General features: G+C 45.3%; 39 protein-coding genes and 1 pseudogene (2 of these 40 cut by a window edge). 21 read left to right on the top strand and 19 right to left on the bottom strand.

Features of this window, described 5'->3' with window-relative positions:
• The 3 genes from folP to rlmE form a co-directional block, all read right to left on the bottom strand.
• On the bottom strand, window positions 1-317 hold the start of the coding sequence (gene folP / locus ATG66_RS08520; RefSeq protein ID WP_098414891.1) for a dihydropteroate synthase. Its footprint begins 514 nt before the window's first position; the window shows 317 of its 831 coding nt (coding positions 1-317); it begins with the start codon at window positions 315-317; the stop codon falls past the left edge of the window.
• Between the two features lie 68 nt (window positions 318-385).
• The gene (ftsH, locus tag ATG66_RS08515; RefSeq protein WP_179885625.1) at window positions 386-2,359 is read right to left on the bottom strand and encodes an ATP-dependent zinc metalloprotease FtsH; all 1,974 of its coding nucleotides are present in this window, start codon (window positions 2,357-2,359) and stop codon (window positions 386-388) included.
• A gap of 108 nt (window positions 2,360-2,467) precedes the next feature.
• A complete protein-coding gene (rlmE, locus tag ATG66_RS08510; protein ID WP_098414890.1) occupies window positions 2,468-3,097 on the bottom strand; it encodes a 23S rRNA (uridine(2552)-2'-O)-methyltransferase RlmE in 630 nt (209 codons plus the stop codon).
• Between the two features lie 138 nt (window positions 3,098-3,235).
• Here rlmE and yhbY point away from each other — a divergent pair, with 138 nt between their 5' ends.
• The gene (yhbY, locus tag ATG66_RS08505) at window positions 3,236-3,532 is read left to right on the top strand and encodes a ribosome assembly RNA-binding protein YhbY (RefSeq protein ID WP_005380066.1); all 297 of its coding nucleotides are present in this window, start codon (window positions 3,236-3,238) and stop codon (window positions 3,530-3,532) included.
• Window positions 3,533-3,614: 82 nt separating this feature from the next.
• On the opposite strand, the gene greA is transcribed toward yhbY, so the two are convergent.
• Entirely contained in the window at window positions 3,615-4,088 is a 474-nt protein-coding gene (gene greA, locus ATG66_RS08500; protein WP_098414889.1) for a transcription elongation factor GreA, read from the bottom strand.
• Window positions 4,089-4,625: 537 nt separating this feature from the next.
• On the opposite strand from greA, the gene ATG66_RS08495 reads away from it, so the two are divergent.
• Window positions 4,626-5,639, top strand: coding sequence for a porin (locus ATG66_RS08495; RefSeq protein ID WP_098414888.1), 1,014 nt, complete (start codon window positions 4,626-4,628; stop codon window positions 5,637-5,639).
• A 187-nt stretch (window positions 5,640-5,826) separates the two neighbouring features.
• Window positions 5,827-7,248, top strand: coding sequence for a serine-type D-Ala-D-Ala carboxypeptidase (dacB, locus tag ATG66_RS08490; protein WP_098414887.1), 1,422 nt, complete (start codon window positions 5,827-5,829; stop codon window positions 7,246-7,248).
• On the opposite strand, the pseudogene ATG66_RS08485 reads toward dacB, so the two are convergent.
• Together ATG66_RS08485 and tyrS are read right to left on the bottom strand one after the other, a co-directional pair.
• Window positions 7,227-8,059 (bottom strand): annotated as a pseudogene (locus ATG66_RS08485) (magnesium transporter). The gene dacB and the pseudogene ATG66_RS08485 sit on opposite strands and share 22 nt — an antisense overlap.
• Before the next feature lie 425 nt (window positions 8,060-8,484).
• A complete protein-coding gene (gene tyrS / locus ATG66_RS08480; protein WP_098414886.1) occupies window positions 8,485-9,672 on the bottom strand; it encodes a tyrosine--tRNA ligase in 1,188 nt (395 codons plus the stop codon).
• 130 nt (window positions 9,673-9,802) lie between these two features.
• Here tyrS and ATG66_RS08475 point away from each other — a divergent pair, with 130 nt between their 5' ends.
• Entirely contained in the window at window positions 9,803-11,089 is a 1,287-nt protein-coding gene (locus ATG66_RS08475) for a peptidoglycan DD-metalloendopeptidase family protein (RefSeq protein WP_098414885.1), read from the top strand.
• Window positions 11,090-11,154: 65 nt separating this feature from the next.
• Here ATG66_RS08475 and ATG66_RS08470 read toward each other — a convergent pair whose 3' ends face one another.
• The 3 genes from ATG66_RS08470 to erpA all read right to left on the bottom strand — a co-directional run bounded on the left by ATG66_RS08470 (window position 11,155) and on the right by erpA (window position 15,832).
• Window positions 11,155-14,259 carry an efflux RND transporter permease subunit gene (locus ATG66_RS08470; RefSeq protein ID WP_098414884.1) on the bottom strand — a complete coding sequence of 1,035 codons (3,105 nt, stop codon included), beginning with the start codon at window positions 14,257-14,259 and terminating at the stop codon, window positions 11,155-11,157.
• Window positions 14,260-14,268: 9 nt separating this feature from the next.
• Window positions 14,269-15,381 (bottom strand): efflux RND transporter periplasmic adaptor subunit, encoded by a 1,113-nt coding sequence (locus ATG66_RS08465; RefSeq protein WP_098414883.1) that lies wholly within the window; start codon window positions 15,379-15,381, stop codon window positions 14,269-14,271.
• Between the two features lie 109 nt (window positions 15,382-15,490).
• Window positions 15,491-15,832, bottom strand: a complete 342-nt coding sequence (gene erpA / locus ATG66_RS08460; protein ID WP_098414882.1) for an iron-sulfur cluster insertion protein ErpA — start codon at window positions 15,830-15,832, stop codon at window positions 15,491-15,493.
• Window positions 15,833-16,078: 246 nt separating this feature from the next.
• Between erpA and hemL the strand changes: the two genes are divergently transcribed.
• The 14 genes from hemL to ATG66_RS08390 all read left to right on the top strand — a co-directional run bounded on the left by hemL (window position 16,079) and on the right by ATG66_RS08390 (window position 38,863).
• Entirely contained in the window at window positions 16,079-17,374 is a 1,296-nt protein-coding gene (gene hemL / locus ATG66_RS08455; protein WP_098414881.1) for a glutamate-1-semialdehyde 2,1-aminomutase, read from the top strand.
• Between the two features lie 349 nt (window positions 17,375-17,723).
• A complete protein-coding gene (locus ATG66_RS08450) occupies window positions 17,724-18,809 on the top strand; it encodes an AI-2E family transporter (RefSeq protein ID WP_098414880.1) in 1,086 nt (361 codons plus the stop codon).
• 76 nt (window positions 18,810-18,885) lie between these two features.
• Window positions 18,886-19,911 (top strand): 16S rRNA (guanine(1207)-N(2))-methyltransferase RsmC, encoded by a 1,026-nt coding sequence (gene rsmC / locus ATG66_RS08445; RefSeq protein ID WP_098414879.1) that lies wholly within the window; start codon window positions 18,886-18,888, stop codon window positions 19,909-19,911.
• 228 nt (window positions 19,912-20,139) lie between these two features.
• The gene (locus ATG66_RS08440; protein WP_098414878.1) at window positions 20,140-23,526 is read left to right on the top strand and encodes a response regulator; all 3,387 of its coding nucleotides are present in this window, start codon (window positions 20,140-20,142) and stop codon (window positions 23,524-23,526) included.
• A gap of 798 nt (window positions 23,527-24,324) precedes the next feature.
• A complete protein-coding gene (locus tag ATG66_RS08435) occupies window positions 24,325-26,007 on the top strand; it encodes an ABC transporter substrate-binding protein (protein WP_098414877.1) in 1,683 nt (560 codons plus the stop codon).
• Between the two features lie 166 nt (window positions 26,008-26,173).
• Complete coding sequence (locus tag ATG66_RS08430; protein WP_098414876.1) at window positions 26,174-27,160, top strand: ABC transporter permease; 987 nt, start codon at window positions 26,174-26,176, stop codon at window positions 27,158-27,160.
• A 2-nt stretch (window positions 27,161-27,162) separates the two neighbouring features.
• Entirely contained in the window at window positions 27,163-28,188 is a 1,026-nt protein-coding gene (locus tag ATG66_RS08425; RefSeq protein WP_098414875.1) for an ABC transporter permease, read from the top strand.
• 2 nt (window positions 28,189-28,190) lie between these two features.
• Window positions 28,191-29,174, top strand: a complete 984-nt coding sequence (locus ATG66_RS08420) for an ABC transporter ATP-binding protein (RefSeq protein WP_098414874.1) — start codon at window positions 28,191-28,193, stop codon at window positions 29,172-29,174.
• A gap of 47 nt (window positions 29,175-29,221) precedes the next feature.
• A complete protein-coding gene (locus ATG66_RS08415; protein WP_098414873.1) occupies window positions 29,222-30,217 on the top strand; it encodes an ABC transporter ATP-binding protein in 996 nt (331 codons plus the stop codon).
• Between the two features lie 59 nt (window positions 30,218-30,276).
• Window positions 30,277-32,016 (top strand): glycoside hydrolase family 9 protein, encoded by a 1,740-nt coding sequence (locus tag ATG66_RS08410; RefSeq protein WP_098414872.1) that lies wholly within the window; start codon window positions 30,277-30,279, stop codon window positions 32,014-32,016.
• A 2-nt stretch (window positions 32,017-32,018) separates the two neighbouring features.
• Window positions 32,019-32,909, top strand: a complete 891-nt coding sequence (locus ATG66_RS08405) for an N-acetylglucosamine kinase (protein ID WP_098414871.1) — start codon at window positions 32,019-32,021, stop codon at window positions 32,907-32,909.
• An 8-nt stretch (window positions 32,910-32,917) separates the two neighbouring features.
• Window positions 32,918-34,834 carry a beta-N-acetylhexosaminidase gene (locus ATG66_RS08400; RefSeq protein ID WP_098414870.1) on the top strand — a complete coding sequence of 639 codons (1,917 nt, stop codon included), beginning with the start codon at window positions 32,918-32,920 and terminating at the stop codon, window positions 34,832-34,834.
• Window positions 34,835-34,918: 84 nt separating this feature from the next.
• Entirely contained in the window at window positions 34,919-37,327 is a 2,409-nt protein-coding gene (locus tag ATG66_RS08395) for a GH36-type glycosyl hydrolase domain-containing protein (protein ID WP_098414869.1), read from the top strand.
• Window positions 37,328-37,450: 123 nt separating this feature from the next.
• A complete protein-coding gene (locus ATG66_RS08390; protein ID WP_098414868.1) occupies window positions 37,451-38,863 on the top strand; it encodes a phosphoglucomutase/phosphomannomutase family protein in 1,413 nt (470 codons plus the stop codon).
• Between the two features lie 131 nt (window positions 38,864-38,994).
• Here ATG66_RS08390 and ATG66_RS08385 read toward each other — a convergent pair whose 3' ends face one another.
• The 10 genes from ATG66_RS08385 to hrpB form a co-directional block, all read right to left on the bottom strand.
• Complete coding sequence (locus ATG66_RS08385; protein ID WP_098414867.1) at window positions 38,995-40,026, bottom strand: ABC transporter ATP-binding protein; 1,032 nt, start codon at window positions 40,024-40,026, stop codon at window positions 38,995-38,997.
• Window positions 40,026-41,651, bottom strand: coding sequence for an ABC transporter permease (locus ATG66_RS08380; protein ID WP_098414866.1), 1,626 nt, complete (start codon window positions 41,649-41,651; stop codon window positions 40,026-40,028). The genes ATG66_RS08385 and ATG66_RS08380 overlap by 1 nt, the downstream gene beginning before the upstream one ends.
• Before the next feature lie 99 nt (window positions 41,652-41,750).
• Entirely contained in the window at window positions 41,751-42,764 is a 1,014-nt protein-coding gene (locus ATG66_RS08375; protein ID WP_098414865.1) for a Fe(3+) ABC transporter substrate-binding protein, read from the bottom strand.
• Window positions 42,765-42,903: 139 nt separating this feature from the next.
• A complete protein-coding gene (locus ATG66_RS08370) occupies window positions 42,904-44,133 on the bottom strand; it encodes an ammonium transporter (RefSeq protein ID WP_098414864.1) in 1,230 nt (409 codons plus the stop codon).
• 27 nt (window positions 44,134-44,160) lie between these two features.
• On the bottom strand, window positions 44,161-44,499 hold the full coding sequence (locus ATG66_RS08365) for a P-II family nitrogen regulator (protein WP_025507068.1): 339 nt from the start codon (window positions 44,497-44,499) through the stop codon (window positions 44,161-44,163).
• 189 nt (window positions 44,500-44,688) lie between these two features.
• Window positions 44,689-45,057, bottom strand: a complete 369-nt coding sequence (locus ATG66_RS08360; RefSeq protein ID WP_098414863.1) for a YacL family protein — start codon at window positions 45,055-45,057, stop codon at window positions 44,689-44,691.
• Window positions 45,058-45,156: 99 nt separating this feature from the next.
• Window positions 45,157-47,754 carry a bifunctional aconitate hydratase 2/2-methylisocitrate dehydratase gene (gene acnB, locus ATG66_RS08355; protein WP_098414862.1) on the bottom strand — a complete coding sequence of 866 codons (2,598 nt, stop codon included), beginning with the start codon at window positions 47,752-47,754 and terminating at the stop codon, window positions 45,157-45,159.
• A 269-nt stretch (window positions 47,755-48,023) separates the two neighbouring features.
• The gene (locus ATG66_RS08350) at window positions 48,024-50,342 is read right to left on the bottom strand and encodes a patatin-like phospholipase family protein (protein WP_098414861.1); all 2,319 of its coding nucleotides are present in this window, start codon (window positions 50,340-50,342) and stop codon (window positions 48,024-48,026) included.
• Window positions 50,343-50,473: 131 nt separating this feature from the next.
• Window positions 50,474-52,846: a penicillin-binding protein 1B gene (gene mrcB / locus ATG66_RS08345; RefSeq protein ID WP_098414860.1), complete on the bottom strand. Its 2,373-nt coding sequence runs from the start codon at window positions 52,844-52,846 to the stop codon at window positions 50,474-50,476.
• The gene (hrpB, locus tag ATG66_RS08340; RefSeq protein ID WP_179885674.1) at window positions 52,839-55,340 is read right to left on the bottom strand and encodes an ATP-dependent helicase HrpB; all 2,502 of its coding nucleotides are present in this window, start codon (window positions 55,338-55,340) and stop codon (window positions 52,839-52,841) included. The genes mrcB and hrpB overlap by 8 nt, the downstream gene beginning before the upstream one ends.
• A 36-nt stretch (window positions 55,341-55,376) precedes the next feature.
• On the opposite strand from hrpB, the gene sfsA reads away from it, so the two are divergent.
• From sfsA to gluQRS, 3 genes are all read left to right on the top strand, one after another.
• Window positions 55,377-56,093 (top strand): DNA/RNA nuclease SfsA, encoded by a 717-nt coding sequence (gene sfsA, locus ATG66_RS08335; RefSeq protein ID WP_098414859.1) that lies wholly within the window; start codon window positions 55,377-55,379, stop codon window positions 56,091-56,093.
• Between the two features lie 136 nt (window positions 56,094-56,229).
• Window positions 56,230-56,676: an RNA polymerase-binding protein DksA gene (gene dksA, locus ATG66_RS08330; protein ID WP_098414858.1), complete on the top strand. Its 447-nt coding sequence runs from the start codon at window positions 56,230-56,232 to the stop codon at window positions 56,674-56,676.
• A 186-nt stretch (window positions 56,677-56,862) separates the two neighbouring features.
• Window positions 56,863-57,671, top strand: partial view of a tRNA glutamyl-Q(34) synthetase GluQRS gene (gene gluQRS / locus ATG66_RS08325; RefSeq protein WP_098414857.1) — the 5' portion only. The gene runs 55 nt beyond the window's last position; the window shows 809 of its 864 coding nt (coding positions 1-809); the start codon lies at window positions 56,863-56,865; the stop codon falls past the right edge of the window.

The raw sequence follows: 57,671 nt of genomic DNA, 5'->3' as shown, positions 1-57,671 counted from the left end.
GCTTGACGCATAACTTCAGCTTTACTCGTATCTACAGAGATCCATACATCATATTTTTCACGAATGGCTTTGATAACAGGTACCACACGTTGTAACTCTTCTTCTAAGGAAACCTCTGGGGCGCCGGGCCTTGTCGACTCGCCACCAACATCGATTATGCTTACGCCGGCATTAACCATTCTTTCCACTTGGGTAAGCGCCAACTCTAGCGAATTATATTTACCACCATCAGAGAAGGAATCTGGTGTTATATTGAGGATCGCCATGATATGTGGACGAGAAAGGTCTAAAGATTTGTTATTTGCTGTAATTATCATAAATACAAAAACCCCGAGAATACAAAAACCCCGAGATAACTCGGGGTTTATAATTACTAATACTATTTTTATTCAGAGTCTTTCTTTTCAGGAGCTTCGCTAGAAGTATCTTCTGGAGAGCTAGACTGTTCTGCATCTTTCGCAGTGTCCGTTGCTTCTTCTTTAACTTCTGGTTTTGCTTGAGGCTTATCGCTGTCTTCTGGTTTGCTAGTTGAGTTATCACTCCAACCCGCCGGCTCACGAATCTCAGCTTTGCGCTCCATCAAGTCATCAATTTGACGAGCATCAATGGTTTCATACTTCATTAACGCATCTTTCATTGCGTGCATGATATCCATATTCGCTTCAAGAATTTTTTTCGCACGGTCATAGTTGCGGTCGATGATTTGGCGAACTTCATCATCAATCAACTTCGCTGTGTCGTCAGACATGTGTTTTGTCTGAGTAACACTACGTCCAAGGAACACCTCACCTTCGTCTTCTGCATACAACAGAGGACCCAGTTTTTCAGAGAAGCCCCATTGCGTCACCATTTTACGAGCGATATCAGTGGCGCGCTCAATATCGTTAGAAGCACCTGTTGATACTTTATCCGCACCGTAGATAAGCTCTTCCGCTAGACGACCGCCGTACAAGCTAGAAATCATTGACTCTAGATGCTGACGAGACATGCTCACACGATCTTGCTCTGGCAAGTACATTGTCACACCTAGCGCTCGACCACGTGGGATAATAGATACTTTGTACACCGGATCGTGCTCAGGCACTAAACGACCAACTATCGCGTGACCCGCTTCGTGGTAAGCCGTAGACTCTTTCGTCTCTTCAGACATGACCATAGAACGTCGCTCTGCGCCCATCATGATTTTGTCTTTTGCCAGTTCAAACTCAACCATAGAAACATTGCGTTTGTTACCACGCGCAGCAAATAGAGCCGCTTCGTTAACTAGGTTTGCCAGATCCGCACCAGAGAAGCCTGGAGTACCACGCGCGATAAGCGATGGTTCTACGTCACCCGCTAAAGGAACCTTACGCATGTGAACTTTCAGGATTTGCTCGCGACCTCGAACGTCTGGAAGTCCAACCACAACTTGGCGATCAAAACGACCTGGGCGTAGCAAGGCTGGGTCAAGTACGTCTGGGCGGTTAGTCGCAGCGATAACGATAATACCTTCATTACCCTCAAAACCATCCATCTCAACAAGCATTTGGTTGAGCGTTTGTTCACGTTCATCGTGACCACCACCAACACCAGCACCACGCTGACGACCGACAGCATCGATTTCATCGATGAAGATGATACATGGTGCCGCTTTCTTCGCTTGTTCGAACATGTCACGCACACGAGATGCACCTACACCAACGAACATTTCGACAAAGTCAGAACCAGAGATAGTAAAGAATGGCACTTTAGCTTCACCAGCAATGGCTTTCGCTAGAAGCGTTTTACCAGTACCTGGAGGGCCAACCATTAATACGCCCGTTGGAATCTTACCGCCCAGCTTTTGGAAGCGGCTAGGATCACGCAAGTAGTCAACTAGCTCTTTTACATCTTCTTTTGCTTCGTCACACCCTGCAACGTCAGCAAAACTTGTCTTGATTTGCTCTTCGCTCATCATACGCGCTTTGCTCTTACCAAAAGACATGGCGCCTTTACCACCGCCGCCTTGCATTTGACGCATGAAGAAAATCCACACACCAATGAGTAAGATCATTGGGAACCAAGAAATGAAAATCGTTCCCAGTAAGCTCTGCTCTTCCGGCGGCGTACCTTGCACTTTCACGTTTTGATTAATTAGGTCATCCAGAATCTTTTGGTCATACACTGGCATGTAAGTAACCATTTTGGCACCACCGCCACGACGAACGAAGCTAATTTCACCGTCTTTAAAAGTTGCTTCTTGAATCTGGCCTTGACCAACTTCCTGTACAAACGTGGTGTAATCCACGGTTCTGCCATTGCTTTCTCCAGGGCCAAAGCTCTGGAATACCGACATCAATACGACGGCGATAACAAGCCACAGAATTAAATTTTTTGCCATGTCACTCAAGGTGTAAGCCTCTCGATAACTAATTGTAATTAAAGGTAGGGTACTACAGTTCATTCACTGTAGCTATAGTGTTAACACGCTCCCGAGAGAGCAAAATGGTTAACCTTTGTAACCGGAGGCTACAACAAAGACTTCTCGAGAGCGAGCTCGCGATGAGTCTGGTTTTCTGATTTTTACGACTTTAAACATGTCTCGGACTTCTTTCACGTATTGATCAAAGCCTTCGCCCTGAAAAACCTTTACGACAAAACTACCATTAGGCGCTAGAACTTGTCGACACATATCTAAAGCCAATTCAACTAAATACATAGCCCGTGGTTGATCGACTGAGTTATTCCCCGCAATGTTAGGCGCCATATCAGACATTACTACGTCGACCATTGAAGGTTGGATTCTTTCCAGTAAAGCGTCCAATACTGCATCATCACGAAAATCGCCTTGTAAAAAGCTGACGCCAGCTATTGGATCCATTGGTAACAAATCACACGCAATAACTTGACCACGCTCCCCTACTATCTTAGCAGCATATTGAGACCATCCACCTGGAGCAGCCCCCAAATCGACAACTGTCATACCTGGCTTTAACAATTTATCTTTTGTTTGAATCTCATCGATCTTGAAATAAGCACGTGAGCGATAACCTTTTTTACGAGCTTCATTCGCGTATTTATCATCAAAGTGTTCTTTCAACCAACGACCAGAACTAGCCGAATGTTTTTGTTTACTCATTTTAATCCCAACAAGGCGCAAATTGGAGCTATTGTTTTAATAGGCGCTACCTATTACTCAATAAATTATAGTCTTCAGCAATAGATGGCGTTAAAATAGCTTTTTTCAACCCTTATTTTATAGAAAATTGGCCGCGTAATGAACCTAAGCACCAAACAAAAGCAGCACCTTAAAGGCCTGGCTCACAGTTTAAAACCTGTTGTGCTAATGGGCGCAAATGGACTTACCGAAGCCGTGCTAGCAGAAATTGAAATCGCTCTAAACCATCATGAACTGATCAAGGTAAAAGTTGCTTCAGAAGATCGTGAGACAAAACAGCTAATCATCGACGCTATCGTACGTGAGACAGGCGCAGAAAAAGTTCAGACCATTGGTAAAGTGCTTGTACTATACCGCCAGTCTGAAGAGCGTAAAATCGAAATTCCTCGTAAGTAATTCACTTATGTTGTTGAAAAAAGGTCGCCATTGGCGACCTTTTTTTGCATTTGATGAGCAGTAAGAGCGCAACCTCTACCACTTAGATGTATTCAACTCGGTCAATTTCGAAATCTTTAGCGCCGCCCGGAGTCTGGATAGCAACCTCGTCACCTTCCATTTTACCGATAAGGCCACGAGCAATTGGAGAACTGACAGAAATACGTCCAGCTTTAATATCCGCTTCATCATCACCGACAATTTGGTACGTTTTTTCTTCGTCGGTATCAATATCAATCAAAGTCACGGTTGAGCCAAAAATGACTTTACCTGTATTTTCAATCTTGGTCACATCAATAACTTGAGCAACAGACAGTTTGTATTCAATGTCACGAATTTGCGCTTCACAGATCCCCTGCTCTTCTCGAGCAGCATGATATTCTGCGTTTTCTTTTAAATCACCTAATTCACGAGCTTCAGCAATCGCCTCTGAAATTTGAGGACGCAGCTTAAGAAGACGATCGAGTTCTGTACGTAGTTTTTGCTCACCACGTAGTGTCATTGGAACTTTTTCCATTTTATAACCTCAAGCCCAAATAGGTCTTTGGACAAAAAAAAACCACCCTGTCGTCGGACCGAGTAGTGCGTTTAAACATGAATATTATCTAGTGTAAACAAACTCCCAAATGAAATCATCCTAATTCGAACAGCAGCAACACTATGCTTTTCCGGCATAATAATACAAGTGACTTTTAGAATGAAACATCATCGCAATTTGTTGAAAAACAAAACAATTCATTACATAAAAAACATCAATAAAGATAAAACTTAATCAATACCAAGCAAAGCCAACTTCAAAAAAAACACAATCAAAAACAAAAACTTAAAACAAAAATAGCCTAATAAAACAGCGTTCATCATTGGAATTTATATCATTTTACTACCTCATATGGAAACTTTAGCAGTAAAACATGTCCAGCAAGTTGTTTAATGAAAGGTTTAAACAAGCGCGAATGATATCGCTCATTCAGTCAATTATAGACCAACAGCTTGTGAGAGATTATCTCTCCCCCTATATAACAATGATTATGGACAGCTAACTAGGATAAATAAGATGAAAAAGACATTAATCGCCCTTTCTGTATCTGCAGCAGCTATGGCAACTGGCGTAAACGCCGCTGAGCTTTACAACCAAGATGGCACTTCTTTAGAAATGGGCGGCCGTGCTGAAGCACGTCTATCTATGAAAGATGGCGACGCTCAAGACAACTCTCGTATCCGTCTAAACTTCCTTGGTATTCAAGCAATCAACGACAGCCTATACGGCGTTGGTTTCTGGGAAGGTGAATTCACGACTAACGAACAAGGCGGCGTTGATAGCGACGTAAACAAAGACAGCAGCAATCTAGACACTCGTTACGCTTACGCTGGTCTTGGTGGTGCTTTCGGTGAAGTGACTTATGGTAAAAACGATGGTGCACTAGGCGTCATCACTGATTTCACAGATATCATGGCTTACCACGGTAACTCTGCGGCAGACAAACTGGCTGTAGCAGACCGTTCAGACAACATGATGGCTTACAAAGGTCAATTCGAAAACCTAAACATTAAAGCAAGCTACCGTTTTGCTGACCGTGAAGAAAACTCCAATGGCACAGAGTACACAGATAATGGTCAAGACGGCTACTCACTATCTGCAATCTACACTGTCGCAGACACTGGTCTTGAACTCGGTACTGGTTACGCTGACCAAGACGAAGCGAACGAATACATGCTAGCGGCATCTTACACTATGGGCGACCTATACTTCGCTGGTGTCTTCACTGACGGTGAAAAAGCGAAGAAAGACGGTGACTACACTGGTTACGAGCTAGCAGGTGCTTACACCCTAGGTCAAACCGTGTTCACAACAACGTACAACAATGCAGAAACTAACGATGAAACGTCTGCAAACAACGTCGCTGTTGATGCATCTTACTACTTTAAACCTAACTTCCGCGGTTATGTTTCTTACAACTTTAACCTAATCGACTCGGGCGACAAATTAGGTGCAGTAGGCGGTAACACTCAAGCAAATGAGATCAACGCTGAAGATGAGCTAGCGCTAGGTCTACGCTACGACTTCTAATTCCAGCCTTTGATTAGAAGATGAAGTGCCCGCATCACGCGGGCATTTTATTCTTCATTCCGAATTGCGCCCCTTTTCTTGATTTGTCTCATAATGACCTCACAAACAAAGCATTGCTTTGAGCGTCTAGCATATTGAAAGGACTTGCGTATACTCAATCACACCACTCACCTCAGAAAGTACCACTATGCGTTCACGTTGGTCCTTACTCGTATTTTCATTATTGCTTTCAGCCGCTTCACAAGCGTCCCCTCATCAAAAGGTGTTACCAGAAGGCTCACGTATTAGCTTAGTTGCAGAGAAACTCGGCAGTAACGCCAAACTGACAGGCATTCGTCCTACCGAACAACTGTTTCCACCTGCTAGCACACTAAAACTAGTCACGGCACTCGCCGCAAAGCTGGAGCTGGATGATCACTTTAGCTTTCAAACTAAGCTTGAGTCATCCAACTCAGATGTGACTATTTACTTTGTCGGTGATCCCACGTTACAAACTAAAGATTTAAAAGCGTTGCTAACTCTGGCTAAGAAAAACGGCTTAAAACGTATTGAGGGTGATCTATGGCTCGATAACAGTGCCTTTACCGGCTACAACCGGGCAGTAGGTTGGCCATGGGATATTTTAGGGGTTTGCTATAGCGCGCCAGCCTCAACGATCATACTCAACAAAAACTGTGTGCAAGCCTCTATATATACCCAAAAAACCGGAAAAACTCGGGTTCATGTTCCAAAGCACCAACCTATTCAAGTGACCACTTCGGTTGAAACCGTCTCTAAAACGATACAAAAAAGCCGCCATTGTGATTTAGGCTTAATCGCTCATCCAGACAACAATTATCAACTAACTGGCTGCCTCGTTGATAGAGACAAGCCACTACCATTAAACTTTGCAATTCAAGATGCAGAAAGCTATACCAGTCAAGTGCTAACTACTCTTCTTGAGCAACTCAATATTGATTTAACAGGTGAAATAAAAATCGGGTCAGCTCCAGAGAAGCAACGTAAACTTATCGCCATGCATCAATCGGCCCCTCTTCCAGAACTACTCGAAGAGATGCTTAAAAACTCGGATAACTTGATTGCAGATACGCTCACTAAAACGCTAGGGGCTAAATTTTTTGTTCAGCCAGGCAGCTTCAATAACGGCACTGAAGCAATCAAACAAATCATTTTTGCCAACACGGGCATTGATATTAGAAACGCTCGCTTGGAAGATGGTTCTGGCCTGTCAAGAAACAACCGAATCTCTGCAACAAAAATGGCCGATATACTACGCTACATCTGGCAACATGAGCATGAACTTCAGCTTATTGCCATCATGCCAAAATCAGGTGAGTCAGGCACATTAAAATATCGTCCAAGTATGCGTAAGCCACCGATTAAAGGCCAATTAGTTGCCAAAAGTGGCTCTCTCTACGGAACTTACAACATGGCCGGATATGGCTTGGATAAAAAGGGTCAACCTAATACCGTTTTTGTTCAGTTTGTTTCAGACTACTTCCCAGAAAAAAGGGACAATAACAAACCTGTCATCGCCCCTATTACACATTTTGAGCAGCTTTTTTATAGTGACATTGTGAACTTTAGTCAGGCGATACCCAAGAAATAGTTCACCACATTAAAGTATATCCACATCCCTGAAATATCGACGATAGATGCCAGCACTAGACTCACCAATACAGCTGGGTCCAGCTTGCAAGCTCGTGCAATAATTGGTAACAGCCCACCTAATGTTGTAGAAAATAGTCACTTAGATGATAAAGCGACAGTAAGTACTAAGGCGATATCGGTTAGCTCAACCTCCCCTATAGATAGACTGCCACTAAACACATAATCATTAACGCAATAACCAACCCAAGACACAGTGCGATTCGGCTTTCTTTCCACAATATCACTGCCCATTGCCGCTTATTGAGCTCCCCGACCGAAAACGTGCGAATCACTAATGTGGTAGCTTGGGTACCAGTGTGACCACCAGTCGCAGCAATCACTGGTATATATGCCGCGAGCAAAGCTAGCTGGCTCGATGTGTTTTCATATTGCGCAATAATCAATCCCGAGATAATACCAAGCAAAGCGAGGCCGATACTCCAACCTATATGTCGTTTAATATGCCTCAAGCCCCCAGTAAACAGGTAATCATAATGCGTATTAACCCCAGACATATGCAAATCTAGTTGGTATGCATAATGGCGTGCACGTTTATCATAACCAGCCTGCTCCAACTGAGTGATAAGGCCGTTCGCATAACTGACAGAGCAATGCTGCAAAATACCTACAGCCTCATCAATCGGCATGATCGTAAGCAAATGGACTTGTTGCTCTTGCTCATACTGCAAAAATGCATTGCGAGCGGCACCAATTTCTACTTCAGAAAAGTTTGGTGTTGTTTCAATAAAAGTGTTGTTCATTACCGTCATGGCGAATCTCCCGATTGGCATTGGTAACGACCATCGACAAGGCGCGCAAAGTCAATCTTGCATACTTAAAGACACACAACAATTAAGATGCACAGAGAAAACCAATGCGGATGCACTGTCTATTCAGAATGTATGAAGGAAATAACGAGAAGAAAATTAGAAAAGATGCCTCACCACTTAGGTAAGGCGGAGATCGCCAATACCGAAGCGGGTTATTTCGCTCCCTTGCTCTTACTCACCCAACGACTGGGAGGATGGTCGGTATTGTTCATGTAAATCTCCGATAACACTGCCATTATTGGCAGCGCGAGTATAGTAACAAAGTTCAACATGTTTGGAAGTTTTACTTTGCCGTTTTCGCTAAATTTTTATACAAAAAAAAGCGCCATTAGGCGCTTTCATTTGCAGTGATTATTGATTAGTAATTACTGAATAGTAATACGAGCAAATTTACGTTTCCCCACTTGGAACACGTAAGTACCCACTTCTGGAGCAAATTTGCTGTCCGCGATTTTCTCGCCATCAATTTTCACAGCACCTTGCTTAACCATGCGCATCGCATCTGACGATGATGGACATAACCCTGCTTCTTTCAACAGATTGCTCACTGGACGACCTGCGTCAAAATCAAACTCTGGCATTTCATCAGGAATTTGGTTCTTCGCAAAACGGTTCACAAACTCTTGCTCAGCAGCATCAGCCTCAGCTTCGCAATGGAAGCGTGCAATGATTTCTTTCGCAAGCAATACTTTGATGTCACGAGGATTTTTACCAGCTTCAATGTCTGCTTTAAACTGCGCGATTTCTTCCAAAGGACGGAAAGACAATAGCTCGTAGTAGCTCCACATCAGGTCATCGGAAATAGACATGATCTTGCCAAACATTTCACTTGGTGCTTCGCTGATACCAATGTAGTTGTTTGCCGACTTAGACATCTTCTTCTCGCCATCAAGGCCAACAAGAAGCGGCATCATCAATACAACTTGTGGTTTTTGACCATTCGACTTCTGAAGCTCACGACCCATCAATAAGTTAAACTTCTGATCGGTACCGCCAAGCTCTACATCAGTCTCCATAGCAACTGAGTCCCAGCCTTGTAAAAGTGGGTACATGAACTCATGAATGGCGATTGGTTGGCCACCTGAGTAACGCTTTTTAAAATCATCACGTTCCAGCATGCGCGCCACGGTTTGATTAGCAGCTAGGCGAATCATACCTTCCGCCCCTAATTCCGATAACCACTCTGAGTTAAATTGAACCTTAGTCTTAGCAGGATCTAGAATTTTGAAAACCTGCTCTTTATAAGTCTCGGCATTACGCAATACGTCTTCACGACTGAGGGGGGGACGTGTTGTGTTTTTACCTGTTGGGTCACCAACCATTGCAGTGAAATCGCCGATCAGGAACGTCACTTCGTGGCCTAGTTCTTGGAACAAGCGAAGCTTATTGAAAATAACCGTGTGACCTAGGTGAATATCCGGTGCTGTTGGATCCGCCCCTAATTTGATTCGTAAAGGACGGTCTTCTTTTAATTTTGTGATAAGCTCTTCTTCTGGAATCAGCTCTTCAACACCGCGTTTAATCTCGGCTAATGCAGCTTCAATGCTCGCCATTCTTGTTCACTCCCACAGATTTGGCAAAAATATAATAGCTGAACATATTACTTGAATAGCGATGCATTTTGAAACAGGTTAGACTAGGTAGTTGTCACTTTTTACGTTTAATTTAGCAATCAAGTACCTCATGCATTCGATTTTTATCCGACTTCCACTCTTGCACAAAGTATTGATCGGTTTTTTTAGTGCGCTGATTATCTTCGCACTACTCTTTTTACCCGATCCGCAAGATCTAGCCCCGCAACAGAGCCGATTAAAAGTTGGTCAACACTATCCTGTGCCTGTTTCTCTCGAATTAACAACGCTTAACGGCTCATTGGTATCCTCCGTGTTACGTTGGGAAGCGTACAAAGTTAAAAGTGGCGAAAGTGCTGCTATTTTATTTAGCCGCGTGGGTCTTTCTGCACGCTTGCTGCATAAACTGGTTTCTTCCGATAAAGAGGTTGAGAGGCAATTAACCCGCCTTCGACCAGGCGACCAATTGCAATTCGGCTTTGACGAGAACAATGACTTACTTCAGCTGAGAAGAACACTGAATGCCTTTGAAACTTTCCGTATTACATTGAAAAATGGGAAATACGTGTCAGAAATAGAGAAGAAAGAGGTCGATTTCCAGTACAATTACGCTGAAGCTACCATCAAGTCAAACTTCTGGAACGCTGGGGTTTCTTCAGGTTTAAATGCTAACCAAATTATGGAACTAGCAGGGATCTTCAGCTGGGATATCGACTTTGCTTTGGACATCCGTAAAAACGATAGCTTCCGTGTCCTCTACCAAGAAGAGGTGGTTGAAGGAGAAATCATTGGCCGCGGCAAAATCATTGCAGCGGTGTTTAAAAACCAAGGTGATACTTTCACTGCCATTTTGGATCAGAAGAACGGTAAATATTACGATGATAATGGACGTGCAACGAAAAAAGCCTTCTTACGCGCACCGCTGGACTTTCGCCGTGTAACGTCTAATTTTAACCCTCGTCGTTTACACCCAGTCACGGGGCGGGTTCGCCCCCACCGCGGTACAGACTACTCGGCGCCGGTAGGCACTCCTATTTTGGCGGCGGGCAATGGGATTGTGCAGAAGTCGTCTTACAATAAGTTTAATGGTAATTATGTCTTCATCAAGCACAGTAATACCTACATTACCAAGTACTTACATTTAACCAAACGTAAAGTACGCACCGGCCAGCGCGTTAAACAAGGCCAAACCATTGGTACACTCGGTGGAACAGGACGAGTTACTGGTCCTCACTTGCACTATGAATTCTTGGTAAATGGCGTGCACAAAAACCCGCGCACCGTGAACTTACCACAGTCTAAGTCCCTAACAGGTAAAGCAAGACAAACCTTTATGGCAAACGCCAAAATTAGCATGGACAAGCTTGAACGCTATAGCAAACTGTTAGCAATGAAGTAAGCTGAGGTATTGAAAAGGGCAGCTCAGCTGCCCTTTTTGTTTCTTCAATATCATTACGATGAAGCTTACTTTTCAAAGTGATGCTCTCTCCCGAGCATCAACAAGCATGGTGTCAGAACCAGCGTTAACAAAGTCGCAAACGCCAATCCTCCCGCGACAGCCGTCGCAAGTTGAGACCACCATTGCGTGCTTGGCGCGCCAAACTCCACTTTCTGGTTAACTAAGTCGATGTTCATTTCTAGCACCATTGGCAATAAGCCTAATATGGTGGTCACCGTCGTGAGTAAAACGGGTCTTAAACGCTGCACACCCGTGCGCAAGATCGCCTCAGATTTCTCTAAGCCACGTTTACGCATTTGATTATAAGTATCGATTAATACGATGTTGTTGTTAACCACGATGCCTGCAAGCGCGATCACCCCAATTCCTGACATAATGATGCCAAATGGTTTTTGGAAAATAAGCAAGCCTGCAAATACCCCAACCGTCGAAAACAGCACTGCGCTCAAAATTAAAAAAGCTTGATAAAAACTATTAAATTGCGTGATTAAAATCAGTGCCATCACACCAAGCGCGACAAGGAACGCGTTTTGCAAAAACGCTGATGAGTTTTCTTGTTCTTCGTTCTGCCCGCGGATTTTGTATTCAACCCCATCAGGCAAATCGAGCTTATCAATTTCTGTAACTATTTTGGGCAGTTCTAACGCAAGATTATAGCCTTCCACCATATCCGCTTTAATGTTAATCACCCGATGGCCATCAACGCGACGAATGGTATCTTGCTTGTGATCTGGCTTGATTTGAGCAAAGTTCGTGATAGGAACCAAACCAGCGGCGGTCTTCACTCTAAGTTGGTCAAACCGACCGATGTCTCGCTTTTCTTGCGGATACCGGACCAAAATATCAACCTCTTCATCCGCATCGTCTGGTAAGTAGTCACCTATTTTCAAACCGTTTGTCACAAACTGCACAGTATTGCCGACTAATGTTGCATCAGCGGCAAAACGGGAGGCGTCGTCTCTCTGAATATCAATTTGCCAATCGATCCCCGCTTTGTTGGTCGTATCACTCAAATTGGTTAATGCTGGGTTACCATCCGCCCAATGCCTAACTTGCTTAGCCGCCTTGTCTAGCGCACTGACACTGAGGCTACGTGACGACACTTCTATCACCAAGTCATGCTCAACAGGAGGGCCCGCGTCAGGGAATTTATATTCAAACTCAACACCATAAAATCGGTCTGTGGTTTCTTTAAGATCTTCAATGATGGTTTTTACTTTACGGCGGTACTGCCAGTCCACCGGCGTGATCTGAATCTGACCAATTTCATCCTCATTATCACTGGCCCCCGTTCGCGTGTAGACACTCTCAAACTCATCATGTCCAAGCATGACCTTTTCGATTTCCCGCATAACAATGTCTTTTTCATGGATAGATAAATCACCATAGGATCGAACTTTGACAGTGAAAAATGCTGGGTCTACTTCTGGAAAGAACTCCGCGCCTAAACCTGCCTTGTTGTAAGTAAAGCCGACACCGCCAGCTAATAAAATGGCGCTGAGTAACACTTTCCAAGGATGACGAATCGCAATCGATAAGGTGTGGTAATACAGCTTGGTGATCCCCGTAGCTTTATCAAAATTACCGTTATGCAGTTCGACCATCTGCCGCTGGGCTTTCTGACTTACCGCCTGAGGCTTACCTATTATTCCACCAATCACAGGAACAAACAGCAGTGCCATCACGAGTGATGCAGCCAAGGTAGCAATCAGAGTCAGCGGCAAATACTTCATGAATTCACCCGTGATGTCAGGCCAAAAGAGCAGCGGAGCAAATGCGGCTAATGTCGTCGCCGTTGATGCCGTAATCGGCCATGCCATCCGTTTTGCAGCGTCTCGATACGCTTCTTTGCGCGGCGTGCCTTCCTGCATACGCCGATCTGCAAATTCAGTAACAACAATGGCACCATCGACCAGCATTCCTACTGCCATAATTAATGCAAACAGCACCACAATATTGACCGTAAGGCCAAATATCGATAACACCAACAAGCCCGTTAAAAATGACCCTGGAATAGAGATACCAACCAATAGTGCCGTTCTTACCCCTAAAATCGCAATAATCACGATCACGACTAAAATAATCGCGGAGAGAATGTTATTTTGTAGGTCGGTGAGCATCAACTTGACATCATCAGACTGATCCCACGTATACTTCACTTGTAGATTGCTTGGCCATTCGTCACGCTTCTGTCCTTGAGCAAGTACTTCTTTTACCAGCTCAACCGTTTCGATGATGTTTTCCCCTGCTCGTTTTTTTACATCCAAAACAATGGCCGACTCACCATCTAAACGAGCAAAGCTTTCTGGGTCGCGAAATGCTCGACGTACCGTTGCCACATCCCCAAAGGTGATCACTTCTTTGCCATTGACTTTTATAGGCAGCTCAAGCACATCTTTGAGTGAATCAAATACGGAAGGGACCTTTACGGAGAAGCGACCATAGCCTGTATCAACAAAGCCTGCCGCGACAACTCGGTTATTCAAGGCAATTAAGTTATAGATGTCCGCTTGATCTAAGCCATAACTTTCCATCAAAAGTGGGTCGACAATAATCTCTACAATATCTTCTCGATCCCCCGCAATGTCGACTTCTAATACCTGACGAAAACTTTCTAGACGATCACGTAATATTCTCGCTATTTGTACGATCGTACGTTCCGGCACCGTGCCATATAGCACGACGGTTAAAACCGGTTGTTCTGAGGCAAACGTGACTTCATTGACCGTCGGCTCATCACTGTCTTCCGGTAATTTAGGCTTAGCCAGGTCGACGGCATCGCGCACGTCGGCCATGGCTTTATCGAGATCCACACCAACACTGAATTCCAATGTCACTGAAGCATGGCCTTCAGAAGCAACCGACGTCATTTCTTTTACGCCTTCGATCGAACGTAATTCTTGCTCGAGCGGACGAACTAATAAGCGCTCAGCATCGATAGGAGAAATGCCTTGATGCCCAACGGAAACATAAATGATAGGAATAGTGATATCAGGGCTAGACTCCTTGGGAATTGTGATATAAGTAACTATCCCAGCAATTAAAATCATCACTAATAACGTCAACATAGTTCGAGCGCGCGATATGGCGGCATCAATTAGGGTATACATACCGCCTCCTTACTGCTCGCTGGTCGAGTCAACAACGTCATCCACTTTATTCGCCAGCACCGGATCGCCATCACGAACAAACCCCTGCCCCAACACGATAATATCAGCTCGCTCTCCTAACCCTGAGAGCCAAACGCCATCATCTTCTGCTTTAACAAGCTGAATGGGGATGAATTTAACATGCTCATCTCGCAGAGTTTTCACCCCTAAATTGCCTTCTTCATCTAAAGCCAACATCGCGGCGGTAATTTTTATCGCCAATACTTCACTTAATGGCAACTGGACTTCGGCACTCATGCCCGCAGGCATTTGTGCATCCCGATTGTCGACTTCGATTTCGATTGGAAATGTATTGGTCGAAGTAGAAGCAACACGACCAATATATCGTAACGTCCCTTGATGACGTTGTTGATTAAGGGTTCTAACCTCAGCTTGTTGATCTTTTTTGAGGTATTGAATATGCCGCTCACTAACATCAGCCTCAATGACCAACGTCTCTAAATCGATCACCGTAGCAATAGGATCCCCAATGCCCACAAAGTCCCCTATTTCCACAAAGTGGTGATCAACAACTCCATCGAACGGTGCTTTAACTTCGGTATTTTTCAGTGCCGTTTGAACATGACTCACACTGGCTCTTGCATCGACTAATGCCGCTTGCGCTATGGCAAAAGCCACTTCCCCTTGCAGTCCGCGACTTTTTAAAGATTGAGCGGCGTTAAACTCTTTCTCTTTGACCAACAACAACGCCTGAGCTCGCTGGAGTTGGATGTTTAAGTCGCGCTTATCTATAATGGCGATGGTTTGATCTTGCTTTACAGCTTGCCCTTTCTCTACATTGAGAGTGAGTATTTTCCCCGCAATTTCGGCGCCTAAACGAGCTTGACGGTTAGGAGCCGTTCGCCCATACAGTTCAATGGTTTTCATCGTGGATTCGGCAGTAAAGGTATTAAACATCACCTTTGCAATCGGTGTATGGTTGGATAGAGATGAAGGTAATGCGGGGTTGTCTTGTGTCTTGAGGTTTCCTACTGCAAGCCATGCGATAAGTAGTGTGACAAGAGTAAGAGATACTAGCCATGGACGCTCGACGATACGTCGCCCGAAAGAATATCCAGACATAGAAAGTCCTTTTTATTTTTATCTCTTGCAACATGTTGCGAGAGTCACTTTACGTGACATCCTTCTACGTAAAGTTCAGGCAGCCATTGGCTGCCTATCATGAGGTGAATTACACGCTAAACGATGCACCACAGCCACACGTGGTTGTTGCATTCGGATTATTAACGAAGAAGCGCGCTCCTTCTAAACCTTCGGTGTAATCCACAATGCCACCAACAAGGTATTGCAGGCTCATAGGGTCAACCACCAGTGTAACATCGCTGTTTACAATCGTTGTATCGCCGTCGTTTACATTTTCATCAAAAGTAAAGCCGTATTGGAAGCCGCTGCAGCCGCCACCTGTAATGTATACGCGCAATTTCAATGCTGGGTTTTCTTCTTCAGCAATTAATGCTTTGACGCGTGATGCTGCTGCGTCAGAAAAAGATAATGGTACGTTAACTTCGCTCACGAAGACCTCTCTCACTCGTGTAATGCGTCAAGCCTGAAGCAAGACGTCAGGTTGGTGCTAATTAGGGACGATTATCCAATACCTGACCAACTCGTTCAAGTATTCACCGTCGATTCTTTATATTGGATGCGGATATATAAGATTACATTGCGAAACGACACATAAATTAAGCAAAACGTTTCTAACTTGATTATAGCTAGGTACAATGCGGCCCACTTGGTCCGAGCAATCAAAAGAGGATATCCCATGACCAAATCATCAGAGCTGTATCAAAAAGCTCAGCAAACCATCCCTGGCGGTGTCAATTCACCAGTTCGCGCATTTAACGGCGTTGGCGGCTCTCCGCTATTTATCGAACGAGCAGACGGTCCACTGATTTTTGATGCCGATGGTAAAGCGTACATTGATTACGTCGGCTCTTGGGGTCCTATGATTCTTGGCCATAACCACGCGGTTATCCGCGAAGCCGTGATTGACGCAGCGCAGCGCGGCCTGAGTTTTGGCGCGCCGACTGAGCTAGAAATCGCCATGGCGGAGTTGGTGTCTGAACTCGTGCCATCCATGGAACAAATCCGGATGGTCAGTTCTGGTACGGAAGCTACGATGAGTGCGATTCGTCTTGCGCGTGGCTTCACTGGCCGTGACAAGATCATGAAATTTGAAGGTTGCTATCATGGTCACGCGGATAGCTTGCTAGTAAAAGCTGGCTCTGGTGCGTTGACACTAGGTCAACCAAGCTCTCCTGGTGTTCCGGCAGACTTTGCTAAGCACACGCTAACCGCAACATTTAACGATCTCGATTCTGTACGTGAATTATTCGCCGCAAATCAAGGTGAGATCGCTTGTATTATTGTTGAACCAGTAGCAGGCAACATGAACTGCATCCCACCAGTGGAAGGCTTCCACGAAGGTCTACGTGAAATCTGCGACCAAGAAGGCGCGCTACTGATTTTTGATGAAGTAATGACTGGCTTCCGTGTGGCGCTTGGCGGCGCTCAAGCCTATTACAACATCAAGCCAGACCTCACGACACTCGGTAAAGTTATCGGTGGCGGCATGCCAGTAGGTGCTTTCGGTGGCCGCAAAGAAGTGATGCAATACGTAGCACCAACTGGCCCAGTTTACCAAGCGGGAACTCTGTCTGGTAACCCAGTAGCCATGGCTGCAGGTTTTGCGTGTTTAAGCCTTCTGAAAGAGGAAGGTAACGAGAAGCGCCTTGCATCTAAAACGAAACAATTGGCAGATGGCTTTAAGTCTCTGGCAGACAAACATGGCATCCCTTTGGTGGTTAACCAAGCTGGTGGTATGTTCGGCTTCTTCTTTATCGACCAAGAAAGCGTTACTTGCTACGAAGACGTGGCGAAATGCGATCTTGAACGCTTTAAACGCTTCTTCCACCTAATGCTAAAACACGGTGTTTACTTAGCACCCTCAGCATTCGAAGCAAGCTTTACTTCTTTAGCACATGGTTCTAAAGAAATTGATGCGACGTTAGAAGCGGCAGACCGCTGTTTTGCTACTCTTGCAGAAGAAGCCAAATAAGCATCATGCTCTGCAAATAGACAGAATTAAAAAAGGACCTGAGTGGTCCTTTTTTTATTGCCAATTTAAAACCACTAAAATAGCAAATACGCCAATAACGATACCAAACCAATGTATTCGCTTGGTTTTCTTTTCCGTGTGGCATTTTTTATCACTGTTACAACAACCCATTTTTCATCTCTTGATTGATAACCAACTGATTTGTAGTCATTATGACCATCATATAATGTTCTACCTTAATTCAGCAATGCCCCATATAATTGAAAGAATTCAAGGTGCACAGTAATAGGTTCAAAGCCCTGTTAAAGGCATAAAACCGTAAACGTCATCCGTAAGTTGGACTAATCTCATGCCGAATAATGTAAAAATCACGTCGAGTCACCGCGTATTAATGGTCGCTCTACTCGCCGCTGCTTTTGCTTGCTACTTATTGGTGGAGCCTTACATCAATTCGATTGTAATGGCTTTTATCATTTCTTTGCTCATGTTTCCGATACACGAATGGTTTGAGCGAAACATCCCAAAACACCCAAATATAGCGGCGTTACTCTCATGCGTTGTACTGACGTTTATTATTGTCATTCCGCTGCTATTTGTTTTCGCGGCTATCGTTCAACAAGGCTCCGTGTTTTCACAAAACACGTACAACTGGGTAACGAATGGTGGCATTCAAGATATCTTCCAGCATCCATTCGTTATCAAAGGCTTGTCATTAGTTAATGAGTACTTACCTTTTGATAAGATTGAGCCAAACGCCATTGCAGAAAAAATCGGGCAATTTGCGACATCATTCGGTTCAAACCTTGTGGCCATCAGCGCCAAAATATTGGGCGATGCTACTAGCTTCTTGATGAGCTTCTTCTTGATGCTGTTTGTCCTTTTCTTCTTGTTGCGCGATCACGAAAAAATCATTTCCGCGATCCGTCATATTTTACCGCTCTCTCGTAGCCAAGAGGATCGCATCCTGACAGAGGTTGAACAAGTATCGAAATCCGCAGTAATGGGCTCATTCCTAACGGCGATTGCGCAAGGTTTTGCCGGCGGTATTGGCATGTGGCTTGCCGGTTTTCCGGGCCTATTTTGGGGCACAATAATGGGGTTTGCATCATTTATTCCTGTTGTGGGAACCGCCTTAATCTGGATACCGGCGGCGGCTTACCTATTTCTAACTGGTGATATGACTTGGGCGATATTCCTAACCGTATGGAGCATTGTTATTGTTGGATCGATTGATAACTTACTCCGTCCTCTACTGATGCAAGGCAGCGCGGGAATGAACACCCTCATGATTTTCTTCTCGTTGCTGGGTGGTTTGCATTTATTTGGTTTGATCGGCCTAATCTACGGTCCGTTGGTTTTTGCCGTCACCATGGTACTGTTCAATATTTACGAAGAAGAATTTAAAGACTTCCTCAACCAACAAGACAAAAGCTAGCCACACCTTAACTGCTTCAAGCTTGGGCCAGAGTATGCGAAAATCTGGCCCTACTTATTTCTGACGAACCTAATTTATGTCTGCTTATATTGCTCCTAGCCAAATAGCTCAGCGCCAACTCGATTATTTCAACGGTAAACACGTGTTAGTTGCTGGCGAAGTAGAAGATCTTTTTCCTCTGGAACTGGCCACTCATTGTAAGTCTGTAGAAGTATTTACCTCTAACTACAGCTACTACCGTCAAATTCAAACTTCTGACAAGGTCAAAAGTCACTTTGGCTCAGAGTTCAATATCGACACCCAAGCAGACATGCTGCTGTTGTACTGGCCAAAAGCGAAAGCAGAAGCGGAATACCTACTTGCGATGCTAATGGCGAAGCTCGGCATGAATACAGAAATTGTGGTTGTTGGTGAAAACCGCTCCGGTGTAAAGAGCATTGAGAAAATGTTTACCCCTTATGGTCCGGTAAATAAATACGATTCCGCGCGCCGCTGCTCTTTTTACTGGGGAGCTTGCTTAAACGAACCAAAACCATTCAATCAAGCGGACTGGTTTGCATCATACGCCATCAAGTTAGGTACTCAGTCACTCACAGTAAAGAGCTTACCAGGCGTGTTTAGTCACGGGGAGTTTGACCTAGGTAGCCGTCTGTTACTGGAAACTTTGCCGCCTCTTACCGGTAAAGTGCTCGACTTTGGCTGTGGTGCTGGTGTGCTTGGCGCATTCATGGCAAAAACCAACCCCGAGATTACAATTGAGATGTGTGACATCAATGCCTACGCAATCACATCAAGCCAGGCGACACTACAAGCGAATGGGTTATCTGGTCGTGTATTTGCCTCTGATATCTACTCCGACACTGCAAGCGACTATCGATTTATCATCAGTAACCCCCCATTCCACAGCGGGTTGGACACCAATTATAACGCAGCAGAAACGTTACTAGGTCAAACGCCACAACACCTGGTCAACAACGGCGAAATGCTCATCGTGGCGAATAACTTCTTGAAATACCCTTCAATTATTGAGCGTGCCTTTAATAATTGCGAGACACTAAATAAGACCAACAAATTCTCTATCTACTACGCTAAAAAGTGTTAACTCTCCCCTCGCGCAGGGATCCCTCTGCGCGCTTATTAGGTGAAAATTCAACATTTTCAAGAAAAACTGCGTGACTCTGCACGCTTTGCAACTAACTTTCTTGTCAAAGAAAAAAAACTCGTTAATTTTGTTAATTCTATTGAATTTAACTTCTTATCCGTTTTTAACGAGAACCTCGGTAGCCAAAGAGTTTTCTCAAACTGCCCCTTATGAGTTGTAATCTTATCCATGTTTAAATTCTACAAAAAACAGAAGTTTAAGCGCCTTCAAAGTACACTGATGACTGCGTTTCTGGTACTCAGTATCACACCTCTTACCATTACTGCGATTTTTTTCCTGCAGTCACACAGTAAAGATCTACAAGAGCAGAGTACATCACACCTACTGTCTGTTCGAGATACAAAACAACAACAGATCATTGATTATTTAGAAGCACAAGAAACCGAAGTGATGGGGTTTGTACGCTCTGAACTCGCTTATGCCAGTGGTGGTCGATTCTATGGCCTCGTCAATGCTTTTAGTCGTTTAGGTAATGATATAGCAGAAGCTCGTAACAATGCTCAGCAGCGCTACATTGAAGGCAGCGGCGACCAAATAAAAACATCAACGTTGCCTGAGTCTTCTAATTATGTAGGAAGTGAACGCTACCGCCTACTACACAAACGTTATCACTGGGCTTATCTGGAGCTACTAAAGCGCTCCGATTTTAACGATATTCTTCTGGTCGATATTAACGGCAATGTCACTTATTCCATTACCAAAGCAGACCATTATGGTACGAATCTTTTATCTGGCTCTTACAAAAACTCCGCCCTTGGAAAAACATTCAAGCGCTTAGCGGACGATGTGAACAAGCGTCGCAAAGTCAATGAAGACTATACGCCTGTGATTGTCTCTGACTTCGAACTTGAGCGTGGTAAACCAGTCGCATGGCTGGGAGCACCTATTGTTCAACAAGGCTACCTACACAGCTATGCCATGTTTCGTTTACCCAACAATGGCATCACCAAGCTTGTTGCAGATACAAACCGAGAATCATCAATTCATACCCTGCTTGTCGGCCATGACCACCAACCGCGCACGATTAATACCAAGCAAGATGACATTCAAAACAGCTTAGAAGTCGTCGATAAAGCCCTCGCGGGAAAATTTGGTGTGGGAACCTATACCAATGGATTAGGCGAGGAAATCATCGCTGCTTATGCGCCAATTAAAACCCGAGGTGTCATTTGGGCATTGGTCGTCCAACTGCCAGAAAATGAAGCTTTTGCTCGCATTCATCAACTTGAGAAACTGTTTGTGATAGCCATGTTGATTGCGATTATTTTGGTTGTGATTGCCTCGCATTACTTATCTAATTTCATCACTTTACCATTACTAAAACTGACTTGGGCAGCGGAAAAAGTTTCGGCTGGCGACCTTGATGACACCACGTTTAACACCGTTCGCAAAGACGAAATTGGTCGCCTTGCCATTAGTTTTTCGCGCATGCAACGTTCCATTCGAGAAAAAATTCAAACCATCAAAAAACAAAATGAAGAGTTAGAAAGCAACATACAACTCATTCAAAAGCAAAACGATGAATTACAATTGGCCGACAAGTTAAAAGATGAGTTCTTAGCAACTACATCTCACGAACTCCGCACACCACTCCACGGCATGGTTGGAATAGCAGAAACACTGGCATCTGGTGCAAATGGTGCCATACCAGCCAGTCAAAAATATCAACTGGATATCATTATAAAAAGCGGCCAGCGCCTAGCTAACCTTGTGGATGACTTATTGGATTACCACAAAATGCGCTACGGCAGCATGGATATCCAAAAATCAGCAGTGAGTTTAGCGAGCGCGACGCGATTAGTGTTGGAGCTCTCTAGTCACTTACTTGGCAATAAAACGATTCGTATTATCAACCAAGTTCCAGCTGACTTAAAAGCCGTCTCCGCCGACCCACAGCGCCTAGAACAAGTTCTGTATAACCTGATTGGAAACGCAATCAAATACACATCAGAAGGTAAAATCGTGATTTCGGCAACCATGGTCGATGATCACGTACGTGTACAAGTCGTGGATACGGGGCAAGGAATTCCCACAGAGCACCTAGAGCATATTTTTGAACCATTAATTCAAGCCGGACAAGATGCGAATCATTATCGGCAAGGCGCGGGCTTAGGCCTCTCGATTAGTCGTCAATTGATAGAATTGATGGGAGGTTCGCTATACGTGAGTAGCCAACCCATGGTTGGCACCACATTCAGTTTTACCCTACCTTTGGCGAACGAAGAAGAAATTCAGACAACGCAAACCTTGTCTGCTTGCGGTCATTTCCAAATTCCTGAAATTAATCTGGAAAACGCCGAAGACTTATCTCTACCAGAAAACCCAGACGGCCCACTCCTGTACATTGCTGACGACGAGCCCGTGAACTTAAGAGTATTGGAAAGCTTCTTACGCTTAGAAGGCTACCGAGTTCGCACCGTTTCAGACGGCCCTGAGACCCTTAATCTGATCAAGCAAGAAAAACCAGAACTCTTACTCCTTGATATCATGATGCCGGGAATGAGTGGCTATCAAGTCTGTAGTGAGCTTCGCCAAAGCTATGATCACGCCGAGCTACCTATCATCATGCTCACCGCACTAAGTCAAACCGAAGACCGCGTCAAAGGTTTTGAAGCCGGAGCTAATGACTACTTATCAAAACCGTTTAATAAACAAGAGCTGGCAGCACGAATTCAAGCGCACTTAACCGCAAGCAAAGCGGAAATGCGCCATGTGGAAAACAAGTTGCTCGAGTCAGAACTTCGCCAGCGCGCAATCATAGAAGCAAGCCTGCTTGAAACTCAAGGTCGGCTGCTAGAACAACTCGAATCCGCACCTGAAGCGATTATTTGCTTACGTGAAGATCAACGTATTCGATTTGCCAATCAAGCCGCTTGCAAACTGTTCAAGCGTAGTTTGGATCAACTCAAACGCTCTTCAGCAGACGAACTGATCGCGCCCAAATACCTCACCGTTAAACAGCCCCATTATTGCGGTAGGATTGATATTTATATTGAAGATATTCGCCAAAACATTGAAGCGGATATTCTTAAACTGCCACAAGGTTCTGGCTTGGATGTGATGTATATCTTTAATGTCGGTGGTGGCACGAATGTAGCTCGAATTCATAACTTAGAAACTGCCGTTGAAGTTCTTTCAAGCTACGCTTTTGATGGCGACAAAGATCAGCTGCAAAAGCTGAAGGAGCTTGGTGGTGAATTCACCCGCCTTGCAGACAAAGCCTTGGGGAATAAGAAGGATAAACAAGAGCTGATGCGTGAAGTGCTTGTGGATGTAATGACACATGCGCTCGAATATTGGGAGTCCGCCACTGGTGAAAGTAAGTTCGCTTTCGCTGAACAAAGTCGCTTATGGCGTGTTTACCTTGACCGCAGTACACTACAAACACGAACTTTAGACAAATACATGCGTATTGAAACTTTACCTAAGACACCACGTTGGAGAACCGTCTTAAGCTCTATTGAATTCATTCTAGATCACTGTAAAGAACAAAGCCCTGAGCGTGCTTATATAGAAGCTCAACGAGATAAATTACAACGGCTACTCACCAGCTAAAAGCAAGCCCTGCAGCCATGTAGGGCTTTTTTCTTGTTTGTCATAAACACCTCATGTTCATTCCCTTTGCCTGCTGAGCTTGCGCATCTCACTGTCACGTTAGTCCATCCATCTCGCAGTGATGCTCTCCGCTAAATAAAGCCTAACAGGTCGCCCTACCAATCGTATGCGCTCTAGGGTGCGCTCGTTCCATCAGCCTTAATCACGGAGCCGAACAAGAAAATTCACCCAAAACACTTCATTTACAAGATAAAAAAAGAACAATAGCTAATAATAATTCGTCCAAAAAAAAGACAGTTTTTTAGATAAGAGGCCAGTTTTTACCAACAATTGACAAAGATTGCGAACTCAATCACAACAGAACGGCAGATTAAATTTTACCTAATTAATTAACACTATTTATGGGTGTGAGCGAGATCTCCGAACCCAAGAAAACATCACAACAACCTTAAAATAAAAGCTCTTGAAGTAAGCAACCACTAACACACTCTATTAACAAGGGGACTAAGTGCGACACACATCAACGTTTGATTTTTAACCTCGCCTGAACTAAAAGCAAACAAAATGACGTTTATAACGTAGTGGAGAGGGTTTTTAACGTTTTTAACGAGAAACGAGTTTGATTATTTTGTGGATAAGATGTTTTCTTACTCCTGACTAAGGCCTACAGGCCACTCTTGGTGAGACTCACGTTATAACGAGTAACGCATAAGCAAGAGGTAGGTCTTGGGGAGTGTTTATCAATTGATAACACTCAATTCCATTCAGTGAAATGAAAGCAAATCGTAAGGAACAGCTATGCTTGCCAATATTAAAAAAACAGCACTAGCAACAGCAATTATTGCAACGGCTACTACTGGTTTTACGTCAGTAGCTACTGCAGCTGAACGCAGTGAACTGACTATCCACCCTAAAGAGTTTACAACTTTTGTTCGTAACTTTAACCCTTTCTTAGGTGCCACGAACCTACACACAACTACCGACTTCATTTATGAGCCGCTCGTGGTTTTTAACGAAATGCACGGTAACACTCCAGTATTTCGTCTAGCAGAAAACTTCAAAATGGCTGATGACCTAATGAGCGTCACGTTCGATATTCGTAAGGGCGTGAAGTGGTCAGATGGTGAAGCGTTTAACGCTGATGATGTTATTTACTCTTTCAACCTAGTAAAAGAGAGACCTGAGCTTGACCAATCTGGTATTAACTCATGGGTAACTGGTGTTGAAAAAATTAACGATTACAAAGTTAAATTCCGTCTAAGCGAAGCAAACTCAAACGTTCCGTACGAAATTGCGAAAGTACCTGTTGTACCTCAGCACGTATGGAGTGACGTGAAAGATCCTGCAACGTTTACAAATGAAAACCCAGTAGGTAGTGGTCCATTTACCGAGATCGACACATTTACACCACAACTGTACATTCAGTGTGAAAACCCTAATTACTGGGATGCAGACAACCTAAATGTTGACTGTCTACGTGTTCCACAAATCGCGAACAACGATCAGTTCCTAGGCAAAATCGTTAATGGTGAAATGGACTGGACATCTTCATTCGTTCCAGACATTGATCGTACTTACGCTGCAGCAAGTCCTAGTCACCACTACTGGTACCCACCAGCAGGTACTCAAGCCTTCGTAGTGAACTTCAAAAACCCAGATCCTGCGAAGAACGAAGCTCTAAACGACGTTGACTTCCGTCGCGCATTCTCTATGGCGCTTGACCGTCAAACTATCATCGACATCGCATTCTACGGTGGCGGTACAGTGAATGACTTTGCTTCAGGTCTAGGTTACGCATTCGAAGCTTGGTCTGATGAAGAGACTCACAACAAATACAAAAACTACAATACATACAACGCGGAAGGCGCGAAGAAACTTCTGGCGAAAGCTGGCTTTAAAGATGTGGACAAAGATGGTTTCGTTGACACTCCATCAGGAAAGTCTTTCGAGCTTCTGATTCAATCGCCAAACGGTTGGACAGACTTCAACAACACTGTACAGCTAGCGGTTGAGCAATTAGCGGAAGTTGGTATTAAAGCACGAGCTCGTACTCCTGACTTCTCGGTATACAACCAAGCAATGCTAGAGGGTACTTACGACGTTGCATACACCAACTATTTCCACGGCGCAGATCCACACTTGTACTGGGATAGCGGTTACAACTCGAAGCTACAATCTGGTGAAGGTATGCCTCGTTTTGCAATGCACTTCTACGAGAACGACAAGTTAGATGGTCTTCTTAACAGCTTCTACAAGACCGCTGATAAGCAAGAGCAGCTAGAAATCGCTCACGGCATCCAGAAGATCATTGCTCAGGATCAGGTAACTATTCCTGTGTTGTCTGGCGCTTACATGTACCAATACAACACAACTCGATTCACTGGTTGGTGGAACGAAGAAAATCCTAAGGGCCGTCCAAACATTTGGGCTGGCATTCCAGAGCGTCTACTTCACGTACTAGACCTAGAGCCAGTTAAATAAGTAGAAGTTCATTTCAAGCGGCACATATCCCTTGTGCCGCCTACAAAATCCCTTGTAACGAAACCAATACATGGCGCTCGTCGTCAGGGGATTTTTCGCTCTAAATTTCGCTAGGAGCGACCTGAAACCAGTAACAGGGAAAATCTGGGTGAGTAAGGTGTGAGTTATGGGTTATTTTTTAAGACGTTTGTCGTTCTATCTTGTCGCGCTCTTAGTTGCAGCGACGTTAAACTTTATTATTCCGCGAGCAATGCCTGGTGACCCAGTTACCATGATGTTTGCTAATGCGTCCGTACAGGTGACGCCAGAGCGAATCGCAGCAATGAAAGAACTGCTAGGTTTCGTTGATGGACCAATTTACATCCAGTACTTGTCGTACATAAAAAACATCCTCAGCTGGGAGTTAGGTACTTCTATCCAGTTCTACCCGCTTTCAGTTAATACTCTATTGGGCAGTGCGTTTGGCTGGTCACTATTCCTAGCCGGTACTGCGGTTGTGCTTTCTTTCTCAATCGCGTCAGTACTGGGCATTTTTGCCGCATGGAAACGTGGCAGCAAATATGATGCTTTCGTGACGCCTGGCACGTTAATCATTCAAGCGGTTCCGCAAATGGTTATTGCTATGCTAGCACTTTTTACTTTTTCAATCGGCTTGAAATGGTTCCCATCAGGTTACGCTTACACCCCGGGCACAATTCCAGATTGGACAAACTGGGAGTTCATTAGGAACGTAGGCTACCACGCGGTGTTGCCTCTTTTCTGTGCAACCATTGTTCAAATCGGTGGCTTCCTAGTCAATATGCGTAACAATATGATCAACCTTCTCGCAGAAGACTATATCACGATGGCAAAGGGGAAAGGGCTAAGTGAAAACCGAGTAGTCTTCAACTACGCCGCACGTAACGCATTGCTACCAAGCGTCACCGCACTATCTATGTCTTTAGGTATGGCCATCGGTGGTCAGTTAATCATTGAAATGATTTTCAACTACCCAGGATTAGGTACGGTTCTGTTGAACGCTATCCACGCTCGTGACTACCAAGTACTACAAGGTCAGTTAATTATCATGACAATGTTCATGCTGTGCTTCAACTTGATGGCAGACATGCTGTACATGATTCTAGACCCTCGCCTACGTACGGGAGGCAAATAATCATGAAAGAACTATTCAAACTTATTTTAGGTAACGCGTTCGCTCGAATCGGCCTAGCCATTGTTACCATCTTTATTTTCGTTGCTATTGCAGCTCCTTTAATCACCAAACATGCTCCCGACAAACGAACGGGTAATCCACATGAATACCCTAGTTTTGTTGTAAATCAAGCACAAAACAACCCAGATGGGTGGGTAGCGAATAATCTTGCGGATGATCGTCGTAGTCTTCTTATGTCTAAAAAAGCAGACCACATATTAGGCACTAGTCGTATGGGCCGCGATATCTGGTCACAAGTTGCTTATGGCGCTCGCGTATCGCTCGGTGTTGGCTTTGGCGCAGGTATCATCGTTTGTTTTCTTGCAACGGTTATCGGTATCTCTGCAGGTTACTTCGGTGGTCGTGTCGATGACATCTTAAGTGCCGCAATGAACATTATGCTGGTGATTCCACAATACCCCTTACTGTTCGTTCTGGCTGCGTTTATTGGGGAAGCAGGTCCGCTCACCATTGCATTAATCATCGCAGGTACCTCTTGGGCATGGGGCGCACGGGTTGTCCGCTCTCAAACCATGGCACTGCGCGAGAAAGAGTTCGTAAAGGCCGCAGAGGTACTAGGCGAATCTTCATTCCGCATTATCTTTGTCGAGATTTTGCCGAACTTAATTCCAATCGTCGGAGCAAGTTTCATCGGCTCTGTCATGTTGGCAATCAATACTGAAGCCGTTATCTCATTCTTGGGATTAGGCGATGCCAACACCATCAGTTGGGGCATCATGCTTTACAACGTACAAACCTCATCGGCCATGCTTATTGGCGCATGGTGGGAAGTATTAGCACCTTGTATTGCCTTAACGCTATTGGTGACAGGTCTTGCTCTTCTGAACTTTGCAGTTGACGAGATTGCCAACCCTCAACTTCGCTCTCACAAAGGGATGAAGCGCTGGAAGAAGCTGGCACAAAAAGATAAGAAAGAGCGTACGCCTGACATGGCACCGCAAAATGCACTATGGAGCGGAGATAAATAATCATGACTGCACCACTAATTTCTATCCGTAACCTATGCGTAGATTACATCACAGATGCGGGTGACGTCCGCGCCTGTAATAACGTTAGCTTTGACATTGCGCCTGGAGAGGTCTTTGGTTTGGCTGGTGAGTCAGGCTGCGGTAAGTCAACCGTTGCGTTCTCGCTCATGCGTCTTCACAAGCCGCCAGCATTTATTACTGGTGGTGAGGTTATCTTCAATGGCGAAGACATAATCAATTACAGTGACGCTCGTATGCAATCATTCCGCTGGAGTGAAATGTCGATGGTATTTCAAAGTGCCATGAACGCACTGAATCCAGTTCTTAATATAGAAGAACAGTTTTGCGACGTCATCATGCGCCACACCAATATGACTCGCGATCAAGCCAAAAGGCGTGCAGAAGGGTTGTTGGAAATTGTTGACATTCATCCTAGCCGCTTGAACGACTACCCTCACCAGTTTTCTGGTGGTATGCGTCAACGTTTGGTGATTGCTATCGCTCTAGCATTGAATCCAAAAATGATCATCATGGATGAGCCAACTACCGCATTAGATGTGGTAGTGCAACGCGAAATTCTACAAAAAATTTATGCACTGAAAGAAGAGTTCGGTTTCTCGATCCTTTTCATTACTCATGACTTATCACTTATGGTCGAGTTCTCAGATCGTATCGGCATCATGTACTCGGGTGAACTGATTGAGGTCGCACCTTCGAAACAAATTTTGGAAAGTCCTTACCACCCTTATACCAAAGGTTTGGGTAGCTCTTTTCCTCCATTAACAGGTCCAAAAACCAAGTTAACTGGTATCCCAGGCAACCCTTTGAACTTATTAGAAATCCCTCAAGGTTGCCGCTTCCAAGCTCGCTGTGACCGTGTTCACGAAGCTTGTACCAAAATACCAACTCAGCTGCGTCAAATTGAACCTGGTCGTTTTTCAAATTGCCATTTGTACGGCGAAACTATTGCTCAAACTAAGGTTTAACGACAAAAAGTAACCCTAGTAAGAACAAAATTACATTGGAGAGAATTATGAGCAAACAACTCGGCGAACTGCTGATTGAGGGTAAAAATGTCGTTAAAGACTTTCCTTTAAATAGCAATTCGATCAAGCAGTCCAAAATGCGCGCGATCAACGACGTATCATTCAAGATGCACAAAAGCCGCGGTTTAGCGGTAGTCGGTGAGTCGGGCTCAGGAAAGTCTACGACTGCAAAAATGATTGCCAAAATGTATGCACCTACCGACGGCGTGATCGAGTATAAAGGGCGTGATATCCAAGCTATCACCTCCCGGCAGGATTTAATTACGTACCGCGAAGGCGTACAAATGGTATGGCAAGATCCGTTCGGTTCACTAAACCCAACGCACAATATCTTTCACCACATTGCACGCCCACTGCTTATCCACAAAAAGGTAGCCCAGGGCAGCAAGAAAGAATTGGAAGAGCGTGTATACGACCTGCTGGAGCAAGTGGGCCTTATTCCACCAAAAGAAACCGCTCAAAAATTCCCTCACCAGCTTTCCGGTGGTCAACGTCAACGTGTGAACTTAGCACGTAACATCGCAGTCGGCGCAGAAGTTGTTTTAGCGGATGAGCCAACTTCAATGCTTGATGTTTCCATTCGTGCTGGTGTCCTCAACCTGATGGAAGAGATGAAGTTTGAGAAACAGATGTCTCTACTTTACATCACTCACGATATCGCGACAGCACGTTACATCGCCGAAGATCTCGCGGTTATGTATGTAGGGCATATGGTGGAATGGGGTGATACAGAAGAAATCATCCACGCTCCGCAACATCCATACACTCAATTGCTCGTTTCAGCGGTGCCCGATCCATCCAAATCGATCCACGAGAAACTGAAAGGCAATAAAGGAGAAATTCCTCTCTGGACGCCTGATTCCGTCGGTTGTCCTTTTGCTGGCCGCTGCGTGCACGCAACAGACAAGTGTCGAGAGCACTTACCGGGCATTACTCAACTATCAGAGAACCACTTTGTTCGCTGTTACTTGTTTGAAGATTAATCATAACTAGGGTCAGGTTTAGCCTGACCCCCTATTTTATAGCTTCCCGGAGACATTGAATGCTGCTACTGACTAACCACATTGGTTATGAACGTCTGGGCCCTAAGACAGCAATTATCCAGACTAACCAGCCACATTTAACTTCTACTACGGCTTTATTGGTCTGTGCTGATAGCCAACAAGTTGTTGCGACACTAGCAGTCGAGGAGCAAGGTAGGGTGGCAAACTGGCATCAAGGCTATTTCTATCTGATCGATTTTTCGTCTTTTACCACTCCAGGCAGTTACTACCTTCGTTTTGACCACGTCTGCTCCTCTCATTTTGAGATCCGTCAACATATTCTACTGGATCGCACCTTGTCAGACGTGATCCACTATTTTAAATCTCAACGTTGTGGCGGCATTTTTGATCAACAAGACCGTCAAGCGCCATTATTAAACTCTAACCAAACCGTGGATGCCCATGGCGGTTGGTATGACGCATCTGGAGATGTCAGCAAATATCTCAGCCATTTATCCTATGCCAATTACTTAAATCCTCAACAAATCCCCATGGTGGTTTGGAATATGTTGAAGGGCCTTTCTTTACTCGAAAATAGTGAAGAAATCGCTGCATTTACGCGAACACGTCTTATCGAAGAAGCCCTTTTCGGCGCTGACTTCCTAGTTCGCATGCAAAACGAGCAAGGTTTCTTTTATATGACCGTTTTTGATAAATGGAGTAAAGATACCACTCAACGTGAAATTTGCGCCTACGAAACTCAACTCGGCCACAAGTTCGATGATTATCAAGCCGGCTTTAGGCAAGGTGGCGGCGTCGCTATCGCAGCACTTGCGGCTGCATCACGACTTGATGTGAAAGGTGAATATGATCAACAAAGCTACCGCAATGCTGCAGAGAACGGCTATTGGCATTTAAAAGAACATAATACGCAATATTTAAATGACGGCGAAGAAAATATCATTGATGAATACTGTGCACTACTTGCCAGTGTAGAACTGTTTAAAACCACCAAGGAAACTCGCTACTTAGAAGAGAGTCGTTTATGGGCAACTCGTCTAACGGTTCGTCAAACTAGCGATAAACACATTCAACATTTTTGGTCAGCGAACAATGATGGGAGTCGACCTTACTTCCATGCAGCAGAAGCAGGATTACCAGTGATCGCCTTATGTGAATACCTCGCCATTGAAGATGATTCTTCCTTCGTCGAATCAGTAACACAAGTCGTCACTCAAGCGTGTTCATTCGAAGTGGCGATCACCAATAAAGTCACAAACCCATTTGGTTATCCTCGTCAGTATGTCAAAGGGGTAAATGAAGCAAAACGTGATGCCTTCTTTGTCGCACATAACAACGAGTCCGGTTACTGGTGGCAAGGGGAAAACGCACGTCTAGGTTCATTGGCAACCATGGCTTACATTGCTCAGCCATATCTAACGTCTGATTCGTTAAAACAACAGCTGTCTCAACTGGCTCAAAACGCTATCAACTGGATTGTCGGTTTAAACCCTTATGATATGTGCATGCTCGATGGCCATGGCCGCAACAATTCCGACTACCTTCCTCAATACGGTTTCTACAACGCCAAAGGTGGGGTGTGTAATGGTATTACTGGTGGATTCGAAGATGAAGAAGACATCGCCTTTAATCCACCAGCACAAAAAGATGACATGCTACAGAACTGGCGCTGGGGGGAGCAATGGATCCCGCATGGTGCTTGGTACTTACTGGCCGTCATGAGTCAGGCTCAGCACGTGTCAACTTTAGCGACCTCTGAAGAATTCAAGGAGCAGTAATCATGGGGATGTATTTTGTCGGTATTGATGGTGGGGGGACTTCTTGTCGTGCTCGTATCAAAGACGCGCAAGGCCATTTTATTGGTGAAGCCAAAAGCGGTAGCGCCAATATCATGCTCGGCGCAGAAGTGGCCATGACTTCTATTCGTGATTGTATTGCTTCAGCAGCCAAACAAGGCGGATTAACTGAACAAGACTTTGCCTCAATGCATGTTGGGCTTGCGCTTGCTGGAGCAGAACACAAAGCATCTTGGCAAGCATTCATGTCACTTCCTCATCGTTTTGCCAGCATGACATTAAATACTGATGCATACGGTGCATGTATTGGCGCACACAATGGTCAAGATGGTGCAATTATGATAGCCGGAACCGGTTCTTGCGGTATTTACTTAAAAGGATTGAAACAGCACGTTGTCGGCGGTCGAGAGTTTCCAATCTCAGACCAAGGTGGCGGTGCGATCATGGGTCTGCGCCTCATTCAGCAAGTCTTATTGGCGGAAGATGGCATTCGCGAAAAAACACCATTAACAGAGCAGGTAATGACGCACTTTGAAAACGACATCGACAACGTGGTGGCATGGTCCAAACAAGCACTACCTCGTGATTATGGTCAGTTTTCCCCTGCGATTTTCCAAAACGCAGAACAAGGCGATGTATTAGCGATTGCAATGTTAAAGCAAACTGCAGCAGATATAGAAATGTTTCTTGTGGCATTAAATAAGCGTGGAGCCACGCGTATTTGTTTAATGGGCAGCATTGCAGAGCGCATCGTACGCTGGCTATCGCCTCCCGTTCAGCAATGGATTGTAGAACCACAGTTTGACGCGATTGAAGGAGCTATTATGTTCGCAGGAAAACCTGAGCATAACCTTTACTCGGTAGCTATTAAGTAGGAGTGATTATGGAATATCGTGTTGATCTTGTCGTCTTATCAGAACAAAAGCACAGCTGCCGTTTTGGACTGACGTTTCACAACTTAAGCGATCAGGACCTTCATGACTGGAGCCTGACTTTTGCTTTCGACCGTTACATTCTTCCAGACAGTGTATCGAACGGCCAACTGTCTCAGGCCGGTAGCTTGTGTACGCTAAAGCCAGAAGGTATGGTTTTGGCTGAAAACCATCATTTTTACTGTGAGTTTAGCATCGGATCTTACCCATTCCGTTACTACTCAGATGGTTTTAATGAAGCATTGGTCGACTTTATCGCCAACGGTAACCCGAAACGAGCGCAAGTTGATGTCACACCGATTGTCTTAGCCTCACCATACCGTGAGCGTAGTGAAATACCGGCTAGCCTCGCTCATGCACAACCGCTACTCCCCAAACCAAATCATATCGAAACCAGTGACCACAGCTTCCGTTTTAGCGATAAAACAGGGGTTGTTGTTTACTCCGAGTTAGCGAACTCAGCCAAAGAATGGTTATTGGATGAATTACAACGTATTCATCAGTTTAAACCGACTTCTACCAACAATAATCAAATCTTTTTCAAGGGTAACCCAACCTTAGACGAAGGGGCATACAAACTAAAAGTTTCAGAGTCGATCAAGATTGAAGCGGGATCATCATCTGGCTTTATTCATGCTTGTGCGACCTTGCTACAACTGGTTAAGCGTGGTGAACAACCCAACTCAATGGAAGTCGTTTGCTGTTCAATTAAAGACAGACCTCGCTTTCGTTACCGCGGCATGATGCTAGACTGCGCGCGTCATTTTCACTCAGTTGAGCAAGTGAAGCGCCTCATCAACCAGTTGGCTCACTACAAATTTAACACTTTCCACTGGCACTTAACCGATGATGAAGGTTGGCGTATTGAAATCAAATCATTGCCTCAACTTACCGACATTGGTGCGTGGCGTGGCCCAGATGAAACGATACAACCTCAATATACCCATCTATCTGAACGTTATGGTGGGTTTTACACTCAAGAAGAGGTCAAAGAGGTTGTCGCTTTTGCCACTCAGCGCGGGATTACGGTAATACCCGAGATTGATATTCCGGGTCATTGCCGCGCAGCCATCAAATCTCTGCCTCATTTATTGGTAGAAGCCGAAGACACGACAGAATATCGCAGTATCCAGCACTACAACGACAACGTGATTAACCCCGCTCTAGCGGGTAGTTATGAGTTTATCGACAAAGTATTGGAAGAAATAGCGCCCCTCTTCCCTGCTCCTTATGTCCATATTGGCGCAGACGAAGTACCCAACGGGGTTTGGTCGAAAAGCCCAGCTTGCCAAGCCCTAATGGAGCAACAAGGTTACAGCGACTACAAAGAGCTACAGGGACACTTCTTGCGTCACGCAGAAAACAAATTACGCAAGTTAGGTAAACGTATGCTCGGCTGGGAAGAAGCTCAAAATGGCGACAAAGTGAGCAAGGATACCGTGATCTATTCATGGCTAAGCGAAGAAGCGGCTTTGAACTGCGCGCGCCAAGGCTTCGATGTGGTGCTGCAACCAGCACAAACCACCTACTTAGACATGACGCAAGACTACGCGCCTGAAGAACCTGGTGTGGATTGGGCTAACCCGTTACCGCTAGAAAAAGCTTACAACTACGAACCACTCGCTGAAGTATTAGCCGACGATCCTATCCGAAAACGCATTTGGGGTATTCAGGCCGCGCTGTGGTGCGAAATGATCACCGACCAATCTCGCATGGACTACATGATCTTTCCACGCTTAACCGCCATGGCAGAGGCCTGCTGGACAGACAAACAACAGCGTGATTGGACGGACTATTTATCACGTTTGAAAGGACACCTTCCACTGCTGGATTTGCAGGGAGTGAATTACCGTAAACCGTGGAAATAACACAAAGTAGATACAGATATAACGCGCTTTCAAGAATTTATAAATTTTGGCTGCCCAAGCAGCTTTGTAAAAAGGAAACACATAATGAAATACGGCTATTTCGATAACGAGAATCGTGAATACGTCATTACTCGTCCAGATGTACCTGCTCCTTGGACTAACTACCTAGGTACGGAGAAATTTTGTACCGTGATCTCGCATAACGCAGGTGGCTACTCGTTCTACAACTCTCCAGAATACAACCGTGTTACTAAATTCCGTCCCAACGCGACCTTTGATCGCCCAGGGCATTACGTGTATTTACGTGATGATGAGACGGGCGATTACTGGTCTATCTCATGGCAACCAGTCGCGAAAAGCCTAGATGAAGCTAACTATGAAGTTCGTCATGGTTTGTCGTACTCAACATTCAAATGTGAATACCGCGGTATCACGGCAACCAAAACGTTATTCGTACCAAAGGGTGAAGACGCGGAAATTTGGGATGTGGTCATTAAAAACACCTCAGACAAACCACGTACCATCAGTGCATTCTCATTTGTTGAGTTTTCCTTCAGCCACATTCAATCAGACAATCAAAACCACCAGATGTCTTTGTACTCTGCGGGAACGTCATACAATGAAGGCGTAATCGAGTACGATTTGTACTACAACACTAACGACATTGAAGGCTTCTACTACTTAGCTTCAACGTTCGACCCTGATTCATACGACGGTCAACGTGATAGTTTCTTAGGACTATATCGTGACGAAGCAAACCCACTCGCTGTAGAACAAGGTAAGTGCTTTAACACCGCACAAACCTGTTACAACCACTGTGGTTCGCTGCATAAGCAATTCACTATTCAGCCCGGTGAAGAAGTTCGCTTCGCTTACATCCTAGGGATCGGTAAAAACAATGGCGAGCGCCTGCGTGCTAAATACCAAGATCTTGCAGAAGTGGATAACGCATTCGCGGGGATCAAAGCACACTGGGATGAGCGCTGTGCTAAGTTCCAAGTGACATCACCAAACGAAGGTCTAGACACCATGATCAACACATGGACTCTATACCAAGCGGAAACCTGTGTGGTTTGGTCTCGCTTTGCGTCTTTCATTGAAGTCGGCGGTCGTACGGGCCTTGGTTATCGTGATACTGCGCAAGATGCGATTTCAGTCCCACATGCCAACCCTACAATGACACGCAAACGTATCGTGGATCTTTTACGTGGTCAGGTGAAAGCGGGTTACGGTTTACACCTCTTCGACCCTGATTGGTTCGACCCAGAAAAGGCTGATGTTAAACCATCTAAGTCACCAACTGTGGTTCCGACTCCGTCTGACGAAGATAAAATCCACGGCATCGAAGATACGTGCTCTGATGACCACCTATGGCTAGTTCCAACCATCTGTAAGTACGTGATGGAAACAGGCGAACACAACTTCTTCGACGAAGTCATTCCTTACGCCGATGGCGGCGAGGCGAGCGTATATGACCATATGAAAGCAGCGCTAGATTTCTCTGCGGAATACGTCGGTCAAACGGGTATCTGTAAAGGGCTGCGCGCGGACTGGAACGACTGCCTGAACCTCGGTGGTGGTGAGTCTTCGATGGTGTCATTTTTGCATTTCTGGGCACTACAAGAGTTCATTGACCTAGCGAAATATTTAGGTAAAGAAGCCGATGTTGAGAAATACACCGAAATGGCTGCGAACGTTCGTGAGGCGTGTGAAACACACCTTTGGGATGATGAAGGCGGTTGGTACATCCGTGGCCTAACGAAGAATGGTGACAAGATCGGCACGGCGCAGCAGAAAGAAGGCCGAGTACATCTTGAGTCAAACACTCTCGCGGTTCTATCCGGTGCGGTTTCTCAGGAACGTGGTGAAAAAGCAATGGATGCAGTCGACAAAAATCTGTTTTCTGAATATGGCCTGCACCTAAACTCGCCCTCATTTGCCACCCCAAACGATGACATTGGCTTTGTAACTCGCGTCTACCAAGGCGTGAAAGAGAACGGCGCGATCTTCTCACACCCAAACCCATGGGCATGGGTCGCAGAAGCGAAGCTCGGTCGTGGTGATCGCGCAATGAAGTTCTATGACGCGCTCAACCCATACCGCCAAAACGACATCATCGAGAAACGTATTGCAGAACCGTATTCCTACGTTCAATTCGTTATGGGTCGTGACCACCAAGATCATGGTCGCGCAAACCACCCATGGCTAACGGGCACATCTGGCTGGGCATACTTCGCGGTAACTAACTTCATTTTAGGTGTGCGTACGGGCTTCGATGGTCTAACTATCGATCCATGCATCCCAACCAACTGGTCAGGGTTTGAAGTGACTCGCCAATGGTTAGGTGCCACTTACAACATCAAAGTGGTTAACCCTGAGTCCGTCAGTAAAGGGGTGAAGTCAATCACGGTTAACGGTGAAACCATCCATGGTTCTTCTGTACCGATTCAAACAGAAGGATCGGTAAACGAAGTTATCGTGACTTTAGGTTAATCGTCTTTGGGGGAGAGCTCCCCTGTGATTTATTCGATGCACTTATTGCTGACCTAATAAGTGCATCAGTTCGCTAGTAAAAGTAAGGTGTGATGACATATCGCCCTTATTGAGGTTCGAATTATGATCAAATTTGGTACCGGCGGCTGGCGTGCATTTATTGGTGAAGAATTCACCAAAGATAATGTACGTTTAGTTGCTCAAGCAGTCGCTAACATTATTAATACAGAGTCAGTAGCCGACCTCGGCTTCGTGATTGGCTATGACCGTCGCTTCCTTTCAGACAAAGCAGGAAGTTGGTTTGCTGAAGTTCTGGCTGCAAACGGCATTGTTGTCAGCTTTATTGATAAGTTTGTTCCTACACCTATCGTGATGTTCAAAGCAAAAGAAATGGGCTGTGCTTACTCTGCTTGCATCACGGCATCACATAACCCAGCCGATTATAACGGGATCAAAGTCTTTATTGAGGGAGGCCGCGATGCCGATGAAATCATCACACAAAAAATTGAATCGCAAATTGCCATACTGACGCTACAAGATGTAAAGAGCGTCGACTTTGACCAAGCAGTTGAAGACAAACTGATCCAAATCATCAACCCAATGAACGAGTTCGTGGACTCGATCATTAACTTTATTGATATTGAGGCGATAAAAAAAGCCAATCTACGCGTCCTAGTAGACCCAATGTTTGGTGTAGCGAAAAACGCACTCCAAACGGTATTGATCAATGGCCGTTGTGATGTTGACGTGATTAATGATGGTAAAAACCCCGACTTTGGCGGCTTGATGCCATCACCAAGCGCCGCAACACTTTATCGCCTCATGCACCTCGTTAAGGAGCAAGGCTACGATATCGGTATTGGTACCGATGGTGATGCAGACCGCTTAGGGATCATTGATGAAAAAGGTAACTTTATTCATCCCAATGAAGTCCTGCTTCTTCTGTACTACTACTTATTAGAATACAAAGGCTGGAAAGGCTCTGTCGTTCGTAACATCGCCACCACTCACCTGCTTGATAAAGTGGCCGAAGATCACGGCGAGAAATGCTTTGAAGTTCCTGTAGGCTTTAAACACATTAGCTCTCAAATGGAAGCCGATGATTCACTGATCGGTGGAGAAAGCTCTGGCGGCTTAACTATCCGTGGTCATATCAAAGGTAAAGATGGCGTCTTCGCTTCAAGTCTATTGGTCGAGATGATTTCTGTTTCGGGTAAAAAACTGTCTGAGTTGCTCGATGAAATCTACGATAGATATGGTTATGCCTACATGGCAGAGGGCGATTGCAAATTCAAACCGATGCAAAAGGAAAGGCTGTTTAATAAGATTTATGTCGACAAGCACTTGCCTGAATTCGAATTTGAGATTGATAAAGTTAGCTACGACGACGGCGCAAAAGTGTACTTTAAGAATGGCGGCTGGATCATCGCTCGTTTTTCAGGCACTGAACCTTTACTACGTATTTTTGCAGAAATGCAAGATAAGGACACTGCAGAACGTGTTCTTCAACAGTTTAAGGACTTCTTGTCTCTGTAACTGCCCTTGTGCCCGCTTCGTGCACATTGGCTGCAACTTGGTTTCCAACGTTGTCGCTAAGGGAGAGGAACACTTGCCCGGCATGACTGCCGGGCTTTTTTATTTTAACCTGAAAATACCGTGTGAGCAGATTATGCGAACGCCAGAACGCCTTGGGTTTCAATTTTTACAGCGACAGACTCACCAATATTCAATGCCTGCGATGCCGTTGCTAATAAGCGATCACCATTCGCGTCAATGACATAACGACAATGATCGCCCATAAAATGCTGCTCAAGCACAATGACCGAACTCTCTTCATCTGATTGAATTTGCACATGCTGTGGTCTCAATAACAAAGAGCACGCTGATTGAACAGGAATCTCTTGCTGTGCCGTAGCCTCAACAACACCAAGATGAGTCTCATATTTACAATCTGATATACGCGTTGCCTCAAGGTAACTACCGCCGCCTAAAAAGTCGGCCACAAACTTACTCGATGGCTGATAGTACAGCTCTGACGCTGTCCCATACTGCTCTATAGCACCGTTATTCATCACTGCCATTTTATCAGCAAAAGCAAACGCTTCTTCACGGCTGTGTGTAACAAAAATGGCCGTTACCCCTTGCGCTTTAAAAATCTTACGGATCTCAGCAATCAACTCATGGCGCACTTGTGTATCGATATTAGAAAACGGTTCATCAAGCAATAGTAAATCGGGGCTATAGGCTAACGAGCGAGCAATCGCGACACGTTGTTGTTGTCCACCAGATAATTGATGCGGATAACGCTCACCAAAGCCTTGTAAATGCACTAATTCGAGCATTTCTTGAACTTTAGCCTGTTTATCTTTTGTCGAATAATGCTTTAAACCAAAAGCGATATTTTGGTTGACGGTGAGGTGAGGAAATAACGCGTAATCTTGAAATATCATGCCGATATTACGCTCTTCTGGCGGCAACCAATTTTCACTATCATCGATCGTAAGACAATTTAAGCTCATTTGTCCTGAAGTTAACGGCAACAAACCTGCAACCGCTTTCAACAACGTTGTTTTCCCGCAACCACTAGCGCCTAATAGACATACAATTTGACCTTGCTCTACATCAAGCGACAATGACTCTAACACGGTTTGATCGTCATATTGGCAAGTCAGGTTTTTAATCGATAGTGCGCAGCTCATCAGTGATTTTGCTCCAGTGAACGGTTAACAACAACAAGCGGGATCAACCCAACAAGAACCAACAATACCGCAGGCAACGCGGCTAATTCTAAATGCTCATCCGAGGCAAAGTTATATACATAAGTTGCCAGGGTTTCAAAGTTAAATGGACGCAATAACAACGCGGCATTGAGTTCTTTCATCGACTCAATAAACACCAATAATGCCGCTATCAGGGCCCCTCGTTTTACCAATGGAAAGTGGACTCGCCACAGCATCACATTCGGCGTACACCCCATCGTGCGCGACGCCATATCCAAAGACGGTGATATCTTGTTTAAATTACTTTCGATACTACCGATCGCGACCGCTGAAAAACGAACCACCATGGCGAAAATAAGAGCAAACATCGAACCAGAGAAAATCAGCCCAGGTCGTCCCCACTCCATTGCTTTAGCAAAGTCGTTGACTCGATGATCCATAAACAATACTGCAACCATCACACCAATCGCAAGCACGGTACCAGGCACAGCATAACCCATAGACGAAAGACGCATAAACGCCAAGCTTCCTCGTTTTCCATTGACTCGATGAGTAAAATTAACAATAAGCGCCACAGCAACACCAATAATAGCCGCAATGACAGACACCACTAAACTGTTCCAAGCGTATGCACGAAACTCAGGCGTCCAACTCTGGGAAAAATAAGTAATGGCGTAATCGATCAGCTGCAGTAACGGCAAAATAAACGCAACGGCAACCAACCCCCAACACCAAATCAGAGCCACCCACTTTTTCCACCCCGTCAGCTCATAACGAAAATCTGCATGGCTATTAAACTGGCTTTGAAAAAGTTTCTGTTTGCGACGACTGTAACGCTCTGCACTCAATAAAAGCACCACAATCACTAGCATCATCGCAGAAATTTTTGCCGCCGCATTGAGATTCGAATAACCAAGCCACGTATCGTAAACCGCTGTCGTTAACGTGTTCAGGGCAAAGTAACTTACCGTGCCGAAATCACCGATCGTTTCCATTGCAACCAGTGACAACCCCACCGCAATAGAAGGACGAACTAGCGGCATCGAAATTCGCCAAAAGCTCTCCCATGGCGAGCACTTAAGCAAACGCGCACTTTGCAACAAAGAGACATTTTGTTCCATAAACGCAGCACGGCACAGCAAATATACGTAAGGGTATAACACCAACGACAGAACGAACGTCGCGCCTGGCAGCGTACGAATATCTGGGAACCAATATTCTCCTGGCCCCCACCCCGTGATATCACGTAAAAAGATCTGGATAGGCCCAGCAAAATCAAACCAGTCGGTAAAAATGTATCCGATAATGTAACCCGGCATCGCGAGTGGCAATACCAGAGCCCATTGTAACCACTTTTCGGTCGGGATCTTGCACATCGCCATCACCCAAGCGCTTGGGATACCAAGAATTAAAGAAAGCACCATCACGCCGAGAGTCAGCGCAACCGTGTTAAATATATAGGTCGGCATGACCGTTGCCATCAAGTGTGCAAACAAGTCATCCGTTTCACCAATAGCGGTGTAGAAAATCGCTAAGATCGGCAAAACCAGTAATAGGGTGATTACCCCGCTACTGGTTTTCCATAAAGAGTGTTTATCTTTCATTGCCTAATTACTGCAAGGCTATATGAAATACAAATGCAGTTGCAAATACATCTCATACCCTTTAATTAAATGGGAGTACAGTTATACCCCCATAAGGAATTAAAGGTCAAATTTGACTTCGTCTAGTAGCTTAATTGCCACTTCATGATGCGCAGCGATCTCATCGAGAGAAATCGTATCCGCTTTGAAATCTCCCCAAGACTCGACAAGCTCAGAACGCTTAACGCCTTCTTTCACCGGGTACTCGTAGTTCACTTCGGCATACATTTGCTGCGCTTTATTGCCTGTTAGGAATTCCATTAGCTGTACAGCATTTTCTTTGTTTGGCGAGTACTTCGCCATCGCCATACCAGAAATATTCACGTGAGTACCTGTTGTCTCTTGGTTAGGGAAGTTAATGTAAACCGCGTCAGCCCACGCTTTTTGCTCTTTGTCATTAACCATTTTACCGAGATAGTAACTGTTACCTAGAGAAACATCACATAAGCCTTCTTTAATCGCTTTCACTTGCGCGCGATCGTTACCTTGTGGCTTACGAGCTAGATTGGCTTTAACACCTTCTAGCCACTCTTTTGTTTCCGCTTCACCATTATGAGCGATCATGGCAGAAACTAGAGAAACGTTGTACGGGTGTTTACCGCTGCGAGTACAGATTTTTCCTTTGAATTCAGGTTTCGCTAGGTCAGCATAGTTGAAGTCTGCACCCAGTTTGCCTACACGGTCACGTGAAGAGTACACGCTACGAGAACGCAGGGTCAGAGCAAACCACTCGTTGCCTTTATCTTGATATTGAGCTGGGACGTTTTCTTCAATGATTTTGCTATCTACTTCCTGAACCAAACCTTTATTCGTTAGTTCAGCTAGACGGCTGACATCCGTCGTCAGAATAATGTCAGCAGGGCTGTACTCACCTTCTTGAGCCAGCTTTTCTGCTAAGCCTTTTTTAGCAAATTTTACGTTTACTTTAATGCCAGTTTCTTTAGTGAACTCATTGAACATTGGTTCAACTAAGAAAGGTTGTCGGTAAGAGTAGACGTTCACTTCTTCAGCAGCCATTGCTGCTGGTGACAAGGTTGCGCAAGCTAATGCTGAAAGAGTTAGCAGTTTTTTCATTGTTCAATCCCATTTCATGCTAATGATAATGTTTATCAGTTGTGTTATTATATGCATGTTCAATAAGAAGACAACAATAAATAATAAAAAAACCCGCTCATCGAAGCAGGTTTTTTAGGACTTTGTCACTATTTATTTATTATTTTACCGTGACAAATTCTGGGTAAGCATCCACACCACAGTCGTGCATATCCATTCCCTCCATCTCTTCGTCTTCGGTTACGCGGATACCAACCGTCGCTTTCAAAATCGCCCAAACCGCTAAGCTCGCACCGAATACCCAAGCAAAGATAACGACCGCACCAAGCAACTGCGCACCAAACGTAGCATCACCATTACTTAGTGGCACCACCATTAGACCAAAGAAACCACAGACACCGTGCACTGAAATCGCCCCCACTGGATCATCAATTTTAAGTTTATCTAGACCGATGATACTAAATACAACCACTGCACCAGATACCGCACCAATGGCAACTGCATACAGCGGTGATGGTGATAGCGGATCCGCTGTAATTGCAACCAACCCCGCTAACGCACCGTTCAGAACCATCGTTAAGTCCGCCTTGCCCCACATCGTCTTACATACGAATAACGCTGCAATCGAACCTGCCGCCGCCGCTGCGTTGGTATTTAGGAAAATTTGCCCCACCGCTGTCGCGTTTTCAAAGTCCGAAACCATCAATTGAGAGCCCCCATTGAAGCCGAACCAACCAAACCAAAGAATGAACGTACCCAGCGTTGCTAACGGCATGTTAGAGCCAGGAATCGGGTAGATTTCCCCATTTTTGCCGTACTTGCCTTTACGCGCGCCAAGCAGTAGCACCCCCGCTAACGCAGCTGAAGCGCCTGCCATATGCACAATACCTGAGCCAGCAAAATCACTAAACCCTGCTTCTGCTAAAAAACCGCCGCCCCATGTCCAATAACCTTCCATTGGATAAATAAACGCAGTCAAAATGACCGAGAAGACCAAAAACGACCAAAGTTTCATACGTTCAGCAACAGCGCCTGAAACCACTGACATTGCGGTTGCGACGAATACCACTTGGAAGAAGAAGTCCGATTCAAGTGAGTGATCCGCGCCTTCTCCCTGTGTCCCAATCAACGCACCAAATGAAGGTAACCAACCTCCTTCACCATTATCGACATACATGATGTTGTAACCAACGAGTAAAAACATCGTACATGCGATGGCGTACAAACAGATGTTCTTCGTAAGAATTTCTGTTGTGTTTTTTGAGCGCACCAGCCCCGCTTCAAGCATGGCAAAACCGGCGGCCATCCACATCACTAACGCCCCGGAAATCAGAAAGAAAAAGGTGTCGAGTGCGTAACGTAGCTCGGTTACAGTTGTTGTTAATTCCATAATAGTTTCTCCAAATCCCTTGAATACTTACAGTGCTTCTGCGTCCATTTCACCCGTTCGGATACGCACCGCTTGGTTTAAGTCGTATACAAAAATTTTACCGTCACCAATTTTTCCTGTTTGCGCCGCTTTTGTGATGGCTTCTACCACCCGCTCGACGTTATCGGCGTGAGTTGCGATTTCTATTTTTACTTTTGGTAGGAAATCAACTTGGTACTCCGCTCCGCGATATAACTCTGTGTGTCCTTTTTGACGACCAAAACCTTTGACTTCTGATACCGTCATTCCTTCGATACCTACATCAGCCAATGCTTCACGAACATCGTCTAACTTAAACGGCTTAATAATGGCATTGATTATTTTCATTTAATTCTCTCCGAAGCTTTCATCCTGAAACACTTCTACTTAATCCAAGCAACGTGCCAAGTTTTTAAGTTATTGAATAATAAAAACTAACGTCAATTTACATATCTACAAACAAAAAGGGCGCACCATGTCGGTGCGCCCTTTTCACAAATTTAAAGCAACAGCAGGAAAGTTACCCAAAACTGTGCACTAAATATTCAAAAAGTCTTTCCATCGCTCGATAAGAATCATGAAGTCCTCTATTCCACAGCTTGCTGTACTTTCTGCATTGTAGAAATCGAATTCACTTTCCATCTCGACATCATGGTTATAGGCCAATGCATTTTCTTGCACCAGGACTTCATCGCCCTGAATCATCAAGCTAATTTCTGTTCCAGTTAAACTATGCTCTTGAGAAGGCGATGACAATGACTGCTCAATTAGCTTTTCAACCAGCGCAATTTTCACCGGATCTTTGCCAATTTCTTCTTGTAGCCAGCGCCCAACAATCTCATGCCCCATGCTGCATTTTACGTAGTACTCGCCCATCAACGTATTACGGATGAATTCAAATTCCATCGAGATTGCCTTTTCGTATCAATTTGGTGCGGAGTATAGCGAATTGCGCCCATAAAAAAAGCACCTCGTTGGAGGTGCTTTTTACTTGTGCATTTAAACTTATGCAGGCTCTTGGAAGATCACTTCATCCGCTTTCTTGGTGTATTGATCCATTTTATGGAAGTTCAAGTAGCGGTAAGTATCGGTGGCCGTAGCATCGATTTGTTTCGCGTATTCTAGGTATTCTTGTTTGGTTGGAATCTTACCAAGAATTGCCCCTACGGCTGCTAGTTCCGCAGACGATAGGTAAACATTCGCACCAGTACCTAGACGGTTCGGGAAGTTACGTGTAGACGTCGACATCACCGTTGACTTATCAGCAACGCGTGCTTGGTTACCCATACATAACGAACATCCAGGCGTTTCAATACGCACCCCTGCTCGGCCAAAGATGCCGTAATAGCCTTCTTCTATCAGCTGATCTTTATCCATCTTCGTTGGCGGCGCTACCCACAGACGAGTTGCAAGCTGTCCGTTGAACTTATCTAGCAGCTTACCTGCCGCTCTGAAGTGGCCAATGTTAGTCATACAAGAACCAATGAAGACTTCATCAATCGCAGTACCTTGCACTTCAGACAACAAACGGGCGTCATCTGGGTCATTTGGTGCACACAGTACTGGCTCGTTGATTTCAGCCATATCGATCTCAATAACGTGTGCGTATTCAGCGTCTTTATCTGCCACCATTAGCTCAGGTTTCGCCAACCACTCTTCCATTGCGGTGATACGACGCTCAATAGTACGGCGGTTACCGTAGCCTTCCGAGATCATCCACTTCAGCATGACAATGTTTGAGTTTAGGTACTCTTCGATCGACTCTTGAGACAATTTAACCGTACAACCTGCCGCAGAACGCTCGGCGGAAGCATCAGAGAGCTCAAACGCTTGCTCAACCGTCAAGGTTTCCAAGCCTTCAATCTCAAGGATACGGCCAGAGAACTCGTTGATCTTACCTGCTTTTTCTACCGTCAGCAGACCTTGTTGAATCGCATAGTAAGGGATGGCATGCACAAGGTCTCGTAGCGTAATCCCCTCTTGCATCTTACCTTTAAAGCGAACCAAAATTGATTCAGGCATGTCTAGAGGCATCACCCCCGTAGCGGCGGCAAAAGCGACCAAACCCGACCCCGCAGGGAATGAAATACCGAGTGGGAAGCGAGTATGCGAGTCACCGCCCGTCCCTACCGTATCAGGCAGTAACATGCGGTTTAGCCATGAGTGAATGATACCGTCACCAGGGCGAAGTGATACCCCGCCACGGTTCATAATAAAGTCAGGAAGCGTATGATGCGTGTTAACATCAACCGGTTTTGGGTACGCCGATGTGTGACAGAACGACTGCATGACAAGGTCAGCTGAGAAACCAAGACACGCCAAATCTTTCAGTTCATCGCGCGTCATTGGACCCGTTGTATCCTGAGAGCCAACCGTGGTCATTTTAGGCTCACAGTAGGTGCCTGGACGAATACCATCAACGCCACAAGCTTTACCAACCATTTTCTGTGCCAGAGTATAACCTTTGCCAGAGTCTGCAATTTCACCAGGCTTACGAAATACATCAAAAGGCTCAAGACCTAGCGATTGGCGTGCTTTGTCAGTCAAACCGCGACCGATAATAAGTGGAATACGGCCTCCAGCACGAACTTCATCCAGCAGCACTTCGGTTTTTAGCGAAAACTCAGCCAGTACTTCACCTGACTCATGGTCACACACTTTGCCTTGGTATGGGTATACGTCGATAACATCCCCCATATTGAGCTTAGTCACGTCCACTTCAATCGGCAGGGCACCGGCATCTTCCATTGTGTTAAAGAAGATTGGGGCGATCTTACCGCCAAGTACGTAACCGCCAGCACGCTTATTTGGTACATTCGGGATATCATCCCCCATAAACCAAAGCACGGAGTTGGTTGCAGATTTACGTGAAGAACCAGTACCGACAACGTCGCCAACATAAACCAGTTGATGACCTTTTTCTTTTAGCGTTTCAATTTGCTTGATCGGACCAATATTGCCCGGTTGATCAGGGTTGATACCTTCACGTTCATTTTTCAGCATCGCTAGAGCGTGGACTGGAATATCTGGGCGAGACCAAGCATCTGGCGCAGGTGAAAGGTCATCCGTGTTCGTTTCACCTGTTACTTTAAATACGGTTAACGTCACTTTTTCTTCAAGCTTGGGTTTGGATAGGAACCACTCTGCATCTGCCCATGATTGAAGCACTTTCTGTGCGTGCGCATTACCTGCTTTCGCTTTCTCTTCTACGTCGTAAAAAGCATCAAACATCAGTAGCGTATGAGACAGAGCTTTCACTGCAATTTCGGCCAGTGCTTCATCATCAAGTAATTCAACTAACGGTGCGATATTATAACCACCTTGCATGGTACCCAGTAGCTCAGCAGCCTTTGCACGGCTCACAAGTGGTGAAGTGACTTCATCTTTTGCTACTGCAGTTAGAAAGCCTGCTTTTACGTAAGCCGCTTCATCTACACCTGGTGGGATTCGGTTTTCAAGCAGGTCAAGAATGAACTCTTCTTCACCTTGCGGGGGATTTTTCAGAAGTTCTACAAGTCCAGCAACTTGCTCTGCGTCTAGCGGTTTAGGAACAACTCCTTCGGCAGCACGCTCTTCGACGTGTTTACGGTAGGCTTCAAGCACGACTTTTTCCTCTCATTGCGGTTCCTCCTTTATTATTACTATTGTTAAAGTAAAGGAGTGAACATCCTTGGAAACTTGGCTCCCCATTGCCCTTGTTTTCATTCAATTATGATTGAGAAACAGCGCCGTAGAGGCCAAACTGTGGGCAAGAGAATAGCAAATTTAACCTTAAATTAAAATATTATCATTTTGACCAACATAGCAACTTACGACTAAAGTCCTGCTTATTTTGCCCCAAAATACCAAGGTTTTTGCTTTCTTCTGCCCGGTTAATTAAACGAGGTACCGACGATCAAATACACGGCATCCATATTCTGCTCAGTACGCCCATACGCCAACATAATGGGCCCGATTGGTGAATCGACCCCAAAGAAAACGGCTCCCGCATTGTACAACGGCGCTTCATTTACCTTTAGGTCATTATCCGACCACACACCACCATGTTCGAGTGACGCACCTAAATACACAGGTGCTTCAAATAACCCAAAATCATTGTCGAACCATTTATAGCGATAGACTAAACTGCTATAAAATAGGTTTTGCCCAATCAAACTGTTTCTCGGAATACCAGATAAGTTCAGAAAGCCGCCCAACTCTCTTGGGTCTAAGGGAAGTGATGAGTTTTTACTTTCCACAAAACTGTACTCTGCCTGTCCGACTAAAGTATGACGCTGATGACTCACCGCGCCTTTAAATCGCGCCGAGATCTCATACACGGTATCTTCTTCGTTTCCTCTCGCATCTATCACACTATCACCCGTTGGGCTTTTGTCATGAGAGACAAGGTACTCCAAATCAACCAATAGACCACGAGTTGGGAAAGCAAAGTCATCAAGTGTATCTAATCGATAACTGGCAAAAAGACCGCGTCGATCAAAATCCAACGTCCCCGCTGAAGCTAATGTCGAGAGTTCAATGTCGCCCGTTGAGTAACGCCCTCCCAATCGAAGATCCTGCCATAATGTCGGCTGAAGCCCCACCGCAAGCTCGACAGTAAAGTCACTGTAAGAGACGGGAAAGAAGTCATTGACTGAATTCAAATCTGTATTTTGAAGATCGTTGAGTGGCAGGTTTCGACCTTCGTTGCTATAAGCGACTCGACCGGAAACAAAAAGCTCTTGGCTAGACAGCACCGGGGAATAGAGTTCGGCCCCAATTAATTTATCCGTCCCCATTTCTACATTCAGCGTAAGCTCAGCGCCATGAGAGTTCAAGTTCGTAAAGTTGGTAGACAAGCCGATGCCGTATTGGCTGTCGTTATCAAAGTCATCTTCAAGAAAAAATCGAAAGTTGAGATAGTTTGGCCCCCAAGACTTTTCATTGACTTTAAACACCAGCAACGTTGCACCATCGACCTCCTCAAAGTGGTAGGTAATCAATTCAAATCGATCAAGCGCATAGAGATTTTCCACCGCTTTTTCAATTTCTGCAGTCGGAATACGGCGCCCGGTTTCCAATTGAAGACGGTTAGTAAGCAGTAGATCACTGTAGTGGGTATTGTTGACAATCATGATGTCATCAACCACGCGGTTATCGCCATACACAAGCGTTTTACGCACCGCTTGTTTATGGTCGATGTACTTTTGATATTCAGCGCTCGATAAACTCAACCCATTCAGTTTCGACTTAAGCTGCTTGGTAATATCGTAACCGGACTGAAAAGCCCAAGGCATTTTATCAAACTCCACGGTTTCCATGCTGCCGACATTAGGTCGAATGTAAACATCTTGCGGCTCAAGTGCTTCTACCTGCTGCTGAGTACTACGACGTACAAGGTAGTTGGAAAGCTGATCGGCGACGGTAAACAGGCCGGTAAATTCGTCTTCGGTTTTGTAGTCAGTGCTGATATCAACTGCGATAACCACATCCGCCCCCATCGCACGAGCCACATCTACGGGCATGTTATTGACCACACCACCATCAACAAGCATATGACCGTTGAGTTTATAAGGAGGAAGAGCGCCAGGAACCGACATGCTCGCCATCATGGCATCCACTAAATAGCCGTTACCGAGAACCACTTCTTCTAAAGCGAGAATATCGGTAGCAACAGAGCGATAAGGAATAGCTAGTTCATCAAATGAATCAAAACGGCCTAAGTTACCCGTGGTTTCTCGTAACACACGTAGCATATTTTGACCTTGCACCACGCCCGTAGGCGCACGAATTTCGCTAAACCTTACGCCTAGGTCGGTGGTGATTTGATAACGGTCTTCATATTCTTTGTCACGAACACGACGCTGACTACGATCGACACGATCTCGATAGCCACTGTTCCAGTCAACGGTGTAGATAAAACTTTCAATCTCATCAGCACTCATGCCTGTGGCGTACAACCCACCAACGTAAGCGCCCATGCTTGTACCTGTGACGATGTCCACTGGAATCTGCATCTCTTCCAGTGCTTTTAAAACCCCGATGTGCGCGGCCCCTTTTGCTCCACCACCAGCAAGAACGACCGCCACTTTAGGACGCGACCCAGAATCATGACTTGTCGCCAGAACACAGGAAGGATTCATGCTCAAAAAGAAACTCATCCAGAGCGCGAAATAGCGAGTTAATGAGCTTGATAACGACTTTTTGAACATTCACTTCTTCCTTTACTGAATACCTAAACATATGAACTCTAATGATGTTAGTAATATTGCACTACTAGCCGCCCCTAATATGTACTAATAATTGACCAGTGAGACAAGTTAATGTTAACAATTTGGCGACACTACCAATCAAATAAACTATTCAACCAATTCGATTTTTTCTCACACTGCTGTTTGATCTGCCCCGTTTTATCCCAAATTGGCAGCTTATAATCACTACGACAATTCATTTGCAAGCTACCACCGAACATCGGTTTAAAGCCCAAAGTCGTGATTTCTCTTGGCCACGGGAGCACTAAGCGCTCAGGAATGCGTTGCTTTAAATATTCCGCATACACTCGTAATGCACCGCTCGAACCGGTGAGGTTGACGGGTTTATTATCATCACGACCAAGCCAAATAGTGGTCACTTCACGGCCATCGATGCCAACAAACCAACTGTCTCGGTTATCGTTACTGGTACCGGTTTTCCCAGCCAGCGCCGCCCAAGCAAATTGGTGTTGTAAGAATCGGCCTGTGCCCTGCGCCACTCCCTGCTTCATCGCGTAGGTGGTTAACCAAGCTGCCTGCTCATCCACAGCTCTTGATGAACGAGGCAAGGATTGATACAGCACATTTCCTTGCATATCTATCACCGATCGAAGTGCGGTTAATTTCGCCCGCTTACCTGAGTTCGTCAGCGTTTGATACATCTGGGCGACTTCAAAAGGCGTTAATGAAAAAGCGCCCAAAAACATAGAAGGAACAGGACGTATTTCATCTTTATCGACCCCCAAACGCGCCAACGTTTCAGACACTTCAGGGATACCTAACTCCATCCCCAAGCGCACCGTCGGTACGTTTAGCGACTTCGCTAATGCAAGGTACAGTGGCACATCACCACGGTATTTACGATCATAATTACGCGGTGTCCAAACCGTACCTTCATTACTTTTTAAGCTTAATGGCGTGTCGTGTAAGGTCGTCCCTAAGTGGTATTTATCCGGTTGCTCTAAAGCAGTCAGATAAATGGCTGGTTTCACCAAAGAGCCGATTGGGCGACTGGCATTGAGTGCACGGTTGAACCCTTCGTAGCCGACTCGTTTACCGCCGACCATCGCGCGGATCTCACCACTGTGACGATCAACCGCTACCGCCGCCGCTTCCAATTCTTTACCACCTCGTTTTGCGAGCTGTGGGATCTGTTTCGCCACCGCCTCTTCCATCTTGCTTTGTGACACAGGATCGAGAGACGTAAACACACGTAGTCCCGTTTCTGCCTTGAATTGCTGACCAACTTTCTCTTTCAACTCAATGCTCAACTGTTCGAAGTAAGCTGGCTGACGGCTGGCAATGCGCGGCTTGCTTTGAGTATCAAGCGGGTGGCTGGCCGCTTGTTCATATTGTTGAGATGTCAGTATGTTTTGCTGCATCAACAAACGTAACACCAGATCACGACGCTCTTTGGTGCGGTCAGGGTAACGAATTGGGTTGTAGTAAGACGGCCCTTTGACCATACCGACCAACATCGCCAGTTGGTCAATACGCAGCTCTTGGATCGGTTGCCCAAAGTAGTAGCGTGATGCCAACCCAAACCCATGAATCGCTTCACCGCCGTTTTGGCCTAAGTACACCTCATTCAAGTACGCCTCTAGGATACGATCTTTGCTATAGCGATAATCCAAAATTAACGCAATATAAGCCTCTCGTATTTTGCGCCATAAGGTTTTATCACGGGTTAAAAACAGGTTTTTTGCCAACTGCTGAGTTAAGGTGCTGCCACCTTGAACCGTGCGACCCGCCTTAATATTCGCCACCAATGCCCGTGCGATGGCCAATGGAGAAACGCCATCATGTTGATAGAAATCTCGATCTTCAGTCGCAAGCAGTGCATCGACTAGAATTTCTGGGAACTGATCTCGGCGAAGGAATAAGCGCTGTTCATCTTGGCCTTTCTCTAACATTCCCAACATTTTCGGTTCGAGACGCAAATAACCGAGCTCACCACGAGACTCTAGAGACTGAATCCGGTGCAGCCCTGAGTCTGAAAAATGCAGCATCACATGGCGATCAGGCTCAGGTCCGTCCGTAAACTCAAACGGACGACGAATCAACTCAATACGAGTTGTAGAAGAAGAATATTCACCTGGATAACGAGGTTGGCTCACCTTGCGGTAATTTAATACATCAAGCTCATTGCGGAGCTCTTGAATGGTAATGTTATCACCAGGGCTTAGGTTCAAAATACGGGCGTATACTACCGTTGGCAACTCAAACAGTTGGCCGTCGAAGCGCTCTTTCACCACACTGTGTAAATAGATACCGACAAACAGTAATACAGCAGCAAGCGCAACACCGGCTTTCCAGCTCAATGACCACAAAATTTTGAGCCAAGAGCGTTTCTCGTTGGTGGGCTTCTTACTCGGCGTACGTCGAGTTCGTTTTGTCGGCCCTTTCTTGGTTGTACTCTTCTTCGCTGGCGCTTTTTTCGCGCTAGGCTTTTTACTGTTAGTCATTATTCAATTGTCTTTTTGTTTTCGTGGTTGCTGTATGATTGGCAGGATCATCAGGCCATACGTGCTTCGGATAACGTCCTTTCATCTCTTTTTGCACTTCTTTGTAGCTCCCCCGCCAAAAGGCGGCGAGATCCGACGTCATCTGAAGTGGGCGCTGTGCAGGAGAAAGTAACTCCAAGATTAAGCGCTTTCGTCCAAGTGCCACTGTAGGTGATGAACTTTCACCAAACACCTCTTGCATGCGCACCGACAGCACCGGGTCATGTCCATACTGATAACGGATACGCTTCTTCGTTCCCGTCGATAATTGGTAATGCTCGGGCAACCATTGATCGAGGTTCTGGTTGAGCGGCCATCCTAAACGAGCATTTAGCGCTTCAACTATATTAATGTTATGTAACTCTTTTACCGATGAGACCGAAACCATATACGGCTCCAACCACTCCTCCAAGGAATCGAGCAACTCAGAGTTTTCAAAGCTCGGCCATGGTTGTTCAGGGAGCCATTCCACTGCACAGCGAATTCGTTCTAAAAGACGTTCTGATGCGGGTGTCCAGTTTAGACTTTGCAAGCCCTGACGACGAACATAAGTAAGTAAAGCTTGTGTCATTTTTTCTTGACTCGGGCTCGGCAATCCCTCTCGCTCAATCACTAACTGACCGAGCTTTGTTTGGCGTTCGGCCACTAAACGCCCTCTTTTTTCGTCCCAATCCACCACTTCTTCAGATGAAAATAGCGAGTCAAAAGTTGCTCGCAACATATTGACGTTCAATTCACACGCCAAATGTATTTGGCTCGAATTAGAGTGTGAACGCATTAAATCAACCGCCACCAAATACTCACAGTTGCCCAACATTTCTTCCGGACGACATTCCGCACCGTGACCATTCGCCAACGTAAATCGACCGAATTGATTCGCTCGTTGTTGTGCGATGCGATCGGGAAATGCCAAACTTAACACCAGCGGTAATGCTTTTTCATCCACGCCTTTCAGGTCAAATTCCGTATCCAATTTGTACGCAAGAGATTGAGCACGCTTGAACAGCTGCGACTTTTTGGGATGAGCACCAACAAGCCAACGATGCAGGCTATGAGCAATATTCGTCACGTTACGTTCAGGCTCTTCAATAAGGGCGACCGCGGCCAGAGCCGTATTTAACATCTTGTCACTGTAGGGTTGCGATTGGATTAACATCGCCGCGGCTCTGGGTTCCACACCAAGTTGCTGCGCTTGTTTACCCTCGGAGGTCAATTGACCTTGAATCGTCAACAGACCGAGTGATGTCAATAATTGTTTCGCTTGCTTTAAAGCAGCACAAGAAGGCATATCAAGCCATTTTAGTTCGCGGATATCGTGAGCGCCCCAAAAGGCGAGTTCCATAACTAAACTGGCCAAATCGGAATGAAGCATTTCTGGCTGAGAGACTTGAGGCTGCTGCTTAAACTGGCTTTCAGAATAAAGCCGTACACAGACTCCCTCTTCTGTCCGTCCGGCTCGTCCTGCGCGCTGAATCGCAGAAGATTGCGCAATGCGAACTTGCTCTAAGCGCGTCAATCCATTTTTCAAATCAAAACGCGCGATACGTTCTAATCCGGAATCAACAACAAGACGGATCCCTTCGATCGTTAATGAAGTTTCGGCGATGTTCGTCGCCAATACCACCTTTCGCTTTCCCTGATCTGCAGGCGCAATCGCTTTTTGCTGATCAGCGAAATTCAGTTGACCATAAAGTGGACACACCTCAATATCATCCGCCAACAGCGATAGCCGTTCTTCGACTTGGTTAATCGCTGCCACTCCGGGCAGAAAAGCCAATAAAGAGCCTGACTCTTCATTCATCAGGTTTTGAATCGTTTTCGCCATCCTCGCCGGTAGATGGTCATTTATCCCTAAAGGCATATAACGCGTTTCTACCGCAAAACTGCGCCCCTTTGATTCAATGTAACTTGCTTCCGGTAATAACGATTGTAAGGCACCTTGATCTAACGTTGCCGACATTACCACCAACTTGAGATCGTCACGCAACGCTTCTTGCACCTCTAAACTAAAAGCTAAAGCCGTATCGGCATGAATGCTGCGTTCGTGGAACTCGTCAAAGATCAGTAAATCAACCCCATCCAGCTCAGGATCATCTTGAATCATGCGTGTCATGACCCCTTCCGTGACAATCTCCAGCTGCGTTGCTGAGCCTACCTTTGTCTCGCCGCGAACACGATAACCAACGCGCTGACCAACCTTTTCTCCTAACTGCTTGGCAAGGTAACGGGCAATATTACGCGCGGCTAATCGCCTTGGTTCAAGCATGATAATTTTTCCAGTGACGGACTGGGTTAGAAGTAATTGCAACGGAAAATAAGTCGACTTACCCGCACCAGGTGCCGCTTTTAAGATCACTTGATGTTGATGTTTAACCGCCGTCAACAGCTGAGGCATCACGGCTTCAATCGGCAATTGTGACAAAGGAAATACCTTGTGGTGTAATGTTGGCAACATTGTACATAAAAAATTCTCGTCTAAATAAATAAACACATGCATTTCGAACCCGCTTTAGAGTCCGCTACTCTACTCAAACGCTATAAACGATTCCTTGCCGACATCAAACTCGACACTGGTGAAATCCGCACGATCCATTGCGCGAACACAGGCGCAATGACAGGTTGTGCCACGCCGGGCAACAAAGTTTGGTATTCCACTTCCGATAACCCAAAACGTAAATACCCAAATAGCTGGGAGCTCAGTGAAACGCCAGAGGGGCACAGGATTTGTATTAATACTGCTCGAGCGAATCAATTGGCGGTTGAAGCTATCGAAAACAAGGTCATTTCAGAGCTTTGTGGTTATGACACACTTCAAACTGAAGTGAAATACGGAAATGAAAATAGCCGAATTGATATCTTGCTCTGCGCAAGCGACAAACCGAAGTGCTATATAGAAGTGAAAAGTGTCACACTTCTTGATGAGGCAGGATCAACTGGACAAGGATACTTCCCTGATGCAGTCACGACTCGAGGACAAAAGCATCTGAGAGAGCTCACAGAAATGGCACAAAATGGAAGTAGAGCCATACTTTTATTCACTGTTTTACATTCAGGTATTGAAAAAGTATCCGCGGCACGCCATATAGACGCGAAATATTCACTATTACTCAAACAAGCACAAGACGCTGGAGTGGAAGTTCTCTGCTACAAAGCTGAACTGAGCAATACTGGAATGCAGCTGATTTCCACTATTGATTTTATCAATTAAGAGAAAAAATGATGTTGTCTTCACATTGACGATAACTTTGCGATTCAGTATTTGCTTGCACCGCCTCTTTTTGCTATAGATACCCGCCTTAAATTGACTGCGGAGCAGTTGACTAGGTGTAAGTAGGAGATGCTGTATGCCAGAATCAAAGAAAAAAACGATAGGCATCCTAGCCATTGCAGGCGTGGAGCCATATCAGGAAAAACCTGGTGAAGAATACATGTCACCAGAGCAGGTTGAACACTTTACGAAAATCTTATCTGCTTGGCGTGACCAACTAAGAGCTGAAGTGAATCGTACTGTTCACCACATGCAAGACGAAGCAGCAAACTTCCCAGATCCAGTTGACCGCGCCTCTCAAGAGGAAGAGTTCAGCGTAGAACTGCGTAACCGTGACCGTGAACGCCGTTTGATCAAGAAGATTGAAAAGACTTTGGACAAAATCAAAGAAGACGATTTCGGCTTCTGTGAATCTTGTGGTGTAGAGATTGGCGTTCGCCGTCTTGAAGCACGTCCAACCGCTGATCTTTGTATTGACTGTAAAACACTTGCAGAAATCAAAGAGAAGCAGATGCAAGGTTAATCAACCAAGCATTTTTTGATTATTGAAGGGAGCTCTGGCTCCCTTTTTGTTTTGGCAACATCTCACTGAACACTTTATCGTGGATACCATCTACGTTCGAGCTATCTCATTTGCATAAGCAAGTACTTATTTAGATTGATATAATTTATTTTTGATTAGGTAAGCCTATTTTTTAGAGGCACACGCATGACACGCTATGTTGGCCGATTCGCCCCATCTCCTTCTGGGCCACTACATTTTGGTTCCTTAGTTGCCGCTCTTGGTAGTTACTTCCAAGCGAAAGCAAATCATGGCAAATGGTTGGTCCGCATTGAAGATCTCGATCCACCGAGAGAAATGCCAGGGGCGGCGCAAATCATCCTTGATGCTCTCCAAGCGTACCAACTGCATTGGGACGACGAAGTGGTTTATCAGAGTCAACGTCATGACTTCTACCAAGCACAAGTTGATGCTTGGTTAACAAATAGGAATGCCTACTATTGTCAATGTACTCGCAAGCAAATAAGAGAGCATGGCGGCTTTTATTCTGGTATTTGTCGAGATAAAAACTTGAAAGACGGCGCAATTCGCCTAAAAATGACCAAGCCCATTGAACACTTTTTCGACCAAAAGCGTGGAACGATTACGATTCCTGAGCAATTAGCTAATGAAGATTTCATTATTAAACGTCGAGATGGGTTATTTGCGTATAATCTTGCGGTAGTATTAGACGACATCAACCAAGGTATTACCGAAGTCGTTCGAGGGGCAGATTTAATTGAACCCACTGGACGCCAAATCAGCTTATACCAAATCCTTGGACAGCCAGAGGTTCGCTACTTGCATTTACCATTGGCGATGGACAATAACGGCAATAAACTGTCGAAACAAAATCACGCGACGGCCATTGATATAGACAACCCGAGGCCAACTCTGTTGCGCGCTATGACATTTTTAGGGTTTGATATCCCTGAAGATATAAAAGCCGCCAACATCGAAGAAATTCTTCGTTGGGG

It is taken from the genome of Vibrio sp. ES.051 (assembly GCF_002563795.1).
Classification (GTDB): domain Bacteria; phylum Pseudomonadota; class Gammaproteobacteria; order Enterobacterales; family Vibrionaceae; genus Vibrio.
This window is presented reverse-complemented; position numbering and strand designations above follow the sequence as displayed.

What these genes read in the sequence shown, in the direction of transcription:
- ftsH (WP_179885625.1), bottom strand. Translation starts at nt 2,359, where the DNA reads ATGGCAAAAAATTTAATTCTGTGGCTTGTTATCGCCGTCGTATTGATG.
- rlmE (WP_098414890.1), bottom strand. Translation starts at nt 3,097, where the DNA reads ATGAGTAAACAAAAACATTCGGCTAGTTCTGGTCGTTGGTTGAAAGAA.
- yhbY (WP_005380066.1), top strand. Translation starts at nt 3,236, where the DNA reads ATGAACCTAAGCACCAAACAAAAGCAGCACCTTAAAGGCCTGGCTCAC.
- greA (WP_098414889.1), bottom strand. Translation starts at nt 4,088, where the DNA reads ATGGAAAAAGTTCCAATGACACTACGTGGTGAGCAAAAACTACGTACA.
- ATG66_RS08495 (WP_098414888.1), top strand. Translation starts at nt 4,626, where the DNA reads ATGAAAAAGACATTAATCGCCCTTTCTGTATCTGCAGCAGCTATGGCA.
- dacB (WP_098414887.1), top strand. Translation starts at nt 5,827, where the DNA reads ATGCGTTCACGTTGGTCCTTACTCGTATTTTCATTATTGCTTTCAGCC.
- tyrS (WP_098414886.1), bottom strand. Translation starts at nt 9,672, where the DNA reads ATGGCGAGCATTGAAGCTGCATTAGCCGAGATTAAACGCGGTGTTGAA.
- ATG66_RS08475 (WP_098414885.1), top strand. Translation starts at nt 9,803, where the DNA reads ATGCATTCGATTTTTATCCGACTTCCACTCTTGCACAAAGTATTGATC.
- ATG66_RS08470 (WP_098414884.1), bottom strand. Translation starts at nt 14,259, where the DNA reads ATGTATACCCTAATTGATGCCGCCATATCGCGCGCTCGAACTATGTTG.
- ATG66_RS08465 (WP_098414883.1), bottom strand. Translation starts at nt 15,381, where the DNA reads ATGTCTGGATATTCTTTCGGGCGACGTATCGTCGAGCGTCCATGGCTA.
- hemL (WP_098414881.1), top strand. Translation starts at nt 16,079, where the DNA reads ATGACCAAATCATCAGAGCTGTATCAAAAAGCTCAGCAAACCATCCCT.
- ATG66_RS08450 (WP_098414880.1), top strand. Translation starts at nt 17,724, where the DNA reads ATGCCGAATAATGTAAAAATCACGTCGAGTCACCGCGTATTAATGGTC.
- rsmC (WP_098414879.1), top strand. Translation starts at nt 18,886, where the DNA reads ATGTCTGCTTATATTGCTCCTAGCCAAATAGCTCAGCGCCAACTCGAT.
- ATG66_RS08440 (WP_098414878.1), top strand. Translation starts at nt 20,140, where the DNA reads ATGTTTAAATTCTACAAAAAACAGAAGTTTAAGCGCCTTCAAAGTACA.
- ATG66_RS08435 (WP_098414877.1), top strand. Translation starts at nt 24,325, where the DNA reads ATGCTTGCCAATATTAAAAAAACAGCACTAGCAACAGCAATTATTGCA.
- ATG66_RS08430 (WP_098414876.1), top strand. Translation starts at nt 26,174, where the DNA reads ATGGGTTATTTTTTAAGACGTTTGTCGTTCTATCTTGTCGCGCTCTTA.
- ATG66_RS08425 (WP_098414875.1), top strand. Translation starts at nt 27,163, where the DNA reads ATGAAAGAACTATTCAAACTTATTTTAGGTAACGCGTTCGCTCGAATC.
- ATG66_RS08420 (WP_098414874.1), top strand. Translation starts at nt 28,191, where the DNA reads ATGACTGCACCACTAATTTCTATCCGTAACCTATGCGTAGATTACATC.
- ATG66_RS08415 (WP_098414873.1), top strand. Translation starts at nt 29,222, where the DNA reads ATGAGCAAACAACTCGGCGAACTGCTGATTGAGGGTAAAAATGTCGTT.
- ATG66_RS08410 (WP_098414872.1), top strand. Translation starts at nt 30,277, where the DNA reads ATGCTGCTACTGACTAACCACATTGGTTATGAACGTCTGGGCCCTAAG.
- ATG66_RS08405 (WP_098414871.1), top strand. Translation starts at nt 32,019, where the DNA reads ATGGGGATGTATTTTGTCGGTATTGATGGTGGGGGGACTTCTTGTCGT.
- ATG66_RS08400 (WP_098414870.1), top strand. Translation starts at nt 32,918, where the DNA reads ATGGAATATCGTGTTGATCTTGTCGTCTTATCAGAACAAAAGCACAGC.
- ATG66_RS08395 (WP_098414869.1), top strand. Translation starts at nt 34,919, where the DNA reads ATGAAATACGGCTATTTCGATAACGAGAATCGTGAATACGTCATTACT.
- ATG66_RS08390 (WP_098414868.1), top strand. Translation starts at nt 37,451, where the DNA reads ATGATCAAATTTGGTACCGGCGGCTGGCGTGCATTTATTGGTGAAGAA.
- ATG66_RS08385 (WP_098414867.1), bottom strand. Translation starts at nt 40,026, where the DNA reads ATGAGCTGCGCACTATCGATTAAAAACCTGACTTGCCAATATGACGAT.
- ATG66_RS08380 (WP_098414866.1), bottom strand. Translation starts at nt 41,651, where the DNA reads ATGAAAGATAAACACTCTTTATGGAAAACCAGTAGCGGGGTAATCACC.
- ATG66_RS08375 (WP_098414865.1), bottom strand. Translation starts at nt 42,764, where the DNA reads ATGAAAAAACTGCTAACTCTTTCAGCATTAGCTTGCGCAACCTTGTCA.
- ATG66_RS08370 (WP_098414864.1), bottom strand. Translation starts at nt 44,133, where the DNA reads ATGGAATTAACAACAACTGTAACCGAGCTACGTTACGCACTCGACACC.
- ATG66_RS08365 (WP_025507068.1), bottom strand. Translation starts at nt 44,499, where the DNA reads ATGAAAATAATCAATGCCATTATTAAGCCGTTTAAGTTAGACGATGTT.
- ATG66_RS08360 (WP_098414863.1), bottom strand. Translation starts at nt 45,057, where the DNA reads ATGGAATTTGAATTCATCCGTAATACGTTGATGGGCGAGTACTACGTA.
- ATG66_RS08350 (WP_098414861.1), bottom strand. Translation starts at nt 50,342, where the DNA reads ATGTTCAAAAAGTCGTTATCAAGCTCATTAACTCGCTATTTCGCGCTC.
- mrcB (WP_098414860.1), bottom strand. Translation starts at nt 52,846, where the DNA reads ATGACTAACAGTAAAAAGCCTAGCGCGAAAAAAGCGCCAGCGAAGAAG.
- hrpB (WP_179885674.1), bottom strand. Translation starts at nt 55,340, where the DNA reads ATGTTGCCAACATTACACCACAAGGTATTTCCTTTGTCACAATTGCCG.
- sfsA (WP_098414859.1), top strand. Translation starts at nt 55,377, where the DNA reads ATGCATTTCGAACCCGCTTTAGAGTCCGCTACTCTACTCAAACGCTAT.
- dksA (WP_098414858.1), top strand. Translation starts at nt 56,230, where the DNA reads ATGCCAGAATCAAAGAAAAAAACGATAGGCATCCTAGCCATTGCAGGC.